General features: G+C 47.2%; 50 protein-coding genes and 2 tRNA genes (1 of these 52 running past the window's edge). 20 read left to right on the forward strand and 32 right to left on the reverse strand.

Translation table 11 applies throughout. The features are described 5' to 3' along the window. Nucleotides 1-399 precede the first annotated feature (399 nt). Together ACQY2K_RS04835 and ACQY2K_RS04840 are read right to left on the reverse strand one after the other, a co-directional pair. Nucleotides 400-473, reverse strand: a tRNA-Gly gene (locus ACQY2K_RS04835). Between the two features lie 60 nt (nt 474-533). Continuing rightward, complete coding sequence (locus ACQY2K_RS04840) at nt 534-1,439, reverse strand: hypothetical protein (RefSeq protein ID WP_428040954.1); 906 nt, start codon at nt 1,437-1,439, stop codon at nt 534-536. A gap of 48 nt (nt 1,440-1,487) precedes the next feature. Between ACQY2K_RS04840 and ACQY2K_RS04845 the strand changes: the two genes are divergently transcribed. Further along, a complete protein-coding gene (locus ACQY2K_RS04845; RefSeq protein WP_177746515.1) occupies nt 1,488-1,904 on the forward strand; it encodes a secondary thiamine-phosphate synthase enzyme YjbQ in 417 nt (138 codons plus the stop codon). 1 nt (nt 1,905) lies between these two features. Beyond that, complete coding sequence (locus ACQY2K_RS04850) at nt 1,906-2,292, forward strand: YbgC/FadM family acyl-CoA thioesterase (RefSeq protein WP_177746517.1); 387 nt, start codon at nt 1,906-1,908, stop codon at nt 2,290-2,292. Nucleotides 2,293-2,367: 75 nt separating this feature from the next. Here ACQY2K_RS04850 and ACQY2K_RS04855 read toward each other — a convergent pair whose 3' ends face one another. Genes ACQY2K_RS04855 through pheS form a run of 3 tightly spaced genes read right to left on the reverse strand, consistent with a single transcriptional unit; the run spans nt 2,368 to nt 6,064 of the window. Beyond that, nucleotides 2,368-2,628 (reverse strand): hypothetical protein, encoded by a 261-nt coding sequence (locus ACQY2K_RS04855; protein ID WP_428040955.1) that lies wholly within the window; start codon nt 2,626-2,628, stop codon nt 2,368-2,370. A 1-nt stretch (nt 2,629) separates the two neighbouring features. After that, a complete protein-coding gene (gene pheT / locus ACQY2K_RS04860) occupies nt 2,630-5,014 on the reverse strand; it encodes a phenylalanine--tRNA ligase subunit beta (protein WP_428040956.1) in 2,385 nt (794 codons plus the stop codon). 9 nt (nt 5,015-5,023) lie between these two features. After that, complete coding sequence (gene pheS, locus ACQY2K_RS04865) at nt 5,024-6,064, reverse strand: phenylalanine--tRNA ligase subunit alpha (RefSeq protein ID WP_177746523.1); 1,041 nt, start codon at nt 6,062-6,064, stop codon at nt 5,024-5,026. Nucleotides 6,065-6,362: 298 nt separating this feature from the next. On the opposite strand from pheS, the gene ACQY2K_RS04870 reads away from it, so the two are divergent. From ACQY2K_RS04870 to ACQY2K_RS04890, 5 genes are read left to right on the forward strand one after another with little or no spacing between them, the layout of a single operon-like run. After that, complete coding sequence (locus ACQY2K_RS04870; protein WP_428037627.1) at nt 6,363-6,650, forward strand: hypothetical protein; 288 nt, start codon at nt 6,363-6,365, stop codon at nt 6,648-6,650. A 4-nt stretch (nt 6,651-6,654) separates the two neighbouring features. Further along, the gene (locus tag ACQY2K_RS04875; protein ID WP_428040957.1) at nt 6,655-7,902 is read left to right on the forward strand and encodes a replication-associated recombination protein A; all 1,248 of its coding nucleotides are present in this window, start codon (nt 6,655-6,657) and stop codon (nt 7,900-7,902) included. Then, a complete protein-coding gene (gene xseA, locus ACQY2K_RS04880; protein ID WP_428040958.1) occupies nt 7,903-9,108 on the forward strand; it encodes an exodeoxyribonuclease VII large subunit in 1,206 nt (401 codons plus the stop codon). Nucleotides 9,109-9,114: 6 nt separating this feature from the next. Then, nucleotides 9,115-9,360, forward strand: coding sequence for an exodeoxyribonuclease VII small subunit (gene xseB, locus ACQY2K_RS04885; RefSeq protein ID WP_177746531.1), 246 nt, complete (start codon nt 9,115-9,117; stop codon nt 9,358-9,360). Then, nucleotides 9,350-10,114, forward strand: a complete 765-nt coding sequence (locus ACQY2K_RS04890; protein WP_428040959.1) for a TlyA family RNA methyltransferase — start codon at nt 9,350-9,352, stop codon at nt 10,112-10,114. Before xseB ends, ACQY2K_RS04890 begins: the two co-directional genes overlap by 11 nt. 129 nt (nt 10,115-10,243) lie before the next feature. Here ACQY2K_RS04890 and rpsI read toward each other — a convergent pair whose 3' ends face one another. From rpsI to nifU, 8 genes are all read right to left on the reverse strand, one after another. After that, nucleotides 10,244-10,639 carry a 30S ribosomal protein S9 gene (rpsI, locus tag ACQY2K_RS04895; RefSeq protein WP_177746535.1) on the reverse strand — a complete coding sequence of 132 codons (396 nt, stop codon included), beginning with the start codon at nt 10,637-10,639 and terminating at the stop codon, nt 10,244-10,246. Between the two features lie 15 nt (nt 10,640-10,654). Then, on the reverse strand, nt 10,655-11,080 hold the full coding sequence (rplM, locus tag ACQY2K_RS04900; protein WP_428037951.1) for a 50S ribosomal protein L13: 426 nt from the start codon (nt 11,078-11,080) through the stop codon (nt 10,655-10,657). A 114-nt stretch (nt 11,081-11,194) separates the two neighbouring features. Continuing rightward, complete coding sequence (gene dusB, locus ACQY2K_RS04905; protein ID WP_428040960.1) at nt 11,195-12,175, reverse strand: tRNA dihydrouridine synthase DusB; 981 nt, start codon at nt 12,173-12,175, stop codon at nt 11,195-11,197. Continuing rightward, entirely contained in the window at nt 12,172-13,665 is a 1,494-nt protein-coding gene (locus ACQY2K_RS04910) for a bifunctional metallophosphatase/5'-nucleotidase (protein ID WP_428040961.1), read from the reverse strand. Before ACQY2K_RS04910 ends, dusB begins: the two co-directional genes overlap by 4 nt. A 1-nt stretch (nt 13,666) precedes the next feature. After that, nucleotides 13,667-15,133 carry a bifunctional metallophosphatase/5'-nucleotidase gene (locus ACQY2K_RS04915; RefSeq protein WP_428040962.1) on the reverse strand — a complete coding sequence of 489 codons (1,467 nt, stop codon included), beginning with the start codon at nt 15,131-15,133 and terminating at the stop codon, nt 13,667-13,669. 65 nt (nt 15,134-15,198) lie between these two features. Next, entirely contained in the window at nt 15,199-16,641 is a 1,443-nt protein-coding gene (locus ACQY2K_RS04920; protein WP_428040963.1) for a bifunctional metallophosphatase/5'-nucleotidase, read from the reverse strand. Nucleotides 16,642-16,687: 46 nt separating this feature from the next. Then, a complete protein-coding gene (gene nifS, locus ACQY2K_RS04925) occupies nt 16,688-17,857 on the reverse strand; it encodes a cysteine desulfurase NifS (protein ID WP_428040964.1) in 1,170 nt (389 codons plus the stop codon). A 1-nt stretch (nt 17,858) separates the two neighbouring features. Further along, nucleotides 17,859-18,704, reverse strand: a complete 846-nt coding sequence (gene nifU, locus ACQY2K_RS04930) for a Fe-S cluster assembly protein NifU (protein ID WP_428040965.1) — start codon at nt 18,702-18,704, stop codon at nt 17,859-17,861. Between the two features lie 111 nt (nt 18,705-18,815). Between nifU and ACQY2K_RS04935 the strand changes: the two genes are divergently transcribed. The 6 genes from ACQY2K_RS04935 to ACQY2K_RS04960 all read left to right on the forward strand — a co-directional run bounded on the left by ACQY2K_RS04935 (nt 18,816) and on the right by ACQY2K_RS04960 (nt 24,560). Then, nucleotides 18,816-19,646 (forward strand): NAD(+)/NADH kinase, encoded by an 831-nt coding sequence (locus ACQY2K_RS04935; RefSeq protein ID WP_428040966.1) that lies wholly within the window; start codon nt 18,816-18,818, stop codon nt 19,644-19,646. Beyond that, on the forward strand, nt 19,646-21,304 hold the full coding sequence (gene recN / locus ACQY2K_RS04940) for a DNA repair protein RecN (RefSeq protein WP_428040967.1): 1,659 nt from the start codon (nt 19,646-19,648) through the stop codon (nt 21,302-21,304). Before ACQY2K_RS04935 ends, recN begins: the two co-directional genes overlap by 1 nt. Continuing rightward, nucleotides 21,288-21,587, forward strand: a complete 300-nt coding sequence (locus ACQY2K_RS04945) for a hypothetical protein (protein ID WP_177746555.1) — start codon at nt 21,288-21,290, stop codon at nt 21,585-21,587. The genes recN and ACQY2K_RS04945 overlap by 17 nt, the downstream gene beginning before the upstream one ends. A 134-nt stretch (nt 21,588-21,721) precedes the next feature. Continuing rightward, nucleotides 21,722-22,066, forward strand: coding sequence for a hypothetical protein (locus ACQY2K_RS04950; protein WP_177746557.1), 345 nt, complete (start codon nt 21,722-21,724; stop codon nt 22,064-22,066). 53 nt (nt 22,067-22,119) lie between these two features. Beyond that, a complete protein-coding gene (locus ACQY2K_RS04955) occupies nt 22,120-23,457 on the forward strand; it encodes an outer membrane beta-barrel protein (protein WP_428040968.1) in 1,338 nt (445 codons plus the stop codon). After that, the gene (locus ACQY2K_RS04960; RefSeq protein ID WP_428040969.1) at nt 23,457-24,560 is read left to right on the forward strand and encodes a glycerate kinase; all 1,104 of its coding nucleotides are present in this window, start codon (nt 23,457-23,459) and stop codon (nt 24,558-24,560) included. The genes ACQY2K_RS04955 and ACQY2K_RS04960 overlap by 1 nt, the downstream gene beginning before the upstream one ends. Here ACQY2K_RS04960 and ACQY2K_RS04965 read toward each other — a convergent pair. The 10 genes from ACQY2K_RS04965 to hpt all read right to left on the reverse strand — a co-directional run bounded on the left by ACQY2K_RS04965 (nt 24,555) and on the right by hpt (nt 35,085). Continuing rightward, entirely contained in the window at nt 24,555-25,193 is a 639-nt protein-coding gene (locus ACQY2K_RS04965; RefSeq protein WP_428040970.1) for a type IV pilin protein, read from the reverse strand. The two genes, ACQY2K_RS04960 and ACQY2K_RS04965, sit on opposite strands and share 6 nt — an antisense overlap. 602 nt (nt 25,194-25,795) lie before the next feature. Continuing rightward, nucleotides 25,796-26,446, reverse strand: coding sequence for an HAD family hydrolase (locus tag ACQY2K_RS04970; RefSeq protein ID WP_428040971.1), 651 nt, complete (start codon nt 26,444-26,446; stop codon nt 25,796-25,798). A 44-nt stretch (nt 26,447-26,490) separates the two neighbouring features. After that, on the reverse strand, nt 26,491-27,390 hold the full coding sequence (locus ACQY2K_RS04975) for an alpha/beta fold hydrolase (RefSeq protein ID WP_177746567.1): 900 nt from the start codon (nt 27,388-27,390) through the stop codon (nt 26,491-26,493). A gap of 9 nt (nt 27,391-27,399) precedes the next feature. Continuing rightward, the gene (locus tag ACQY2K_RS04980; RefSeq protein ID WP_428040972.1) at nt 27,400-28,290 is read right to left on the reverse strand and encodes an NAD(P)H-hydrate dehydratase; all 891 of its coding nucleotides are present in this window, start codon (nt 28,288-28,290) and stop codon (nt 27,400-27,402) included. After that, nucleotides 28,287-28,634 (reverse strand): holo-ACP synthase, encoded by a 348-nt coding sequence (gene acpS / locus ACQY2K_RS04985; RefSeq protein WP_428040973.1) that lies wholly within the window; start codon nt 28,632-28,634, stop codon nt 28,287-28,289. Before acpS ends, ACQY2K_RS04980 begins: the two co-directional genes overlap by 4 nt. Then, nucleotides 28,634-30,475: a glutamine--fructose-6-phosphate transaminase (isomerizing) gene (glmS, locus tag ACQY2K_RS04990; protein ID WP_428040974.1), complete on the reverse strand. Its 1,842-nt coding sequence runs from the start codon at nt 30,473-30,475 to the stop codon at nt 28,634-28,636. The genes acpS and glmS overlap by 1 nt, the downstream gene beginning before the upstream one ends. A gap of 9 nt (nt 30,476-30,484) precedes the next feature. After that, nucleotides 30,485-31,201: a pyridoxine 5'-phosphate synthase gene (locus tag ACQY2K_RS04995; protein WP_428039375.1), complete on the reverse strand. Its 717-nt coding sequence runs from the start codon at nt 31,199-31,201 to the stop codon at nt 30,485-30,487. Beyond that, on the reverse strand, nt 31,198-32,550 hold the full coding sequence (gene glmM / locus ACQY2K_RS05000) for a phosphoglucosamine mutase (protein WP_428040975.1): 1,353 nt from the start codon (nt 32,548-32,550) through the stop codon (nt 31,198-31,200). Before glmM ends, ACQY2K_RS04995 begins: the two co-directional genes overlap by 4 nt. A 73-nt stretch (nt 32,551-32,623) precedes the next feature. Further along, nucleotides 32,624-34,555, reverse strand: a complete 1,932-nt coding sequence (gene ftsH, locus ACQY2K_RS05005; protein WP_428039377.1) for an ATP-dependent zinc metalloprotease FtsH — start codon at nt 34,553-34,555, stop codon at nt 32,624-32,626. Continuing rightward, nucleotides 34,555-35,085 (reverse strand): hypoxanthine phosphoribosyltransferase, encoded by a 531-nt coding sequence (gene hpt, locus ACQY2K_RS05010; protein WP_177746582.1) that lies wholly within the window; start codon nt 35,083-35,085, stop codon nt 34,555-34,557. Before hpt ends, ftsH begins: the two co-directional genes overlap by 1 nt. A gap of 128 nt (nt 35,086-35,213) precedes the next feature. Here hpt and ACQY2K_RS05015 point away from each other — a divergent pair, with 128 nt between their 5' ends. Further along, on the forward strand, nt 35,214-36,578 hold the full coding sequence (locus ACQY2K_RS05015) for a hypothetical protein (protein ID WP_428040976.1): 1,365 nt from the start codon (nt 35,214-35,216) through the stop codon (nt 36,576-36,578). Nucleotides 36,579-36,628: 50 nt separating this feature from the next. Here the strand turns inward: ACQY2K_RS05015 and mutL are convergent, their stop codons facing one another. Together mutL and mutS are read right to left on the reverse strand one after the other, a co-directional pair. Continuing rightward, a complete protein-coding gene (mutL, locus tag ACQY2K_RS05020; RefSeq protein ID WP_428040977.1) occupies nt 36,629-38,497 on the reverse strand; it encodes a DNA mismatch repair endonuclease MutL in 1,869 nt (622 codons plus the stop codon). Next, nucleotides 38,490-41,051, reverse strand: coding sequence for a DNA mismatch repair protein MutS (gene mutS, locus ACQY2K_RS05025; RefSeq protein ID WP_428040978.1), 2,562 nt, complete (start codon nt 41,049-41,051; stop codon nt 38,490-38,492). Before mutS ends, mutL begins: the two co-directional genes overlap by 8 nt. Nucleotides 41,052-41,236: 185 nt before the next feature. Here mutS and ACQY2K_RS05030 point away from each other — a divergent pair. Further along, a tRNA-Tyr gene (locus ACQY2K_RS05030) sits at nt 41,237-41,323 on the forward strand. 297 nt (nt 41,324-41,620) lie between these two features. Here ACQY2K_RS05030 and alaS read toward each other — a convergent pair. Further along, nucleotides 41,621-44,233, reverse strand: a complete 2,613-nt coding sequence (alaS, locus tag ACQY2K_RS05035) for an alanine--tRNA ligase (RefSeq protein ID WP_428040979.1) — start codon at nt 44,231-44,233, stop codon at nt 41,621-41,623. 133 nt (nt 44,234-44,366) lie between these two features. Between alaS and ACQY2K_RS05040 the strand changes: the two genes are divergently transcribed. From ACQY2K_RS05040 to ACQY2K_RS05050, 3 genes are read left to right on the forward strand one after another with little or no spacing between them, the layout of a single operon-like run. Further along, nucleotides 44,367-44,705 (forward strand): hypothetical protein, encoded by a 339-nt coding sequence (locus ACQY2K_RS05040; protein ID WP_177746593.1) that lies wholly within the window; start codon nt 44,367-44,369, stop codon nt 44,703-44,705. Further along, the gene (locus ACQY2K_RS05045; protein ID WP_428040980.1) at nt 44,702-45,589 is read left to right on the forward strand and encodes a diacylglycerol/lipid kinase family protein; all 888 of its coding nucleotides are present in this window, start codon (nt 44,702-44,704) and stop codon (nt 45,587-45,589) included. Before ACQY2K_RS05040 ends, ACQY2K_RS05045 begins: the two co-directional genes overlap by 4 nt. Next, nucleotides 45,590-46,090: a thermonuclease family protein gene (locus ACQY2K_RS05050; protein ID WP_428040981.1), complete on the forward strand. Its 501-nt coding sequence runs from the start codon at nt 45,590-45,592 to the stop codon at nt 46,088-46,090. 3 nt (nt 46,091-46,093) lie between these two features. Here the strand turns inward: ACQY2K_RS05050 and ACQY2K_RS05055 are convergent, their stop codons facing one another. Both ACQY2K_RS05055 and ACQY2K_RS05060 read right to left on the reverse strand, forming a co-directional pair. Beyond that, a complete protein-coding gene (locus ACQY2K_RS05055; protein ID WP_428040982.1) occupies nt 46,094-46,765 on the reverse strand; it encodes a type IV pilin protein in 672 nt (223 codons plus the stop codon). A 671-nt stretch (nt 46,766-47,436) separates the two neighbouring features. After that, entirely contained in the window at nt 47,437-47,997 is a 561-nt protein-coding gene (locus tag ACQY2K_RS05060; protein ID WP_428040983.1) for an NUDIX domain-containing protein, read from the reverse strand. Nucleotides 47,998-48,068: 71 nt separating this feature from the next. Between ACQY2K_RS05060 and dnaE the strand changes: the two genes are divergently transcribed. Continuing rightward, a complete protein-coding gene (gene dnaE, locus ACQY2K_RS05065; protein ID WP_428040984.1) occupies nt 48,069-51,560 on the forward strand; it encodes a DNA polymerase III subunit alpha in 3,492 nt (1,163 codons plus the stop codon). An 85-nt stretch (nt 51,561-51,645) separates the two neighbouring features. Next, on the forward strand, nt 51,646-52,602 hold the full coding sequence (locus ACQY2K_RS05070; protein WP_428040985.1) for an L-lactate dehydrogenase: 957 nt from the start codon (nt 51,646-51,648) through the stop codon (nt 52,600-52,602). Nucleotides 52,603-52,783: 181 nt separating this feature from the next. Here the strand turns inward: ACQY2K_RS05070 and ACQY2K_RS05075 are convergent, their stop codons facing one another. The 4 genes in view from ACQY2K_RS05075 to ACQY2K_RS05090 are tightly spaced (each overlapping or abutting the next) and all read right to left on the reverse strand, a layout consistent with a single transcriptional unit that may run on beyond the window. Further along, a complete protein-coding gene (locus ACQY2K_RS05075; protein WP_428040986.1) occupies nt 52,784-54,118 on the reverse strand; it encodes a tetratricopeptide repeat protein in 1,335 nt (444 codons plus the stop codon). Beyond that, a complete protein-coding gene (locus ACQY2K_RS05080; RefSeq protein ID WP_428040987.1) occupies nt 54,093-54,911 on the reverse strand; it encodes a phytoene/squalene synthase family protein in 819 nt (272 codons plus the stop codon). The genes ACQY2K_RS05075 and ACQY2K_RS05080 overlap by 26 nt, the downstream gene beginning before the upstream one ends. Next, nucleotides 54,898-55,746 (reverse strand): type II pantothenate kinase, encoded by an 849-nt coding sequence (gene coaW, locus ACQY2K_RS05085; protein ID WP_428038227.1) that lies wholly within the window; start codon nt 55,744-55,746, stop codon nt 54,898-54,900. The genes ACQY2K_RS05080 and coaW overlap by 14 nt, the downstream gene beginning before the upstream one ends. Then, a protein-coding gene (locus tag ACQY2K_RS05090) for a M3 family metallopeptidase (protein WP_428040988.1) crosses the window boundary here: on the reverse strand, nt 55,743-57,671 show its 3' portion. 117 nt of this gene lie beyond the right edge of the window; only the last 1,929 of its 2,046 coding nucleotides appear in the window; its start codon lies beyond the right edge, outside the window — the gene reads right to left on this strand; the stop codon is at nt 55,743-55,745. The genes coaW and ACQY2K_RS05090 overlap by 4 nt, the downstream gene beginning before the upstream one ends.

Here is a 57,671-nt window from a genome sequence, read left to right on the forward strand (position 1 = left end):
CAAAACGGCCTTTTATACACATTTTTATACGGCAGATACATCCGGGTATATCCACAGCGAATTATCAAAATTTTAACAAAAAAAAAAAACGAAACAACCCCTTCATGAACAACTGACAAAAAGACAACGACAAAAACGACAGAGCCCGTATAACAACACTTCGGGATGACAAAATAAGGACGTCGTCCTGAACTCGTTTCAGGACCTACCGCTTGGGTAATTTGCCGCTAGGTCCAACAACAACAAACAAAAACACAATAGGTAGATCCTGAACTAAATTCAGGATGACCTCTTGTTTCATAAAGGCATCATCCCCGACTAATTTTTTGGGAATATGAAGAAAAGAAAAAAGCAAGATATAAAAAACCAAAAGCCCCGGATTAAACCGGGGCTTTTAAATGGAGCGGGCGAAGAGAATCGAACTCTCGTCTCAACCTTGGCAAGGTCGCGTTCTACCATTGAACCACGCCCGCATAAATCTGTTTACCTTCAACAATAAAATTATAACAAATTTTTTACGTTGTGTACAATATTTATTTTTTTCGGGATGTTTTTTGTGCTTTTCCCGTCGTAGAATTTCCGCCCAACAAAATAGTTGCTATCGGCTTTAAGTAAGTATTTTGCTCCACCGCTTTGCGGATATAGGGGTTTCCTTGCAAGGCTTTTAAATGCGGATTTGATGCAATAATGCGGGCGGCTTCCTGCGGGCGGTCGCGGAAATATTTAACGGCCTTGCTGATAAGCAAATAACTCATAAAACGGCTGTTTGCCACCGCCAGTACCATCGGTTCGCTGGCAAGCACCTGTTTGACGGTTTCGCTATCAAAAAATTCCGACATCGCATTTGGGTCCTCGCTAAACGCCAGCAGAAGTTGCGGGTCCTCCAACAAAGGAGCCACGTCCGGGCGGGCTAAAAAGGCCTTACACATCTTATCGTTAGCCAACAGATAACGCATCAAATCGGGGTCTGCTAAATTAGATGAAAAATTGGTCGTAAGTGCCCACGGAGCCGCGCCGATAATTTCGTAACTCTTAGGAGTAAACGCTTTAAAATTAAAACGGCTGATAATCGGCAATGTGGAGCCTAAGTTACTTACGGCTACGTTGCGGTCCTGACCCTCTTGCAGTTGCACATACGTTACCCCGGTGTTGGGATTAAACTCGGTATTCGCCGCCGCCAATCCCTTTACTTGGTTGGGGTCCAAGGCCGCCGTTAAGTTATCGGCTCTTTTTTGGGCAGATAAAATAATCACTATCGTAATTAACACCAACGCCACCACACCTATCCCCACACCCAACAAGAGCGTGTCCTGTGTGCGTTTTTCAGTTGTAGCGGCCGACTGGGCCTTGGCCGCCCCCTGCGGGTTTTGGGCCGCTTGTTTTTTTTGGTGATACTTGGCGGGATTACGCAGTAAATCCATTAATTCTTCTTTCTTCATAACATACGGCCGTTCTGCCGGACCTCCATATCAAGTATAATTTATTATATGAAATCTTATACCCAATATCTAACTGTTTGTACGGAAAAACATTACGAAATCGTAAATATCACGCCGCAAGTAGAGGAAGCATTGGCTAAAAGCGGCATAAAAGAAGGCTTGTGCCTTGTTAATTCTATGCACATTACATCCAGTGTATTTATCAACGATAACGAACGCGGCCTGCACGCAGATTTTTTACGCTGGACGGAAAAACTGGCCCCCTACGGGGTTGATAAATACCAACACAATTTGACCGGAGAAGACAATGGCGACGCGCATTTAAAGCGCACCCTGCTCGGACGCGAGGTCGTGGTGGCGGTTACGGACGGACATCTGGATTTCGGCCCGTGGGAAACTATTTTTTACGGAGAATTTGACGGACAAAGAAACAAACGGATTTTGATTAAAATTATTGGAGAATAAAATGAAAAAAACTATTTTTTATCACGATACAGACTGTGGAAATGTAGTCTATTACGCCAACTACTTAAAATATTTTGAAGAAGCGCGCACCCTCTATATGGCGGAAAAAGGTTTTTCCGTGCCCGCGCTTATTGAACGCGGATTGTACTTTGTGGTAGCCCGGCAGGAAGTGGAATACAAATATTCCGTACGTTACGCGGATGTAATTGACGTATCCACCAAAGTATTGGAGGTGTCGGACATTAAGATTGTGTTTGAAAACCTCATTACCAACCAAGACGGCCGTTTATGCACCAAGGGAAAAACCACACTGGTTTGTGTAAATAAAAACGGAATGCCTACTCCGATGGGGGCAGACGTAAAAGCCGCGATGATGCCCGCCGCATAAATCTTTTTCAGCCAGACAAAAACGGAACGCCCGGTATGGAGCGTTCCGTTTTTTAAATCTACCGCTTAGGCCACACTAAACGATGTTTTCCTCGTGTTCTTTGGCCTTTGCAATTTCTTTATCCAACCGGGAGGATAATCGTTTTAGAACCGTTTGCGTGTTCTTTTTCCACTCTTTCAGTTCGCGCAATTCGGCTTCCGTATTTTTTAATTTTTCCAAGCCGTCCTCTAAGGTGCGCACCCGCGCCTTTAACGCGCCGTTCTCGCCCTGCAATTCCTTCTGCCGGGCGAGTATTTGCGACGTTAAAAGTTCCAGTTGTTTTAATTTTTCCTGCATATTACCGCAGTTCCGCTCCCACTTGCACGCGCAACTGTTCCACAATGCGGTTAAACGCGTCGTCCGTTTCCTTGTCTTTCAAGGTACGTTCTTTATTGGAAAAGGCTAAACTGAACGTTACGCTTTTTTTGCCCGCAGGCAAATGTTCGCCTTGATACAAATCAATCAAGTGGTACGAAAGGTCCACATCAAGCGGTGTTTTTTCAAGCGCGCTGATAATATCCGCATAAGATTTTTCTTCATCCACCACAACCGACAAGTCGCGCAAAGACGGCGGAAATACCGCCACCGCTTTGGCCGGCTTAAAATCTTGCGCGGAAAAAGCCTTTTCAATCAGTTTCGTGGCAAACTCAAAGCCCCATACTTCGGGAGTTTTAATGCCGCAAGCCTTTAACGCAAGCGGATGAAATTTGCCAAACAAGCCGATTGCCTTGCCGCCCAGCATAATATCCATACAAATTTTGGGGTGCATATATACCGGGGCTTTTTTGGACGGAACCAAAGTTACCCCCTCCACGTCGGCCAACACCGCCTGCATCAGGCCTTTTAACCAATAAAAATCTACCGGTTTTTCCGCCCCTCCAAAGAATTTTTCCTGCTCCAAAGTTCCCGTTAAAACGCCGGACACCGCATACCCTTCCACCGGAAAGCCCTTAATAGATTGGAAAGTTTTGGTCGTTTCAAACAAGGCTAAATTAGTATTGCCAAAGCGGAAATTGCTCTCCACATTTTTGAGCAAAGAAGGCAACAAAGTCGGGCGCAAATAATCCCACCCTTGGGCCAAGGCATTTTTAATTTTAATGCAAAACTTGGGGTCAAAACCAAAAGTTTTGAGTTCTTTTTCTCCTAAGAAATCAATATTTTTACACTCGCAGAAACCCGCCCCAATTAACGCAGAGGCATATTTTTTGCCTAAATCAATCCCTTTTGGATTATCGGCAAACATCAGGCTGGCTTTTGTTTCACTTACGGGAATCATATCATAGCCCGCAAATCTGGCGGCTTCTTCTGCCAAGTCCCATTTGTGGTTCAAGTCCCGGCGGTGCGTAGGGGCTTTAAAAGTCCATTTTTCGCCGTCCGCGTGAAATTCAGCCGCCAAGCGGCCGAAGATTTCTTTTAAGCGCTCATCGCTAATCTGCGTGCCTAAAATGCCGTTAATTTCCGCCGGAGTAAACACAACCGTCGGGTTTTCGTATTTAACGGGATAAACATCGTTGATTTCGCTGGGAGTACCACCGCAAATTTGTACAAACAAATCGCTCGCGCGGCGCATTGCCGTCATAGCCCCTTCAATATCCGTTCCGCGTTCAAAGCGTTGGGAGGAATCGGACGAAATGGCAAATTTTTTGACTGTTTTGTTCACGGTAGGCGGGTTGAAATAAGCGGCTTCCAGAAAAATATCTTTCGTATCGTCCTTAATACCGCTGTCTTTTCCGCCCATAATACCCGCCAAAGCGGTTGCCTTTTTGTTGTCGGCAATCATCAGGCAGTTGGCGTTTAACGTCAGTTCGCGCCCGCCCAATACGGTAAACTTTTCCCCTTCTTCCGCGTTACGGACGATAACGGTGTCGCCCTCCACTTCGCGCAAATCAAACGCGTGGAGCGGATTGCCCAGTTCAAACATCACATAATTTGTTACATCCACAAGCGCATTTTTGGGGTTCAGCCCCATCGCAGCCAAACGGCTTTTGAGCCACTCGGGCGATTCGGCATTTTTTACCCCGCGGATAACGCGCCCGATATAGCGCGGGCAGGCTTCGGCGTTTTTAATTTCCACATTTAATGCTTTTCCTTCGCCGGGCAAATCTTTAATAGCGGGCATTTTAACGGGCTTATTTAACAGCGCCGCCAGTTCACGCGCCACCCCCAGGTGGGAGAGCAAATCGGGGCGGTTTGATGTAATTTCCAAATCAAACAAAGAATCCGCTTTGCCATAGAGGGAGGCAACATCCGTGCCCAATTCCAAATTTTCATCCAACTCCAAAATTCCGTGTGCGCGGGTATGGGTTAAACCTAATTCGTCAGAAGAACAAATCATCCCCTCGGACGGAACACCGCGAAGCACCACCGGTTTCATTACCATTTTACCCACGCGGGCTCCCAAGAGTGCAAGCGGCACTTTTTGTCCGATGGCCACGTTTGGCGCGCCGCACACCACGCGCTGTGTTTTTCCACCGCCCAAGTCCAGTGTTACCAAGTGCAAATGGTCGGAATTGGGGTGGTCCTCTATTTTGATGATTTGGGCCACACGGACCCCTTCAAAATCTGCCCCTGTCTTTTCCACAGAAGCCACTTCAATACCAAGGTCGGTCAGTTTTTTTACTAATTCCTCGGGGGTTAAATCAATATCAATAAAATCTTTGAGCCAAGAATACAAAATTTTCATAATCTGTCCTTAAAATTGTTTTAATACGCGCAAGTCGTTTTCATAAAATGTGCGGATATCTTTAATGTTCAGCATCATCATAGCCAAGCGTTCCACACCCATACCAAAGGCGTATCCGCTAAACTGTTCCGGGTCAATGCCGCAGTTTTTAAGCACGTTGGGGTGAACCACACCCGCACCCAGCATTTCAATCCAGCCGCTGCCTTTGCACACATTACACCCTTTTCCTTGGCAGAAAACGCACTTTACGTCAACCTCTACACTAGGTTCCGTAAACGGAAAGAACGAGGGGCGGAAGCGGATTTCGGCCTTGTTGCCAAAAAGCCCTTTCATAAAGGCGGTTAAATCGCTTTTAAGGCTGGCCATACTCACATTTTTATCCACATACAAGCCTTCAATTTGGTGAAATACGGGGCTGTGTGTAGCGTCCAAACTGTCGTTTCTAAATACGCGGCCGGGGGCCATAATGCGAAGCGGCGGTTTGTGTTTTTCCATATACCGGCTTTGCACGTTAGAGGTATGTGTGCGCAAGACAAGAGGCATTTTTCCGTCCACAAAGAAAGTATCCTGTGCATCACGCGCCGGGTGGTGCAGCGGGATATTCAGCAAATCAAAGTTATGCTTTTCGTCCTCCACCCAAGGCCCTTCGGCCCACTCAAAACCCAAACGGGAAAGAATATCCGTCATACGGTCCTGCGCCACGGAAAGCGGGTGGCGGTGGCCTTTGGCCACGGGGTAGCCGGGAAGGGTTAAATCTAAGGTAACTTTATTTAATTCGTCATTAATTTGTTTAGCAGTAAAAAATTCGGTTTTTTCGTCAAGCGCGGCAGACAAGGCGGCTTTCAAAGCGTTGCCCAAGGGACCGGCTTGTTTCTTTTCTTCAATGGAAAAATCTTTTAAGCCTTTTAAAAGTTCCGTTAATGCGCCTTTGCGCCCGAGGGCCGCAACGCGCAATTCTTCCACGGCGGCTAAATCGGCCGCTTGGCTGATTTTTGTTTTATAGTCCTGCTCAATAGCAGAGCAGGCTTGTTGAAATTCGGTAATAGTCATATATCTTATTATAGTATTTTAGGCGGCTGTATAGGGAAAATAAAGAGGAATTTTAAAGCCGTTTTTCCCGTTTGTCCGTTTCTGCTCCCCTTGCCTTGTTTATAAGAGGCGGTTTTGGCGGGGTAATATTTTGATTTGTTTGAGCCACAGGCGAGTTATAAAATACCCACCAAAACCTGCATTTTATAAGGCGTTGGGCAACGAGTATTTTTGGTTCTTTTTCTACGATTAGAAAAAGAGCATCTAAACTTTGCTTCTTTTTGCACAAAAAAGAAGGAAAAAAGTAAAATAAACTTATATGGCCAAAGAGATTGTTCAAGTAGAAATAAAGCGTATCCCGCTGGATATAGAAACCACCGAACTGGGGGCTGTGGAACTGACGGACCTGGCGGCGACGGTGGAAAAATATATGCAAGGATTAGACGAAATAGATACGCTCAAACAAGCCCTTATTACCGCGCTGCACTTTGCGGCAGTGGCATATTTACAACGCCAAAATGACGGCGGAAAACGCAAGGAAGAAGAATCGCGCGTGGACGATTTGATTGTAAAATTACAATCCGCCTTGAACGCTAACCATAAATAATTTTATGCAAGAAAACGAAAATATCCCGCTGGCCGCGCGCCAGGCGCCCAAAACATTAGAGGAATTTGCCGGACAGCCGCATCTATTAGGTCCGGGCAAAATGCTTCGCCGCCTGTTGGAAGCGGATATGATTAAATCCGCCGTATTTTTCGGCCCGCCCGGCTGCGGCAAAACAGCCACCGCACGCTATATAGCCTCACGCACGCAATCATACACGGTAGAACTAAACGCGGCGGCAGCCGGTGTAGCAGACATCAAAAAAGTGTTGGCGGAAGCCAAAGAACGCGCCCGCACCCCCTCTTTTGACCAAAAGCGCACTTTGGTTATTTTGGACGAAATTCATCATTTTAACAAAACACAGCAGGATGTTCTGTTGCCTTCCGTGGAACGGGGAGATATTATTTTAATCGGCATTACAACCGAAAACCCTTATTTTTACATTAACACCGCGCTGTTATCCCGTTTTTCCGTTTTTGAATTTAAAGCATTGGGCGAAAAAGATTTGCTTAAAATTTTAACGCGTGCCGCCGAGAAAGAAAACGCACAAATCGCTCCGGATGCCGCGGAATACTTTATCACCCAAGCCAACGGCGACAGCCGAAAAATGCTAAATGCCGCCGAATTGGCGTTCGTTACCACCGAACCGGGCGAGGATAAAACAAAGCACATTACTTTGGAAATTGCGCAAGAGTGCATCCAGCGCCGCCACTTAAATTATGATAAAAAAGGCGACGAGCATTACGATATCATTTCCGCTTTTATTAAATCTATGCGCGGTTCTGACCCGGACGCCGCCGTGTATTGGTTGGCACGTATGCTGGAAAGCGGCGAAGACCCGCGCTTTATTGCCCGCCGTATTTTAATTTGTGCGAGTGAAGACGTAGGGTTGGCTGAACCGGCCGCGCTGATGATTGCGCAATCCGCCTTTCAAGCGGCAGAAGAATTGGGAATGCCCGAAGTGCGTATTCCCTTGGCCCACGCGGCTATTTATGTGGCCTGTTGTCCCAAAAGCAACTCTGCTTACCTGGCTATCAATGCCGCCTTACAAGAAGTGCGCGAAGGCAAATACCGCCCAGTGCCGGATAATCTGCGTTCCGGCGGAAAAAACAACGGCTACAAATACGCCCACGATTACCCCAATCATTATGTCCGGCAACTTTATATGCCCAGCCCAATGAAATTTTTTACTCCCGGCATATTGGGCAAAGAAGCCGCACTCATTGAGCGGCTCAAAAAAATCAAAGGAGAATAAATGGAACCGGAAGCCCCTTTTAGAGGACAGGTCTTTACCGTTACCGCCATTACGCTTGCCGTTAAGCAAACTTTGGAGGGAGTCTTCCGCGATATTTTTGTAGAGGGCGAAATCAGCAATTTGCGCGAAGCCGCCAGCGGACACGTTTACTTTGATTTAAAAGACAGGGAAGCATTGTTGTCTGCTGTTATGTTCAAGTGGGACGCGCGCAAATTTACGGGCGAACTGCAAGAAGGCTTGCAGGTGCGCGTATGGGGCAGCCTTTCCTGCTATGCCAAACAGGGCCGCTACCAAATTGTTGTAAAAACCGTGGAAGCGTTAGCCAAGGGAAACCTCTATTTAGAATTTGAAAAATTAAAAAAGAAGTTGGAAGCAGAGGGCCTTTTCGCCCCCGAACATAAAAAACCGATTCCCGCGTATCCGCAAAGAATTGGCGTTGTAACTTCGCCCACGGGTGCGGCAGTACGGGATATTTTATCCGTTTTAAAGCGCCGCAGTCCGCATTTAGAAATTTTAATAGCCCCGGTACTGGTACAAGGGGACGAAGCCGCCCCGCAAATTGCCCAAGCCATCGCCGATTTGAACCGCTTTAAGCCCGCATTAGATGTGTTGTTGGTGGGGCGCGGAGGCGGAAGTATAGAAGATTTATGGGCATTTAACGAAGAAACCGTCGCCCGGGCTATTTTTAAAAGCAAAATTCCGGTCATTTCGTGTGTGGGGCACGAGGTAGATTTTACGATTGCCGATTTCGTGGCCGATTTGCGCGCGCCCACTCCGTCAGCCGCGGCCGAACTGGTGGTAAAAAATTCCCAAAATACGCAAGATTATATAAAACAGTTGCAAAAGCGGCTGTTGCAATCTGTCAGTTTATTTTACGAACGCGCCAAACGCAGATATGACTTGTGCGCAAACAGCCGCGTGTTCGTTCACCCGGAAACTATTACGCAAAGCAAAGAACAAGATTTAGATGAATTAAATGCGCGTTTAGAAAATGCCTGGAAGGAAAAATTAAATAACTTTTCGCACCGCTTTAAACTAGCCCAAGGCCAACTGGCGGCATTAGGGCCGCAGGCCGTGTTAAAACGCGGTTACAGCATTACGCGCAAGCAGGACGGCTCCGTCATCAGCCGGGTGCACCAAACCGCCCCGGGCGAAACCGTATATATTCAAGTACAGGACGGTATGATTCATACCACTGTTAAGTGAGGATTTATGACAAAATTTAATTTTGAAAAACAACTCTCCCGCTTGGAAGAAATCGTCGCCAAGTTAGAAGAAGAACAAACCGATTTGGACGCCTCCGTCAAACTGTTTGAAGAGGGAGTAACCCTTTCAAAAGAACTTTCACAAAAATTAGAAACGGTTAAATTTAAAGTGGAAGAACTAAAAAAGAAGGGGGCCGAAATGATGACCGAGCCCTTTAACACGGAACTCGCCGAGGACGAAAATGGCAAATAAAAAATTACGTCTGGATATGGCCTTGGTAGAACAGGGATTTTTTCAAAGCCGCAACCGCGCGCAGGCTTCCATTATGGCTGGCGAAATATTGGTAAACGGTGAAATTGACACCCGCGCCGACCGCACCATTTTGCCCGAAGATAAAATTTCTATTAAAGAAAAATCTTGCCCGTATGTATCACGCGGCGGACTAAAACTGGCAGGAGCCTTAAAACATTGGAACATTGATATTAAAAACAAAGTGTGCGTGGATATCGGTGTGGCAACAGGCGGATTTAGCGACTGTATGATTCAGACCGGAGCCAAAGAAGTTTACGGCGTGGACGTAGGAAAGGGACAACTGGCCGACGAAATGCGCCGTTACAAAAATTTCCACTTTAAGCCCGAAACTAATGCCCGCTATATGACGGCAGATTTGTTTGATTCGGCCCCGCAATTTGCGGCGGTAGATGTTTCTTTTATTTCGCTTACAATGATTATGGAGCCTCTTTTTAAGGTAATGGCGCCGCAAAGCGAAATTGTCCTTTTAATTAAACCTCAATTTGAACTCACCCCCAAACAGGTGCCGCACGGCATTGTAAAAACCGAAGAAAACCGCCAACTGGCCATTAAGCGCGTACAAGATTTTTTTAATGAACAGTTAAAAGAAAAATACGGCGGTGTTTGCGGCGAAGTGATAGAAAGCCCGATTAAAGGCACACACGGCAATACCGAATACCTGTGGCATATCACGCTGAACAAACCGCACCCTTAGCACGGCCCGCCCCCACTTGGGGAGAACAACAATAAATATCCCCCGCTTACTATTTCTCTGTACACGAAAACCCCCGCTCCAAAGAGCGGGGGTTTTGTAAAACATTTCCTGCAAGTTTCCAGCCAACGATTAACGTTTGGAGAACTGGAAGCGTTTGCGGGCACCGGGCTGACCGGGTTTCTTTCTTTCAACCATACGCGGGTCGCGGGTAAGATAACCGGCCTTTTTGACGGCTTTTTTAAGATCTTCGCTCATTGCGGCGATAGAGCGCGCAATCGCGTGGCGCAAAGCACCTGCCTGGGAGGACACACCACCGCCCACTACTTTGGCGGTAACGTCGTATTCTTTTTCCAGGTTGGTAACCACGAGCGGGGCCTTAACGGCAGATTTGCAGCGGGCGTGGTTGCCGAAGTATTCATCCAAAGATTTGGCGTTTACGGTAATAACCCCTTTACCCTTTAAAAGTTCAACTTGGGCGACGGAGGTTTTTCTTCTTCCGGTTTTGAGTTCTTTCGTATTGTTCATAAATTTCTATCCCTCTTATTTACCAAAGCGTTCGGTGAAAGCGTGTTCTTCGCCAGCAAACAAGCGCAAGCGTTTCATTCTGGGCGCGCGAAGTTTGTTTTCGTCCAACATTCTTTTAACGGCCAGTTCCAAAACTCTGGTGGGGTTGTTTTCCAACACTCTTTTGACCGGGGTTTCTTTACCACCCTTGGCATAGCCGGAGTGGGAGAAGTAAACCTTTTGTTCCATTTTTTTACCGGTCAATTTGATTTTGCCGGCATTGGTAACGACGACGAAATCGCCGCAGTCCATATTGGGCGTATAGGTCTTTTTGTGTTTACCCATAAGCAAGACGGCAATTTGGGTAGCCAATCTGCCCAGGGTCTGGCCCGTGGCGTCAATGTGATGCCATTTGCGGGTGGTTTCCACTTCCTTTACGGAAGGCAAAAAAGTTTTTGTCATAATTTTGTTTCTACCTTTTGTAATTAATGCGCAGCGGAGTGGTTGGCCGCTGTCTTAATGACTCGTGGTTTCCTATATATTATATCAAAATGTACAAGATTTTACGGGATTTTTTTATGCACGCAGGCGGGCCAGGGTTTCCGCAAATAACTTTTCAATATCTGCCAAGGTATCCAGCCGCACAAAAAGGCCGCGCATTTCCGAGGCGTTGGGGAAATCCTTTATCCAATATCCGGCTGTTTTCCGGCTGCGGTTTACACCAATGCGTTCGCCGTAATAAGAAACATTTTCGCGGATGAGGTTCAAATAAATTTCAAGCCGCTTTGCAGGCGAATTACTAACGGGTGCTTTGCCTTCAAAAGCATTAATAATGTCTTGAAAGATAAACGGATTGCCAATGGCTCCGCGCCCAATCATTACCCCGGCGCATCCGGCTTGTAAAAATTTTTTTGCTGTTTCGGCCGTCAATACTCCACCGTTGCCGATAACAGGTATTTTAACTGTTGCGCACGCTTCGGCAACCGCCCCGATATTCGGCTCTCCGCTGTGCACGTCCACCGCTGCACGCGCGTGCAAAGTAACCGCCGCACAGCCACAATTTTCGGCCAATTTAGCAAGGCGCACTCCCAGCAATTCCTTGTGCGTTAACGCAATGCGTGTTTTGAGTGTTACCGGTATTTTAACGCTTTTGACGGCGGCTTCCAGCAACCTGCCCAATTTTGCTTCATCTTTCATCAAAACACAGCCGGCTCCCGCTTTATTAATTTTTTTAACGGGACATCCTGCATTTAAATCTACTATATCGGCTCCGCAGGCTTCGGCATTTTTGGCCGCCTCGGCAATCGTAGTTTCATCTGACCCGAAAATCTGCATAGAAACCGGGTGCTCTTTGGGGTTTATCCGCAACATCTTGCCGCTTTTTTCGTTACCATAGTGCAAGGCGTGCGCGGACACCATTTCCGCACACACAAGTCCTGCCCCGCCTTTTAAACAGAGCACGCGGAAGGGCGAATCTGTAATACCGGCCATCGGGGCTAAAATTAAATTGTTGGGAACGGTAAAGGACCCTATTTTTAAAGGACGGATTAGGCTCATTTTACTTTCTTCCAGCGACCCAATTTGGGCAGTTCAACCGTTTTTTGGCGGACCAAACAGGAGCGCATAATTTGGCGTGCTTCCACAAAGGTATTTTTAAATTCCAGCGAATCAATAAAGCCGTCGTGTCCAAAACCGCCCGCCAACACATGGTCCGTAACAGCAAAGCGGTATGTTTCGCGCGGATTAACCGTGCGTCCGTTTTTTTCAAGCACTACTTGGCGGATTTTTTTGCCCTCTTGCGTAACCGCATACGACACCGTAAACCCCGCCACTTGCGGGAAATTATCCTTGGCATTTAAAGAATCTTCCAATGCTTTTAAAAAGGCCGCGCCTTTAATAGTAATAAAGGTAATATTATCACCATACGGATATGTTTTATACAAATCATATTCCGTTACCCGGCCCTCGGGCAACGCGTTGCGGATAGAGTCCGAATTGATAATTGCGCCGTCCAGTTTGGACCATTTGTATAAACACTGGGCTAACAAATCCCCTAGCGGAGACTCCGCCGTCAGCGAGGTTGCCACCGGCTGAGGCATATCGGCTACGCGGGCATTCATTTTTTTGCGGGTATCCGCGCGCAACGCCGCGGCACGGGAGGCAATTTCTTCATCCTCGCCAAACTCTTCCTTAAACAAAGGGATATCTTCAAATTTTACTTCGCGCACTTGTTTGTTTTTATCAAACAACAGGCGGATATGCCCGATACTATCCAACTTGGAGCCGGGATAGACGATAAAGGTATTATTGACGGTATCGGTTTCGGCGTTTTCGCGGTCCTTATTGGCACTTAAAATAAGCCCCAAATGTTCCACCTCTCCGGCCAAAGAAGCATCACTGACTCCGTCCTTTTGTTCCTCGCCGAGCGCGCTTAATACAATGATAAAATCAACACCTTTTTCCCGCAAAAGAGATGCCATATCCTTGGCTATTTGTACCGGGTCCTGCGCGGTTAAACCCAACAAACGGCCTTTATTTTTATTAATAGCCTGTGGGTCAATTAAACCAAAAATGCCGATTTTTATACCGTCCACCGTACGAATTTGATAATCGTGCATAGGCCACGGAATTTTGCCCTCCAACTTCAAATTGGAAACGATAAAAGGATAAGGCAATTCGCGCACAGTATTGCGCAAGGACGGCCAACCGTAAACCAAGTCTTTATCACTTACAGACCCGGCTGTATAAGGGATGGTTTTGGTCAGTTCGGCCACATATGCACCCTTGGTCAAATTTCCCTCCGGCGCAGAGCCGAACCAGTTGCCGCCGTCAAACAGCAAATACGGGGCGGGGCGGGTTTGCAAGAAATTTTTTAGCACCGCATATCCGCCCGCTTCTTTATTTTCAAAGCGCGGCTCCATACGGGACCAATAAAATCCCTGCACATCAGCAGTATAATAAACATCCACCGGGTGCAGTTCTTCGTGCAGGCAGCCGCCTGATAAGGCGGCCGCCAGTAAAATAAAAAGAATAGACTTTACGCGCATATCAGCGTTTGATAATTCTCCCGGTTTCGGGGGCAGTTACCGGCCCCTTTTTAAGGGCGTCTTCCATTAAATCGCGGATAGTTTTATTTCCGGCTAATTTTTTGTTTTCCGCCGGAATTTGCTTAAACATCCAGCCTTCGCTCCCGCCACCGGCAATATAAGAATTGGTAACCAACGTATATTTCTTGTTGTTTTCTACGGGTTTTCCGTCTATAAACAGTTTCAGGTCTTTCACCTTTCCGCGTTTTGTTTGTTTATAAGTAATCGTCAACCCGGAATAAGTATATAAACTGCGCGGGGCAAAACCCTTTTTTACAAATTTCTTTAAAAATTTACCGTCTACCGTTACCAACGTAACCGTATTATCAAACGGATGAATTTCAATCAAATCGCGTTTTGTTACTTCCCCCTTTTTAAGGTCCACGCGCGTGCCGCCGTTGTTGTGCACGGCAATCTGCGCACCGGAATAATTGCGGAGTAAGTCGGCAATCCAGTCGTTAAGCGGGGAATCCTGGCGGTCCTTGGATAACGGAAGTTTGGACAAGGTTTCCTTGGCTTCGCCGACTACCTCATCCACCCCAGGTTCACGCAAGGAATCAACATATTCCTTCATCGCTTTATCCTCGCCCGTTTCGGCTATGATAAGCGGAACCAGTTCGGACTTGGCAGATAGCACCTTGCCCGTTTTGTCGTCCGTTTCCACGGTAATACGGCTTACGTTATTTAAATAGCAACCGCTTTCTACAAATAACGTACCGTTTACATATTTGTTTTGCAAAATGTTGTGCGCGTGCCCGCCCAACACCACCTGCACGCGGCCTTCAAAACGCTTGGCAATTTCCCCTACATAGGAGGCCACCCCGTGTTTTTCGTCTTTAAACGAATCGTGCACGATAACCACCACAAAATTGGGCTGTTGGGCTTCTACTTCCTTTAAGGCTTTTTCCAAAGCATCAAACGGTTTTCCGTAAAAATAAGACTTAGCCGGAGTAGTGGGAGTCCTGTTCGCCAAACCAATAACGGCTACTTTAATGCCATTTACATCAAAAATTTTATAGGGTTGTACAGTGGCAGGATATTTGCCCGTAGATTTATCAAAAAAGTTGGCGGCCAAAATAGCAAACTGTGCATTAGCTAAAATAGGCGCAACCGCGGCATCTTTAAAGTCAAATTCGTGGTTTCCGATAGTGGCCGCGTCGTAACCCATACGGTTCATAATTTGCACCGCCTTTAAGCCTTTGGAGTTACGGGTTTCCACCGTGCCGTTGGCAAAGTCCCCGCTGTCCAACAGCAAATAATTTTGCGGGCCTTTTTTCAGCACGGCTTCTAACGCGGCAAAACCGCCCTGTCCGTTGCGCGGAAAGAAAAAGCCGTGCACGTCGCTGGTATGATAAATCGTAGTCGTTTTAGCCAGTAAGGCTACGGGCAACAACATTGCCGCAAACAGCAAAAGCCAAGTTTTTTTCATTGGAAACCTCCTTAAAAGCAGATAATTTATCCTAACAAAAACGACGGGATGTGTTCAAGTTGCTCTTATTTTTGCCGATAGGTAATCCTGCCGGTCGGGGGCGTAAATAACTCGCCGGACGATAGCGCTTGCTCAATTAATTGGCTGACCTTTTGGTTGCCAACCTGTTTTTGGGGCAAATCCATAAACAATGCCTGTCTGGCAATATAAGAGTTCGTCCCCACGCGATAGATTTGACGCTTTTCAAGCGGTTTGCCGTTTATCTTTATTTGTAAATTTTTTACACGGTTAGGACCAATTTTATCAAAAGAAACTGTTATGCCGGAATAAGCGTATTTATTCCACGGCACAAGCCCAGATTTAATAAACTTTTTGAGAGTATAACCCGGCACTTCCATAGATATTAAAACATCGTTAAAAGGAAATAAATCAATCAGTTGGCGGCGAGTCAGCGACCCGGGCAACAAATCCATACGAGTACCACCTGTATTGTGAATAAAAATTTCCGTTTTGGTTATTTTACGTCCTTCATCTGCTAACCAATCGTCCAGTTCGCCGTCTAACGTATTAGGTAAAATCGGCTTTTTGGACAGGCGTTTGGTAATCACCGCAACCTCGTTATCAAGCCCCGGCTCCCGCAATTCTTCGGCCAGTTTAGCAACGGTTTTATCTTGTCCCACCTCGTCCACATTTAAGGAGATTAACTTCGCTTGGGCGGATAAAAATTTACCTGTTTCGTCGTCCACGTTCACCGTGATTTTGGAAACTGCTTCCAAGTGCGCCCCGCTTTCCACATACAAGGTGCTTTCTAAATATTCGTTGACTATTTTATGCGCGTGCCCGCCTAACACCACCTGCACCCGCCCGGGGAAATGCTTGGCAATTTGCCCCATATAGGGCAAAATATCGTGTTGGTAATCCACAAAAGAATCATGCACAATCACGATTAGCACGGCAGGATCTTGTTTTTCCACTTCTCGCAAGGCTTTAGACAGAGCCGTAAGCGGTTTAATAAAAGTATATTTTTGCGTGGGCTGTGAGGGGTGATTATTGGCTAGTCCGATAACCGCCACCTTTATACCGTCCACATTAAACACGCGTGCAGCCTGTACGCCTGCGGGCAAGAGTCCCGTTGCTTTTTCGCGCAAGTTAGCCGCCAAAATAGAGAATTTAGACTCTTGGATTAATGCGGTAATCCCAGCATCCTTAAAATCAAATTCATGGTTGCCGATAGTAACGGCACTATACCCCACGGCGTTCATCAGTTGCACGGCCTTGGCCCCTCGGGAGAATTTGGCTTCTGCCGTACCATTGGCAAAGTCCCCGCTGTCCAACAGAAGAAACGGTTTTTTCTCGTGGTTGATCACATTTTTTAAAGCGGCAAAACCGCCTATTTTATTTTGGGGATAAAAAAAACCGTGAGTATCGCTCGTATGAAAGATAACTAAGGTTTTGGAGGAAACAACTAATGGAAATAACAGTAATAAAATTAGCAACAGTTTTTTCATTTGACTCTCCTACATAAATAAACTGCTCCCCTAGGGAGCAGTTTATTTAAGCGGCAAAGCGCGAAAACGGCGAAATTTTACGCAGCCGTTCAATAATGGGCGGCAACTCTTTTAGCACCAGGTTAATATCGTTTTCTGTCGTTTGGTCCGAGAGCGAAAAACGGATAGAACCGTGCGCAAACTGGAACGGCACCCCCATTGCACGCAAAACGTGCGACGGCTCCAACGAGCCGGAGGTGCAGGCCGAGCCCGAAGATGCACAAATGCCAAAATCATTAAGATACATCAAAATAGATTCGCCTTCAATATAGCCAAAACTGATATTGGTGGTGTTCGGCACGCGGTTGGATACGTCTCCGTTTACCTTTACATCCGGGATAGCGGCTAAAATGCCCTGCTCCAATTTATCACGCAAGGCGGAAATTTTGGCGGGAACACCGTCCGCAAAACGCTTTTGAGCGAGTTCCGCCGCCTTAGCAATTCCCACAATGTACGGTACATTTTCCGTGCCGGCGCGGCGTTGTTTTTCCTGGTGTCCGCCCATTAAATAGGGCATAAACCGGGTGCCGCGGCGCACATAAAGCACGCCAATACCCTTAGGCCCGTGAAATTTGTGGGCAGATAAGGATAGCATATCTACACCTAAATATTGCACATCAACCGGAATTTTACCCACCGCCTGTACAGCGTCCGTATGAAAAATAGCCCCGTTCTCGTGCGCGATTTGGGCAATTTCTTTAATTGGGAAAATGGTTCCCGTTTCGCTGTTGGCAAACATTACGGAAACGATAGCGGTATCTCCGTCAATGGCTTTTTTAAATTGGTCCATATTAAAGCGGCCAAATTCATCTACGCCAATGTAATCCACGCGGTAGCCCTGCGCTTCCAAATAGCGGCACGGCTCCATAATGGCCGGGTGTTCCACAGCCGAGGTAATAATATGTTTCTTCCCCGGGAAAGAACGCACCGCGGAAAAAATAGCCGTATTGTCGCTTTCCGTCGCGCAAGATGTAAAAATAATTTCGTCCGCGTACGCGGCACCCAAAAATTCAGCCATTTGCTTGCGGGAAGCATCAATCACGTGGCGGTTGCTGCCGCCAAAAGTATGCATGCTGGATGCGTTGCCGTATTTCTCGCTAAAATAAGGAAGCATCGCTTCCACTACTTCGGGAGTGCATTGGGTTGTGGCGTTATTATCCAAATAAATCACTTTCATATTAAGCCTGTTCCACCGTCAAAGAAGGGTCCACTTTTTCTTGCAAGGCTTTTTCAATAACATGTTTGAGCGTCCCCGCCGCACCGGCGCACCCGCTGCACATACCCACCAAGCGGACCTTGACCACCGTGCCGTTTACGTCCACCAGTTCAGCAGAACCGCCGTCCATATTTAGCATCGGGCGGACGTCGATTTCCAACACTTGTTCAATTTTTCTAATTTTTTCCACAAGTGTCATTTGTGCAAAAGTTTTCGGCGCGTTTGAGGTTTCATTGGCTCCGTTTACTTTATCTAAAATCTTTTGGATTTCGCCTTTGCAACGTCCACAACCGCCGCCCGCTTTGGTAAAGTGGGTTACATCATCCACCGTTTTTAAGTGGTTGGCGCGGATAGCCTTGATAATCGTTTCTTCCGACACGTTAAAACAATGGCAGACAATCTTTTCCGACTGCTGTTCAAACACCACGGCTTTCCCGCCTTGGCGGTAACTCTTAACGGCGGCCTCTAAGGCTTCCATCCCCATTACCGAGCAGTGCATCTTTTCGGCGGGCAAAGTGCCCAGCGCGTCCGCAATATCCTGGTTAGTGATTTTGGACGCTTCGGCAATCGTTTTGCCCTTGACCATTTCCGTCAAAATAGAGGAGGAGGCAATCGCACTGGCGCAGCCAAAAGTTTCAAACTTAGCGTCTTCAATTACGTCCGTATCCTTGTTAACTTTAATCGTCAATTTGAGGGCGTCCCCGCACACCAGGCTGCCGACTTGGCCCGTACCGTCGGCGTTGGGAATGGCTCCCACGTTGCGCGGATTTTTAAAATGATCCATTACTTTTTCCGTATAGTCCCACATAGTAGGCCCCCTTTCTTTTACCTTATATGTATATTATATCATTTTGGTCTAGTGGGGCCTGCGTGCGGTAAGTCTAAAAAGGGTTATTTGTTTTTTGCTAAAATAAAAGTAATGCAATTCCGCTCCGCAGCCGTTTTTTACAACATCCGCAAAACCTCCGTCGCACCGCTGGCGCAGGAGGTACGGGATTATTTGGCCCAAAAAGGCTTGGCGGTGCGTGTTATTACGTCGCTTGATGAATTGGCGGAACACCCGGCCGATTTGCTCGTAAGTATGGGCGGAGACGGCACTATGCTTTGCTGTGCCCGCGCCGCCGCGCCGCTGCATATCCCGATTTTTGGCATTAACTGCGGGACATTGGGCTTTTTGGCCGCGTGCGAAAAAAACGATTTTAAAAATTCTTTACAGCAGTTACTGGACGGAAAATGTGCGCTCAACGAACGCTTTATGCTCCAAACCCGTTTGTTGGACCAAGACGGGCAGGTGCAAGAGTTTCTGGCATTTAACGATTGTGTGTTGCGTGCCGCCGAGCCGCGTTCTTTTTTGACACAAGCCGCTTTTAACGGAATAAAAATTCCGTCTTATTTCGGAGACGGAGTGATTGTTTCCACTCCTACCGGCTCCACAGCCTATTCGCTGGCGGCGGGCGGCCCGATTATTGAACCCGAAGTTGATGTGCTTTTAGTTACGCCTATTTGTCCGCACACCCTTAACCAACGTCCGCTTATTTTGCCAGGTAATGCCACGCTCACACTCGCGCCCACTTTCAAACAGGAAACCAGCCGCGCCCTGGCCAGCATTGACGGACAAATTAATTTATCCTTGCCGCCCGGCGCCAAATTGGAAATTACCCGCAGCCCCGTACGGGCAAAACTGCTGTGCCCGAAGGAACGCGGATTTTTTTCTATTTTAAACCGTAAACTGAATTGGGGGAACCGCTAATGCTTTCGCGTCTGCGCGTACAAAATTTTGCCATTATTTCCGATTTAACATTGGACTTTGCACCCGGCTTAAATGTTTTTTCCGGTGAAACAGGTGCCGGAAAATCTATTGTAATTGAAGCCCTGGGTTTTGCCTTAGGCGCACGCGGGGATGTATCTGTTATTAAAGACGGCGCCGACAAGATGTGCGTTACCGCCATCTTTTCCAGCGATATGCTGCCGGAAGATTTACGCAAGGAATTTCAGATTGCGGGCGACGTTTTTACCTTAAAGCGCGAACTGGACAAAAAAGGAAAAAACAAAGCCTGGGCCGACGGGCGTGCGGTAACAGTTTCCGCGCTTGCCAAAATCGGGCGCGCGTTGGTGGATTTTCACGGACAACACGAACACCAGAGTTTACTTCATCCGTCCGTACATTTATTACTTTTAGATAAATTTGCCAAACACGATGCGCTTGTTAAGCAAGTGGAAAATGCCTACCGCCAAGTACAAGCCGTACAGGCCAAGTTGGACTCCGCCCGTTTAAGCGCGCAAGAAAAAGAACAACTCTTAGATATGAGCCGCTACCAATTACAAGAAATAGAGGCGGTTAATCCTTCGGCAGAAGAAGATGCACAATTAGAGCAAACCTTACCCAAAATGAAACACGCCGGTCGGCTGTTGGAAATGGCGAGCGAAGCCTATCACGAACTGTACGATGCAGAAGATTCTGCCACCGCCCGCGCGGGCAAAGCCGCACGCGAACTGGAAAGTATGGCGGAATTAGATGAAAATTTATCCGCGCTTGCCGCCGATTTAAACAACGCACTCGTTACGTTAGAGGACGTGGCAGACACGCTTGGCTCATACAAAGATGACATTAATTTAGAGCCTGATGCCTTGGATAAAATGTTGGAACGCCACGAAAAAATCAAACGGTTAAAGGCCAAATACGGTCCGGAAATAGGCGACGTGTTAAAAACGGCGGACGAACTGCGCGAACGCATTAACAATTTGCAAAACTCCGCAGAACACGAACAGGAACTTTTGGCGGAACTGGAAAAAGGCAAAAAAGCCTTGCTTAAATTAGCCGCCGCCTTACACGAAAAGCGCTTTGCCGCTGCGCAAAAATTATCCGCCCTGCTTACGGAGCAAATCCGTCCGCTGGGCTTTAATGCGGTGCGCTTTTCCGCCGCGGTAGAAATGGACGAAGAAAACCTAGGTCCGACGGGGGCCGATAAAGTGGAATTTTTATTTTCCCCCAACCCCGGGCAAGCCCTTCGTCCGCTAAAAAATATTGCTTCCGGCGGAGAAATCTCCCGCGTAATGTTGGGCCTTAAAACCGTGTTGGCTCCTACCGTGCCGGTAATGGTATTTGATGAAGTAGATGCTGGCATAGGCGGAGAAACGGGCTGGCTCGTGGGCGAAAAACTCCACCAAGCCGCCCAAGGCCGCCAAGTGCTCTGCGTAACGCACCTGGCGCAAGTAGCCGCACAGGCAGACCATAACTTTCACGTAACCAAAAAAGCGGATAAAAATTCCACCGAGGTAACCATTATGCCCCTGCAAGGCGAAAACCTTACCGCGGAAATTGCCCGTATGCTTGGCGGAAATGCAGATAAAAATTCAGCCGCTTTTTCACACGCAGAGGAGTTGCTTAAAAATGCAAAACGCTTTTAATAAAATTACCGCCTATTTGCCACACAACTGGGTGGAATTAAACGGCTTGCGGCGTTTCTTTTTAGTGGTGTTTTATTTAACCTTGGCTATCGGCCTATATGCGGCGGTGTGTTGGGCGGGCACTTTTTTTGCTCCGGCCGGAGATTTGGCCGCCGCGTCCGCGCCGATGCGCCGTATTTACGGATTAGCCGCCCTGCAAGCCGCGTTGGCCTGCGCGGGCATACGCTTTTTTATTTTGGGTTTACAGGTATTGGACGACACCCAAAAAGCACTTACAAAATAGCCCGAATTTCCTTCTTGCGCACGACCGCACAAAAAGGTAAATTAGCGGATAGAAGGAATATCGCCGGGGGCGTGTTCTTTTGATACAATATATGTGTTGGGGGTAAATGCTCCCCTCATAAAAGGAGATACATTATGTCTAATTGCTGCAAATGTGCCAAATGGTTTCCGCACAACTGGCTGTGCTTGAAAGGCTTGTCCGTGTTGTTCCTGGTACTCTTTTATTTGGCACTTGTTTATGCTGTTTTTCAAGCGTATGCTATTTTCTCGCATCCGCAACTTTCCGGCAGTGAAATGTGGCTTGCCGCCGCGTTCTATGTCGCCAGCGATTTAGCCGCCGCCGTAGGCTTTTTGACCGTAGCCAAAGTGTTAAAAGTGCTGCGCAAAATCAAAAGTGCCGTAGCGCCGTGCTGCTGCTCTCACGAAGCACCCGCCGAAGAAGAGCATATCGCCGACGTTGTGGAAGAAGAATCCAAATAACTTATCCGGCGGTGCGCCTTGGCGTACCGCCTTTTTTATGTGAGCGAGGTTGTATGAAAAAAAGCGTATTTGCCGTTTTATGTTTATTGTGCCTGGCCTGCGCCGTGCAAGCCGAAACGATTAAAATGAAGTCCGGGGAATTTATCAGCGGGTCTATTTTATCCCAAACCGAATATACGCTTAATTTGGCTACCTCGTTTGGTACCATTACCTTAAACCAACGCGAAATTGAACAAATCTTACCCGACAAACACCGCATTATTTTAAAAGGCGGCACCCAGTTGGTCGGCGTGATTTTAGACTTAGACGAATTTAACCTCAAATTACAAACCGACGACGGCGCCACCGTAAACGTGGATATGCCGCAAATTGTATCTATTGAAGCCTACGATTACGACCGCGGACAAAACGCTCAAAAAGAATTTGTAGAAAAAACACAGCAAGTCCAGCAGGCCAAAGAGGAAGCCAAACAAGCGGCCGCCGCCAAAGGTGCAACCCCCGTAGTGGAAGCCGCCGGAGGACTTACGTTTGACTCCGACATTGACCAAGTGTTTGCCGCGCAAAAGGCCACTGTTGTCAACGGCTCCGTTGTTACGCCTTCCGCCACTGTTACCCAAGCCGCACCCAAATTGCTGACGGACGAAGAAGCCTTTATAAAAGGGGTAAAAACAGGCGCTGTCAGCCAAACAGATTTTGCCAAAGCGGCTAAGGAAGAATTAAATAAAAAGAAAGTAGTTCAGCCGGCAGTAAAAACGGCGGATAAACCGCGCGAAAAAGATTTTTCCAAATATTTTGCTATTCAGGCGGGGGCAATGCCGCTTGATTTAAAACTGGATAATTCCGCCCGCGACGGCGACGACGCACAAGACGATTCTATTGATGTAGGCGGCACAAGTGCGGCAGTATCCAGCAAATTTTTATGGCGCGTAAAAGAGAGCAATTTGTGGGCGGGTCCTGTTTTGGGTATTGCTAATATAGCCAATGCTTCCTTTGCAGACAAAGACCCTGCCGTACAAGCCGCCAACGCGGCGGACATGTCCGCCGGGCGCGAGCCTTCTTACCCTGACCCGACCGTAAGAACCAGCGGACAAATTCTTACGTTAGGCGCCACCGCCAACTATTATTTAAATCCCAACAGCCGCTTTGTTTTTTATGTAACCGCTTCGGCTATGTATGAAATGCTGACCTTAAACTACCGCGGCGAAATGCAAAGCAACTCCATTAAATCAAACGGCTTTGCAGGCGGCGCAGGTGTGGGCGTGGAAACGTGGGTGGACGATATTATGCTCGGCTTAGAAGCGCGCCAAATATTTGCCCCACGCAGCGGCGAACTGAAAAACTCTGCCGCCTCCAATACGGTGATACAAGCGCAATTCAGTTGGAAATTTTAATGAAAATTCTTGTTTTGCCTAACGCGTTTAAAGGGTCTTTAAGCGCAGTAAAAGCGGCGCAAATACTGACGCGTACTTTGCAAAAAAAGCACGAGGTGCGCGCGCTCCCGGTATCGGACGGCGGGGACGGATTTATAGATTTTTTTAAAACCTTGGACCCGCACGCCAAAACCATTTCACTAACCGCCAAAAATGCTTTCTTAAAAAATCAAAAGACTTCTTTTTTACTGCTTTCCGATAAAAAAACTGCTGTGGTGGAAACCGCCCGGGTTTGCGGTTTAGGCAGAGCAAAAAAAGAGGAACTGGACCCGTTGGGTGCGTCCTCTTTCGGTGTAGGACAGGTGTTGTCCAAAGCCGTCCAATCCGGTGCAAAAATTATTTATGTAGGGTTAGGAGGAGTAGCCTGCAACGACGGCGGCGCCGGTATGTCCGCAGCGTGCGGTGCAAAATTATATGACAAAAACGGGGAGGAACTTCCGCTGGGAGCCGAACCTCTTTTGCGCGTAAAACGCATAGATTTGTCGGCCTTACAGAAAAATTTTGCGGGCGTAAAAATATACGGCGTAGCCGACGTCACCAACCCATTGTTAGGCCCCAAAAGTTCAGCCAAGGTTTTCGGCCCACAGAAAGGAGCATCTCCCGAACAGGTCAAAGTGCTGGATAAAGCAATGGACGCGTGGGCCAAGGCTCTTGCTGCGGCAGGGGCAACAAATCCCGCCCGTGCCGCCAGTACCGCCGCGGCCGGCGCCATTGCATCAGGGCTATACTCCTGTTTCGGTGCGCAATTAATTTTAGGGGCAGATTTTTTGTTTCAAAAAGCGGGGTTGGAAAAATTTTTTCCGTGGGCGGACCTTATTATTACCAGTGAGGGAAAATTAGACAAGCAAACTTTTTACGGAAAAGCCCCTCTGGCGGTACTCCAACTGGCGCACAAATATAAAAAACCCGTTCTCTTTATTTGCGGAAAACTGGATGAAAAGGCTCTTGTCCGCCAAAAACTCGTCCCCCAGCAAATAGCAGTGCTAACCGACTTCGCCCCAGACGAAACTTGTGCGCAACTACACGCTGAAAAATACCTAAAACAAATTGCCCAAAATTTATAAATTAAGGCTCTTGCACAAGGCTACGCCCTCGTCGGTTTTTCCCGTACACTCAATTTGGTTGGGCTTGGAAGAGTGTTCAAAATAAACATCTACCTTAACAATTTTATCAGAAGAATAATCAAAAGAAACTCTATGCCCTATCGGATTGCCGACAGGACCCACAATGTTATCAAAAATGGTATTTTTGCAGTTCATTATACTGGTGTCAGGGGGAGTGGAAATAGTGCAACCGCTTTTGGAATAATCAATATCCAACGAATACAAATCCCCGGTATAGGTTCCATTGGCTAAATAATAAATTTCCTGGGCCTTGCGGATATTAAACGCAATTTGCAGAGCATTGGTCAGGCGCGCTTTGTGCACGGCACGCTGGTATTGTGGTAACGCCGCCCCCGCCAAAATACCAATAATGAGGACAACTACTAATAATTCTATAAGGGTAAAGCCACGGCTAACAACCCACGATGTAGATCCTGAACTAAATTCAGGATGACCTTCTTTTTTCATATAGTCGTCATCCCATAGTGTCTTTATACGGGATCTGTCGTTGCCGTTGTTGTTTTTGTTGTCATTCCCGAGTGCAGTAGTCGGGGATGACGGCAAAAAACGCCAATTTTTATCAAACCCTTTCATTTTTTCTCCTATTAAAACCTTTATATTTGGGCAAAACAGCCTTTTATACGCATTTTTATACAGCGGATACATCCGGGTACAACCAACGCGGAATATCAAAATTTTAACAAAAAAAAAAACGAAACAACCCCTTTACAATAAACGGCGAAACGACAAAGACAAAAACAACATTTTTTGCCGTCATCCCAAATTGCCGCCCATACCGCTAGGCGGCACCCCGTAGTGTTTCTGTACGGGGTCTATTGATAGATTTCAGGATCTACTGATTGGGTAGTTAGTTGTTGTCGTCATCCTGGAATGTCGTAGTCCAGGATCTGTTGTTATAAAACAAGGAATAGACTCTGGAACACTCCGCGCCGACAAACCTTCCAGTATGTCCTTTTAAATAACAACCACTACCCATAAGGTAATTCTGAACCAAGTGCAGAATGACCTCTAATGTTAGAACAACACTTTCCATAACCCTGCGGGCCGACAAACTTTCCGGGAGATAACTCCACCAAACGAAAGCCATTATCTATTAATTGCACGCCAAAAATAGGCCACAAAAAACTCCGCAGATTTCAACCTGCGGAGTTTTTTATGCCGTGTAAAACAAAGGGCTACATCACCATATCTAAAATTTCTTGGGGATTTTCGGTCAGGTAGTCCGGCTGATATCCGGCCAGAACCCCGCGCGTACGGAAGCCCCACAACACTCCGCAAACGCGGACACCCGCATTTTTGGCGGTCTGCATATCCACGTCCGAATCGCCCACATACAACACATCTTCGCGCGCGCAACCCGCCGCAAACAAAATATCGTTTACAATGGTCGGGTCCGGCTTTACAGGTATGCCCTCGCGCTGGCCCAAAACCGCCGTAAAATGAATTTCCGGGAAGAAATATTTTACCAAACGCTCCGTGGCGCTTTGGTATTTGTTGGACGCCACCGCCAATTTGATGCCGCGTTTTTGCAGGGAAGATAACAACTCCGCCATACCCGTATAAGGGAGCGTATTATCAGCCAAATGTTTATCGTAATATTCAAAAAAGACCGGGCGGATTTTAGCCATATACTCCGGGGTTTTGCACCCCTCCGGCAAAGCGCGCTCCAACAATTTGCCCACTCCGTTTCCCACAAAACTTTGGCACTCCGTTTGCGAGCGCACGGGAAGTCCCAGCGCTGCCAAGGCGTGATTGGCTGCGGCAGCCAAGTCCGCAATGGTATTTAAAAGAGTACCGTCCAAATCAAAAATCACCAACTGCTTCATATAAACTCCTTACAAAAGTTACCCGCCACCGGGCGGGTATAAAATTATAAATACTGTCGGAAAAAATCAGCCAGGCGCTGTTTGTATTCAAAGCCGCCCACCTCGGCGCATTTGTTGTGGCGCGCCCCGGGCACGAGCCAAATTTCCTTGGGGTCGCCTGCTTTTTTAAACAGCATTTTGGCCTGTGCCGCCGGGACCAAATTATCATACCGTCCGTGGATAATAAACACAGGGCGCGGGGCAATTTTAGGTATATTGTATTTGGGGCTGTACCGCTCCGGATTTACACCCAAATTCTTGCGGATATAATGCAAAATAATCGGGATAATAGGGAAATAGGGCACCTTATTATGCACCCACGCCCAACGGGACACCACGCGGCGGAACGAATAATAAGAGGCTTCCGCCACTACACAGGCCACTTCGGGATTGCGGGCGGCTTCGCAAATAGCCACCATACCGCCCATTGATAAACCGTAGAGGGCGATTTTTTCGCAAAACTGCGGACGCGTTTCCTTTAAAAAGCGGATAGCCGCCGCCGCATCTTTAATTTCCAAATAACCGATAGAACTCGTTTTGCCGCCGCTTTCCCCCAGCGCGCGGAAGTCAAAGTAAAACAAGTTAAAACCCAAATCGTGCAGAAAATAAGTATTCTTTAAAATATCCGCGCGGTTCATTCCCCAACCGTGCATTAAAATAATTGTTTTATTGGAATATTGGGCACTTGGAATAAACCACCCGCGCAACTGCACCTTGTCCTCGGTTTTAAAATATACATTTTCATAAGGCAGCCCATATTGGTCCGGCCACGCATCCAACGGCTTGCGCTTGGATGTGGGATGTAAAACTTTCTTGGCACAATGCACGCAGAACCAAACGGTAAACAGCGCGAGCAGCGCCAAGGCACCGACAATACTTACGATAACAGTTAATACGGGACTCATACGTCCTCCTTATTTTAAAATTTCGCCAAATGCTTCCGGCACATACGCGGCCGTATCCCGCGCCAATACGCCGTAATCCGTCCGTTTGCGCGCGGCCAAATCTCCGGCTAATCCGTGCAAATATACACCACAGCAGGCAGCCGGTAAAGCCGTATTTAAAAATCCTTTTTGCGAACCTGCCTGCGCCCACAACCCGGCTATCACACCGGCCAACACATCACCCGAACCCGCCTTAGCAAGAGACGGGCCTCCCGTAGTGTTTTGATAAGTTTGCTCCGCTCCGCAGACCAAAGTTTGCGGCCCTTTTAACAGGCAAACCCCGGACGTCTTTTGCTGTAAATCTTCCACCTGGGTTACGCGCTCCTCTGCGGTGGAGGCTATACGGGAGCGCAGTAAACGCGCCATTTCCCCCGGATGAGGCGTAAAAATACAGGGGCGGTTCTTAGGCCACCAAATGGTCCAGGCAGGGTCTTTGGAAAGCGCGTTTAACGCATCCGCATCAGCCACTAATGGTAAATTACAAGTTTGCAAAAACGGAATAATAAGAGGGCTTTCTCCCATCCCCGGCCCCAATACAACCAAAGAAGGTTTTTGGCACGCCGTAAAATCAGTCAGTTCATAAAGCCCGTCGGCGGAAAGCAAGCCGTCTTCGGTTTCCGGCATTGGGAGTGTAATTACTTCCGGCAAAGCGGCGGCAAAAGCAGGCTGCATACTTTTGGGAAGTGCCAAAAACACCAGCCCCGCCCCGGCCAAAAGCGCGCTTTTGGCGCATAAATAGCCCGCACCGCACATAGTGCGCGACCCGGCTACCACCAGCACCCGACCAAAGGAACCTTTATGGGCCTGTTGGGGGCGGGCGGGAAGCCACGAACGGATTTGTTCCGGCGTAATTAAGTTCATTTTTGCACCACCGCCGTTGCCAACGCATATTCTTTGGTATGCGTGAGCGAAATTAAAATCATCAAATCTTTGGCCCGTTCGTCCGCCACCGTTACTTGCGGGCAACCGTTTTCCAAATTACTGACTTGGATATTTTTAAACGCAATTTCCGCAAACGGGAGCGCCTTAAAAACGGCTTCTTTGGCGGCAAAACGCACGGCTAAATGCTCGTACTTGTTTTTGCGCGCCAAAGAATAATCAAGTTCGTGCTGTGTAAACAGGCGGGATAAGGCCCCCGGCTTTTGGGCCAAGATTTCTATCCGTTTTACTTCTACGATATCTGTGCCCAAGCCGATTATCTGCATTATTCCACCGTTACACTTTTAGCCAAATTGCGCGGTTGGTCAATATCGCACCCCAACCGTTTGGCAATCCAATAGGCCAAAAATTGGAGAGGAACCACATCCAACACCGGCTGCAACAACTCGTTTGTTTGCGGGACAATAAACACTTGGTCCGCCACGTCCGCAGCCATTTTGGCTCCGGCCTTGGTGGTAACCGCCACCACAAAAGCACCCCGCGCGCGGCACTCTTGACAGGCAGAAAGCATTTTTTCAAACAACGCATCGTGCGGCATTAAAACGATAACAGGTGTGCCTTTATCAATAATGGATATCGGCCCGTGCTTAATTTCTCCCGCCGCAAAACCTTCCGCACTGCGGTAAGAAACTTCTTTTAATTTAAGCGCCCCTTCCAACGCAATGGGAAAATTGACATTGCGGCCCAAAAAGATAAAGCGGTCCGCCTTATAGATTTTGCGGGTTAAATGGCGCACCTCATATTCCAATTTGACGGCTTCGCCCATATCCTTGGAAAGTGCTAACAGTTCCTTATATAACTTTTCAAAAGCAGTCTGGCTCAAATTGCCGTTGGCCTGCCCCAAGAAAGCAGCCAACGCATACATAGATGTAATTTGGCTGGTAAAGGCTTTGGTGGAAGCCACGCTGATTTCCGGCCCGCAATGTGTAAAGAAGGTACTGTCGCAAGTGCGCGTAAGAGACGACCCCAGCACATTACAAATGGCTAATGTGCGGAAACCTAATTCTTTGGCTTTTTTAACAGCCCCGATAGTGTCCGCCGTTTCGCCGGATTGGCTGATAGCAATCGCCAAGGTGTTCGGCAATTGCGGAACGGTGCGGTATTTATATTCGCTAGCCAAGTCCACGCTTACTGGAATTCCGGCTAACTGTTCAATATAGTATTTCCCGACCAGACCCGCGTGATAAGCCGTACCGCAGGCAATAATATGAATATTACGCAGTTGACGCAATCCATCGGTATCCAAGCCTAATATTTTGCCAAAGTCCGTGCGCGCGGTACGCAAGGTGTCTTCAATGGCTTGGGGTTGATCGTAAATTTCCTTTAACATAAAGTGGGCATAGCCGCCTTTTTCGGCAGTTTTTTGGTCCCACGAAATCTTAACGGGTTTTACTTTTTTTTCTTTGCCGTCTTTATCCAATACAGTTACCCCGTCAACGTGCAGAACGGCCACATCCCCTTCTTCCAAAAACAAAACTTTATTCGTATGTTTTAAAAAAGCGGGCACATCAGAGGCTAAAAAGTTTTCGTCCTTTCCCACGCCAACAACCATCGGGCTTTGTTTTTTTACCCCAATCAACAACCCCGGCGTGCGCGCCCACATTACTCCGTAAGCATACGCACCGGAAATTTCTTTATTCGTTTTTTGAACGGCTTTCAACAAGCGGTCTTGGTCGTGAGAAGCCCGGACGTGCAGTAAATTTTCCTCAATTAAATGGGCTATTACTTCGGTATCTGTTTCGCTTTTAAAGCGGTGGCCGCGCGCTTCCAGTTTGGCACGCAGGGTTAAATAGTTTTCAATAATTCCGTTATGTACCACAACGATATCACCGGTGCAATCAGTATGCGGGTGGGAATTCTCCTCGCTGGGCTTGCCGTGGGTGGCCCAACGCGTATGCCCGATACCCGTAGTGCCCTTGGGATTGGCAATCAGCGTGGCTTTTTCCAGTTCAGCCACTTTGCCTACGGCGCGGACCGTAACCAAATTGCCGTTTTGCAATACGGCCAAGCCGGCAGAGTCGTATCCGCGGTATTCCAATTTTTTCAAACCGTCAATAATATAAGGTACGCAGTTATTATTACCTACATAGCCGATAATTCCGCACATAATACGCTCCTATAAAAGTTCCTTCATCTCGCTTACCGCAGCAGGCAACCCCGCAAAAACGGAGCGCGTAACAATGGAAAAGCCAATGTTCATACAGGACATCCCGCCAATATCGGCTACCGCCAGCACATTGTGGTAATCCAGGCCGTGTCCGGCGTGTACTTCCAACCCTAATTCTTTGGCAAGCAAGGTGGAAAGGGCCAAATCCTGCAATAATTTTTGCGTTTGTTTGGCGGTAGTGGCTTCGCTGTAATCGCGGGTGCACAGTTCTACAATATCCGCGCCCAATTTGGCTGCGGTGCGGACAGAAGCGGCATCCGGGCTGACAAAAAGGCTTACCAAAATACCCTTTTTATGCAGCCGTTCAATCATTTCAAGCAAACGCGCTTTTACCTGAGGGGTAAATTTCAAACCGCCAGTGGTGGTTACTTCGCCCGGTTCTTCCGGCACGATACACACCGAATAAGGCTTGTATTTTAACGCGGCCTTTTCCAGTTCCGGCGTATAGGAGCATTCCAAATGGATTTTGCCCGGAAAAGTTTTGCACAGCAGAGCCAGGTCCTTCTCGTTAATATGGCGCTCGTCTTTGCGTAAATGCACCACAATAAAATCGGCCCCTGTTTCCAGGCATACGGCAGCGGCATCCACCGGGTCCGGCCACGCGGCACGGCGCGCCTGGCGCAAGGTGGCGATATGGTCAATATTTACACCTAACTTTAAACTCATTTGCACGCCTCCGTTTTTTGTTTATAAAGGGCTTCCACTTCCTGCATTACCCGGTTGACGACAGAAATTTCTTTCCCCTCTACCAAAATACGCAGTTTAGGCTCCGTCCCGCTGTACCGTACAATGACGCGGCCTTGGCCGTTCATTGTTTTTTCTATTTCGGACACACCGGACAAAAAGCCGGGCAAAGAATCTAACGGGGGCTTCGCCGTTACCGGCACAGCCGTTAATTGGCTGGGGTATTTGGACCATTGGTCGGCAAACCAACTGACGGGTTTGCCCGATTTTTTGACAAATTGTAAAAATTGTAAAGCAGACAGAATACCGTCGCCCGTGTTGGCAAAGTGGCGGAAGATAATATGCCCGGAGGTTTCTCCGCCTACGGACAAATCACCTTTTTCCAACGCTTCGGAAACGTATTTATCCCCAACGGTTGTCAGTTCCACTTCTACACCGTTTTCCTTTAAATAGTTAATGCACCCCAAGTTAGCCATAATGGTCAAAACGGCTTTGTTATTGTTCAAGCGGCCTTCTTTTTTTAAGCACAGAGCGGAGGCGGCAATAATATTATCACCGTCCAACTGGCGGCCCTTTTCATCGGACGCTATCACGCGGTCGGCATCGCCGTCAAAACTAAACCCGACAAAGGCTTTTTCCTTTTGGGTTAATTCCTGCATAAACTGCGTGTGTAATGCACCCACATTTTTATTAATGTTGGTTCCGTCCGGCTTGGCAGCGGTTACGACAACGTCCATACCAAGACCCGCAAAAACATTTACGGCAACCTTGGAACTTGCGCCGTTAGCACAATCCAACACCACTTTGGTTCCTTCTAATAAAGAAGCATCCACCGTGGACATCAAAAATTTTTCATATTCTTTAACCAAGGATACATCTTCTTTGAGGGCTCCTTTGGGGGAAGGAATATCCTGCAAAGATTCAATTTCGGCCTCAATGGCATTTTCCAATTCTTCGGGGAGTTTTGTGCCGTGATTAGTAAAAAATTTGATACCGTTAAATTCAGCCGGGTTGTGGCTTGCGGAAATAACTACCCCGCACAGGCTGCCAGTTTTTTTAACGAGGTACGCCACACAAGGAGTCGGCGCAATACCTACGCTAATAACATCCGCCCCGCTGGCGCGGATACCTTTTTCCAAGGCGGCCAAAATAGCCGGGCCGGAGGCGCGGGAATCCTGCGCGATAATGACTTGGGGCTTTAAATGCTCGTTCTTTGCATATTCCTGCAACTCACGCAAGGCGGCATAGCCCAATTTTTGGATGAAATCATCCACCAACGGAAACTGGCCTGCTACGGCACGAACCCCGTCGGTTCCAAAATACTTTCCCATATACACTTCCTTTTGCACCGGCGGGCGCACAGCGGCCCCGGCGCGGTTAGTCCCGCTACAAAGTTTAAACGCCCTAAAAGAGTTCCGCCTGTTGAGCCTCCGGCTTTTCGGCTTTCGGCGCCTTCGGTTCCTCTTTTACGGGTTCTTGCTCTGCGGGCTTGGGCGAAGCATCCTCCTTCGCAACGGGTTTCAAGCCCAAAATTTCGTCAATTTCCTTGGCGTCCACCACTTCTTTGGCAAGCAGGGTTTCTACCAATTTATCAAATGCCACGCGGTGGGAAGAAATAATTTCTTTTGCGCGGGCATAGGACGATTTAATCAAATCTAATATTTCCTCATCAATGGTGCGAGCGAGTTCTTCGGAATATGTTTTGTGGCGCGAAAGGTCGCGGCCTAAAAAGACTTCGCCGTCGTCGCCGTTTGGCAAGGCAATCGGCCCCAATTTTTCGCTCATACCCAATTCCACCACCATTTTGCGGGCATAAGCCATTGTTTTGTTGAGGTCATCGCTGGCTCCGGAGGTGATTTCGCCAAAGACAATTTCTTCGGCGGCACGTCCGGCAAGCAAAATACACAGTTTATCCAACAGTTCAGATTTGCTGGTTAAAAATTTATCTTCCAACGGCAGTTGCAAGGTGTAGCCCAAAGCCTGGCCGCGGGGAATAATCGTAACCTTATGCACCGGGTCCGAGTGGTTCGTCAAGCGCGCCACTAACGTATGTCCGCACTCGTGCGCGGCGATGACACGCTGTTCGTGTTTGGAAATAATACGGCTCTTTTTCTGCGGCCCTGCAATTACGCGTTCAATGGCTTCGTCCATATCGGCAGAAGTTACAGCCTCTTCGTCCGCACGCGCGGCCAAAATAGCAGCCTCGTTAATGACGTTTGCCAAATCGGCCCCTACAAAGCCGGGGGTTCCTTTGGCTACAACTTTCAAATCTACATCCTGGCCCAATTTTACTTTTTTGGCGTGAACTTTTAAAATTTCCTCACGGCCTTTTAAATCCGGTGCGGGAACGGAAATATGTCTGTCAAAACGGCCGGGGCGGATTAAGGCCGGGTCCAGCACGTCCGGGCGGTTGGTGGAAGCCATTAAAATAATGCCTTGTTTGCTTTCAAAGCCGTCCAGTTCAATTAACAGTTGGTTTAAGGTTTGTTCGCGTTCGTCGTGCCCGCCCCCAATACCGGCAAAGCGGCGGCGGCCTACGGCATCCAATTCGTCAATAAAGATAATGGCAGGAGAGTTCTTTTTGGCCTGGTCAAACAAATCACGCACGCGCGCCGCGCCCACACCTACAAACATTTCCACAAATTCCGAAGCAGACGCGGAGAAGAAAGCCACTCCCGCTTCTCCCGCTACGGCTTTTGCCAGTAAAGTTTTCCCCGTTCCGGGCGCCCCATACAAAAGCACGCCTTTGGGCAGTTTTCCACCTAAACGCTGGAATTTTTTGGGGTTCTTTAAGAATTTAATAACGTCTTCCAATTCTTCCTTGGCTTCGTCGCAACCGGCCACATCTTTAAAGGTTACGGTCTGCTGGGAAGGGTCCTGCATTTTGGCTTTGGAGCGCGCAAAGTTAAGGGCGCTTTTGCCGTCATTTCTTTGCGGACGGAGAAAAATAAACCACCATAAGCCAATTAAAAGTACAATCCACAACACATTGAACAGAATATTGCCCAACCAACTGTTGTCCTTTTCGGCTTTGTATTTAATTTTGGCGGCGGATAATTGGTTCACTAGGTCCGGGTCTTCCATACGCACCGTTTTAAAGGGAGCGAACTGCCCGTCCTGCTTTTTATACATCCCGGAGATAACACCCGGGGCCACCGTCAAGTCCGACACTTCGGCTGCGGCTACTTTGTTTTTAAAGTCGGAATAGTCTAATTCCGCCTGCTTGGGGCCCTGTTTATTAAACAACAACACGGCCAGCGCAAAAATAGCCAACCAGCCTACAATTTGACCGACGGATACAATCCGGCGGTTGTTCGGACGCTTATTATTCTTCATTATTTTCTAAATACTCCAATATACGGCAAGTTGCGGTACAGTTCGTTATAATCTAATCCGTACCCAATCACAAATTCATCACCCACGGTAAAACCAATGTATTTGGGGTGGACATCCGCCTTGCGGTTGCAAGGTTTATCCAACAGACAGCAAATTTCAATGCTGGCCGCGCCGCGGTTTTTTAAATTGCCGAGCAAGTAATCCAAGGTAAGCCCGGTATCTACAATATCTTCTACGATAACGACGTGGCGACCTTTAATGCTTTCACGCAAATCCAACATCGTGCGCACTTGGCCCGTGCTGGCCGTTCCGCCCGCATAAGAAGATAAACACATAAAATCCATATTGCAATCTACGCTGATGTTCTTCATCAAATCGGAATAGAATAAAATGCACCCGCGCAAAATACCTACGAATAACGGCTGTTTACCGCGGTAGTCGGCGGAGATTTGGCGGCCCAGTTCTGCACAGCGAGCCGCGAGTTGTTCCTGCGAAAATAAAACACGTTCTAAAACGGGAATATCAGACATAACCCCTCCAATAGAGATATATAATACAGGATACCTTTTTTTCGCCTGAAAATAAAGAGGACCGGACCCAGGGGAATTTAGGCCTTTTGGCCCTTGTGTTTTGCAGGTAAAAACCTTATAGTATAAATATGAAAAAATTAATTACCTTTTTATTTGCTTTTTTGTTTATCCTCGCCCCGGTGTGGGGACAACGTGGTAAAAACGCGGATTTGGACAAACGGCTCCAAATATCTATCCGCACCCATAAAACTAATCAAGATTTAGAGATGCAGAGAATCCTACGCCAAGAAACGGATAGAAACCTATTAAAGGTTATTTCTTGGCAGGAGTTTTTGCGTTTAAATGAAAAGGCAAAAGAGCGCTTATTAGCATCCACCCGATTGGAGGCAAAAGCCCTAGAATTGCAACTAAAAGAAAATCCTAATATGGTTTTACCACAAATAGAATATAAGAATTCCGTGCCAGACTATTCGCACGCCTTTACGCACAAATATATTTTTATTTCAGAGAACATCTCTCACGACACTAAATCCGCCCCGCAAGAAGTAATTAATATTTTGAAGGCCGCCCGCAACGCGCGCCCCAATGCCAAAATTTTACTCGCCCAAGAGTTTTTAAGTTGGATGGGAGAAAGTAATGATTCTTTGCTTAAAAAACCGGGCCAAAATTCTGAACTATCTTCTGGTTATCCGGAAGTAACCCAAGCAGCCGACAAATTGAAGATAGACCAACTGGCTTTGGATGATATTATTTATATGGCCTATGAAAAAAATATTGCTGTAAAAAATGGTAAATATATCGTTTGGGTAACGCCACAAGACAAACTGCCCCTTTTAAAGGATAAAGGATGTGATGCCTTATATACCCGGTGGGCTTCCGCATATCAATTTATTGGGATATCCCCGTTTGGGGTTTTGGAACGCAATTACCAATGGGCCAGACGAATAAAAGCGGCAGAACCCCTTTACGATCTGATTTTGGTATATGCTGGCAGCGGCCATTTAAATAACACCTATTCCAATGATCTGCCAACACTGCTTAAATGCAAGGATTTTGCCCATATTGCGTTATTTCCTACGGATCCAATAGACCAGGCCGTTGAGAAAGACTACGAAACGCGCTTTTTAAAAGGGGAACAATACGCCATTACCAATGACCAACAACAATACCAAGAGGACGCCCGTTTACAAGAACAAGTAACCCGTGGTACTACCTTTAAACAATCGCTTGACCAAACAGAAGAAGAAACTCACCAATCCCGTGAAAATTGGAAAAATAAAAAACTTCCGCTGTGGTTTAGCCTAACAAAAGAGGATCTTCTCCAAGCGAATCCTAATTATAAAACACCTAATGCCTTAAAAAATTATATAGAGGCCCATTGTACCTATAAAATCATTTTGGCAGAACCACGCGTTGAGCAAGAACAAAAACCGGAGGTTTGCCCTGCGCCTAAAACTATGCCAATAGGGCCCAAACACAAAAGTTACATTTAGCAGCAAAAGCCCCGCTTACAGGCGGGGCTTTTTACTAGGTGTTTGATAAATTAGCGACCAAAAAGTTTATCCAACTGCTTCATATCCAGTTGCGCTACGCACGGACGTCCGTGCGGACAATGCATTCCGTCCTTGCATTTCTTCATATTCTCCAAAAGGCCTTCGGCTTCGGCAGGCGATATTTGGTCGTGCGCTTTAATGGCTTTTTTACAGGCCAGCATTGCCACCATTTTGCGCTTTAAGGTTTCGGTAGATTTAGACGGGTCCCCTACCACCTGCGACAAAGAGACGATAAATTCTTTCATATCGTCCTCTTTAAAGCGAATCATATGCGGCATTGTGCGCACCAGTACCGTACGGGCAGAAAAAGGCTCTAACTCAAAACCCGCCGTTTTAAGCCAACCGGCCCAAGATAAAAGCGTTTCCGTATTGGACGGGGGCAAGTCAACGTGTACCGGGAAAAGCAGTTTTTGCACCTTTACGGAGCGGGCTTCAAAAGCCTCCAAATAATGCTCAAACAGGACTCTCTCCTGCGCGGCGTGCTGGTCAATTATCACCAACCCCAACGGATTTTCAAACAACAGATAACTGCGCTGTAACTGGCCCAAATAATGATACGGGCCACGGTACCACTCCGGCGCATCAGCAGAAACCAAATCTGCCGGTTCAGCAGGTGATGCCACGGACTTAGCCGGAACAGACGGCATTTTGGACGGTTCCTCCGGCCGGGCCACATATTCGGCTGGTTCCTCGGTTTCCCGTAAAGTAAAATTATTTTTAGGTTTAAAATCACCCAATTTTAAAGGTTCCGCCACCGTTTGGGCAAAGGTTTCCATCGGGGAGGGTGTAAATAATTTCTCCGCCGCAGGCTGTGCAGGGGCCGGCAAATCTATTTTGGGAGGCAGCGTTACTTGCACCGGACGCGCATTTTTGAAAATAGTTTCTCCCGCCGCGTTCATTACAAAGCCAAAAACCTTACTTTCGTTTACAAAGCGGATATCGCGCTTTTGAGGATGAATATTTACATCAAAATCCGCAGGATTTAACGTCATATACACTAAAAATGCCGGGTGGCGGTCCTTCGGGCGGACATTTTGATAAGCCTTATAAATAGCCTGTTGGACGGTTTTGGAATCAATCGGACGGCGGTTTACAAAAATATATTGCATATCCCGCACAGAAACCAATTTGTCAGCGGGGGTCAAAAAGAGTTTCAGGCCCAGTTCCCCAAATTCTTTAAATAAAAGAGACTGCGCCACTTCTTCGCCCAAAATTTGTTTGGCGCGGGTCACGGCGCTTTGCGGCAGTTCGCCTGTTTGGGCGGGTAAATCATACACAAAACGTCCGTTAATCATCACGCGGTAGCCAACCTTTAAATTGGCAAGCGCGCTTTCCTCAATCACCTTTAACAAGCAAGCACGTTCGTATGAATCACTTTTCAAAAATTTTAGGCGCGCGGGAACATTATAAAACAAATCACGAATTTCCACCGTAGTTCCCTTGATAGACGGAGCCGGACTTTGGGCAAAAATCTTTCCGGCGTGAATTTCCACCCGGTGCCCCTGCCCGCTTTCCCGGCAACTGGTAATCGCCATCCGCGATACAGCCGCCACAGAATACAGGGCCTCCCCACGAAAACCAAATGTTTGCAAGGTTTCCAAATCACTAAATGAATTAATTTTGCTGGTAGCGTGGCGCTGGATACTCAACAGCAGGTCATCTTCGCTCATTCCGCACCCGTTATCGTTAATGCGGATTAAGGTGCGGCCGGCGCCTTCTATATCAATATTAATGGCACTCGCGCCCGCGTCCACTGCGTTTTCCAGCAGTTCTTTAAGCACGCCCGCCGGGCGTTCAATTACCTCGCCCGCGGCGATTTTTCCGGCGGTTTTTTCGTCCAATAGATGAATATTACTCATTAATCCGTTTCTTCCACTCGCAAATTAACTGCAATGCCGCCATAGGGGTCAACTGGTCGGTATCGGCCAGTTTGATTTCCTCCACAATGGGAGAGGAAAATAAATCTTTGACCATATCTTGCTCTTTGGCGGAAATTTTGGAACCTTTTTTTGCCTCTAAATCTTTGAGAACCTTTTTGGCGCGCAAGGTACAGGCCGCCGGCAAGCCCGCAATCTCAGCGACGTGAATCCCATACGAGCGGTCTGCCGCGCCCGGTAAAATTTGATATAAAAAAGCCAGTTTGCTTTCGCCGGAAGCATCTTGATATTCCTTGGCCTCCACGTGATAGTTGCGCACGCGGGCATACTTGTTTTCCAAATCCACCAGTTCAAAATAATGCGTGGCGAACAGCACCTTGGGGCCGCCGTGCGGTTTATATAAATATTCCACAATGGCCCACGCAATAGAAATTCCGTCAAAGGTAGAAGTTCCGCGGCCAACTTCGTCCAATAAAATCAAACTGCGCGGAGTCATAGAAGCCAAAATATGGGACGTTTCGTTCATTTCCACCATAAAGGTAGAATTGCCTCGGCCCAACGCATCGTGCGCACCGATACGCGTCATAATTTTATCCACCACGCCCAAACGCGCCGCCGAAGCGGGCACAAAACTGCCCATTTGCGCTAAAATCGTAATAATAGCGGTTTGCTTTAAAAATACGCTCTTTCCCCCCATATTGGGGCCGGTAATCAGCATAATTTGGATTTGCTGGCTGCCGATATTCAAATTATTCGGCACAAAACTGCCCGCGGGCAAGGTGTCTTCCACTAACGGATGTCTTCCGTTTTCGTAATACAGTTCGGTTCCGTTGTTTACCTCCGGCTTAGTCCAGTTGCCTTTCATGGCATCTAACGCAAGGGACATATATACGTCCAGTTCCGCAACAATTTGCGCAAAGGCTTTCAAATGGTTAATTTGCGCCGCCAAGGTTTTGCGGACTTCATCAAACAAACTGCTTTCCAAACGGATAATTTTTTGCTCGGCATTTAAGATTTTGTCTTCCAGTTGTTTGAGTTCTTCGGTAATAAAACGCTCGGCATTTACCAAAGTTTGCTTTCGCACATAGTTATAAGGCACTTTGGCAATATGGCTTTTGGTAACTTCAAAATAATAACCAAAAACAGAAGTATAACCCACTTTTAAGGTAGTAATACCTGTTTTTTCGCGTTCGCGCGCACAGATATCTTCCATACATTTATTGCTGTTGGCTTTGAGCGAGCGAAGTTCATCTAACCCGGCATTGTAACCTTGACGGATGACGTGTCCGTCGGAAATTTTTAAGGGCGGATTTTCACTAATAGCATCATACAGCACACGCGCCATATCGCGCAGCACTGGCAAATGCTCCTTGAACGATGCAGCCAAATACGGCGCGACGCGTCCGTATTGTTCAAACCAACGGGCAATCGGGTCCACGCTTAAAAGGGAATTGCGCAAGCCAGACATATCGCGCGGAGAAGCCGTACCCGTAGCGGTGCGCGTCATAATGCGCTCAATATCGGAAATGTTTTCCAACAGGGCAGATAAATCGGCAAGGGCCGATTGATTATTTACAAATCCCTCCACCGCGTTTTGGCGCACGGCAATATCCGCCGGGTCCATAAGCGGATGCAAAATCCACTCCTTTAACTTGCGGCTGCCCACCGCTGTTTTCGTTTTATCCAACAAGGCCCATAAACTGCCTTTTCTGTTCCCTTCCTGGCTTTTAACCAATTCCAAAGAGGCTACGGCATTTTCGTCAATTTGCAGGCAATCTTTCAGTTCTCGGTAGGACGGAACCAGCACCCGTTTAAAACTAGGCTCGGTAACGTTTAAATACCGCATAATAAGGAGCGCGCACGCCAAGGCACTGCGCTTACTGCCCCACGCGCTCAGTGCAGGCCAATTTTCCGGAAGGGTATAGTCCCCGTCAAAAGCGGGTTGCTCGGTAAGCGTTAAATTAGCGGGCAAAACAATTTTAGTTTTAAGTTGCAAAAGGGTGTCTTTATCCGCAATAATTTCGGAAGGATTTACCGCGGCCAAAGCGGCGGCCAGATTGGTTAAAGAAATATCTTTATCGTTCTGGTTTATCCAAAATTCTCCTGTGGAAACCTCCACGCACGCCATTGCCCACCCCGTTGGCAACGACATAACAGAAACCAAATAATTGGATTGGTTGGCATCCAGCAAGGTGTCTTCCATTAGCGTACCGGGGGTAATCACGCGAATAACTTTGCGTTCAAACAGTTTGGTGTTTTTGTCCATTACCGTACTGGTTTGCTCGCAAATACCGATTTTTTTCCCCGCATTTAATAAGCGGACAATATAGTTATTGGCCGCGTGATACGGAATACCACACATCGGCATACCGTTGCGCGCAGTAAGAGTAAGACCCAAAAGGGCGCTAATTTCGCGCGCCTGGTCATCAAACATTTCGTAAAAATCACCCAGACGGAAAAACAACACGATATCGGGATACTTGGCCCGTGTGTCAAAATATTGCTTCATTAAAGGGGTAAGGGCAGTCTTTTGCATAGTGATATTCTAGCAATTTTTCCCCTTTTATGGCCCGACGGCAACCTTTTATGTGGAGAATAATTTTATACATAGATAAAGAAATGACAGAAACGTAATTTTTTGTTATAATATTTGTACCTAGTTGTTTAAGTAATAACTACGGTCCGGAACTTTTAAGTTCCGGCGTTTTTAATGTTTTGTTCGGTAGGATGGCTGAGCGGTCAAAAGCAACGGTCTGTAAAACCGTCGGGCTACGCCCTACATAGGTTCGAATCCTATTCCTACCACCATTTAACCACCCTTACGGGTGGTTTTTTTATGGGATAGAAAAGCAGGCAACTTACTTCAATAAGAATTAACCGCCACTTGTTGGCGCGTCGGCATCTGCTGTTGTATCGTTGTTTCCAAAAAATGTTATCGGGGAGGAGGAGGACAAAACGGCAAATACCAGACTACGGTGATGGGGCGGATAACCACTATAACAGGAAGCAAACACCCCGGGGTTTCTTCCCCCGGGGTGTTTGGTTACAGAACTATACCGGCACAACCGCAGAGAAAACTCGCGGTGCTAGTGTCCGGCAAAAGCCTTATAACGAGCCTTTTAAGCCGTCAATAAACTCTTGCCACGGGCGTTTGGCCTCGCCGCCGCCTTGGGCGAAGTCGGCGCGTCCTCCCGCGCGGCCGTTTAGATCTGCCGCAATTTGCTTGGCAACCGCAGCAGCATCCGTATTAGGTAATTTTCCCGCTGTCTTAACAACAAAGGCGCGTTTGCCCTCTTTATCGCAAGTTACAATAATTAATGCTTGCTTATATTTTTGTGCAATTGTATCGGCAATATTGCGCAATTCCTTAGGTTCGGCCCCTTCGGCATTACGCACGACCAAAACCGTGCCGTTTTTCAGCGTGAAACTCATCTCGTTAATGCCTCCGGCGGCCAAGGTTTTTTCGCGGAATTGCAGGTAGCGTTTTTTCACTTCTTTCAATTCGTCCGCAATCGCATTAACGCGGGCAAAAACATCTTTGGACGGAACTTCCAAGCGTACGGACAACTCTTCGGCCTGGCGGTTTACGTTCTTTAAATAGTCCAGCGCGGCATATCCCGCCACACCTTCTACGCGGCGCACTCCGGCGGAAACAGAACCTTCTTTAAGCACCAAAACCGTCATTACGTCCGCCGTATTCTTAACGTGTGTACCGGCACAGAGTTCCAAACTGTACTTTTGTTCCGGATGAGCAAAACTGCCACCCATTAACACAAAGCGCGCAGGGTCGGCGTATGTTTCGCCAAGCAAAGTTACCGCACCTAATTTTTCGGCATCGGCAAGCGGACGCACCTCACAAGCCACGGGCAGAGCATCTTCGGCGGCTTGATTGGCAATTTCCCAAGCCGTGTTTAATTCCTCGGCCGTCGGGGTTTTTGAAAGTGTATAGTCAAAGCGGAAACGCTCCGGAGAGACGTAAGAACCGCTTTGATGTACGGACGGCCCAAATACCTGACGCAAGGCCGCATTGACCAAGTGAATTGCGCTGTGGTTTGCCATACAGCGTTTGCGCAAGGCCGCGTTCACCGCAAGAGTAACCTTTTGGCCTTTTTTCAGCAAGCCGGAAAATTTATGCAAGAACACCTTAGAGATGGGCTTTTGCACATCGTCCACGCGGGCAATTTCTTTTCCGTCGGCCAAAATAATGCCTTTATCGCCCACCTGTCCGCCGGATTCGGCATAGAACGGAGTGCGGTCAAAAACAGCATAACCTTCGCCGTTTACTTCGTCCGTCAGTTCAAATTTGTCATTTAATAACATCAACACTGTGCCCTCGTCCGTCAGCGTATCGTACCCCGTAAATACGGTGGCCGGGTTGTGGGTTTCCACGTGCTGCATCATATAGGCTTTGTCTTTGGTAAATTCGTCCGCATACGAGCGGCTTTTTTCCTGCGCGGCAGATTTGGCTTTTTCGTAACCTTTTTCTTCCACAGTGATACCTTTGGAAGCCGCAATTTCCTTGGTCAGTTCCAAGGGGAAGCCATAGGTTTCGTGCAAATGGAAAGCCTCTTCGCCGGGCAAGGTGTTGCCGCAAGAAGAGAGCAAGGCAGATAGTTTTTCTTCTCCGTTTACCAAGGTTTTTAAGAAAGTGCTTTCTTCCAGTTTCAGCACATCTTGGATATGGGATAAATTTTTGTCAATTTCCGGATACAACCCCGCAAAGATATCCTTTACCACGGGCACCAGCGTATAAAGGTAGGGTTTATCGTTGCCCATTAATTTGGCATAACGGGCGGCGCGGCGAATCAAGCGGCGCAAAATGTACCCGCGGCCCTCATTGGAGGGCAAAATCCCCTCAGCAATCAAAAAACTGGAACTTCTTACGTGGTCCGCAATAATGCGCAAGGCGGAAACTTCTTCTTTGGTGTTTCCCGTAATATGCAAATCTTGTTTGGCGCGGTTGATAAGCGGGGTGAAAAGGTCCGTTTCAAACACGTTTTTGGCATTTTGCATTGCCATACATAACCGTTCCAAACCCATACCCGTATCAATATTGTTGTGGGGCAACGGTTTAAAGGTCCCGTCCTCTTGGCGGTTATAACTTTCAAATACAATGTTCCAAATTTCTACAAAGCGTCCGCAATCACAGGTGATATCACAATGCGGATTTTTGCAGCCCTTATCGCCGAAATCGTAATAAATTTCGCTGCACGGGCCGCACGGACCGGTAGAGCCCATCGTCCAAAAGTTGTCCGCTTCGCCCAGTTCAAAAATGCGTTCTTTGGGCACATACTTCAACCACAAGTTGTAGGCTTCTTCATCACGCGGAGCAATACCGCCTTTATAGATGCTGACATACAGTCTGTCCGGCGACAAGCCGAGCGTCTTGGTTAAATATTCCCAAGCCCAGTCAATGGCTTCCTTTTTAAAATAATCCCCAAAAGAAAAGTTGCCCAACATTTCAAAAAACGTCAAATGGCGTTCGGTAAAACCTACACTGTCAATATCCGTGGTGCGTACGCATTTTTGGCAGGTGGTGGCATTTTTGAGAGAATCATCAATACCTAAAAAGTTGGCTTTAAATTGAACCATACCGGCAGAGGTAAAAAGAAGTGTCGGGTCCGAGTGAGGAATAAGGGAACTGGACGCGATAACCGGCAGACCTTTGGAGTGAAAAAATTGTAAATAACCGTTTCTGATTTCTGTACTTGTTTTCATAAAACCTTCTTAACATAGCGTTTAATACATATATAATAAAGTATATCAAATACAGAGGCTTCCCCGCGTGGCGGTTGCTGTTTTTGAACGGACAAACTTACAGATTGCCTGTTTGTTTTGTTATAATTTTTCTATGAACAAAATTTTTGGATACTTACTGATTTGCGCCGGATTAGGATTAATTTTTTTCTCCCTAACCGGGATGTACAAGGTGTTTGTAAACGGCGGGGCCGTAATGCCCGTTATGCAATTTGCGGATATGCAAATTAATACCCAATACGGGCCTATGTTACTGCCAATGAAAAATTTAAGCACATTGGCAAACCTCGGTCTTTTTGCGGTACTGATGATGTTTGTATTATCTGCCGGAAGCAAAGTGGCCCAAATAGGCAACGGCCTCTTAAAAACCGAACGCTTGTGCGAAACCATTAAAAACAGCCAAACGGAAGAAGAAAAACTGAAAAAATTATGAAAATTCTTTTTATTTTAAATCCTAAAAGCGGGAAAACCTTTCTGGACCAAGACCGGCTGGAAACAATGGCAAAATGTATCCAACTCAATTTTCCGGGGGCCGATATGCGCCTGACTAAGTCCGCCGGACACGCCACGGAACTGGCCCAAGAAGCCGCCGCCAACGGATATGAAGCCGTGGTGGCAATCGGCGGGGACGGCACCATCAACGAAACCGCACGCGGGCTGGTGGGTACAAATACGGCATTAGGTGTAATCCCTAAGGGGTCGGGAAACGGCTTTGCGCGCGAATTGGGTATGCCCTTTTTGTTTGAAGAAGCCGTAATGCGCTTGCAACGCGCCCAAATGCACAAGTGCGATGCGGGCCGCGCTAACGGGGAACTCTTTTTAAATTTAGCCGGGGTCGGCATTGAAGCCGAAATTGCCTGGAAATTTATGGAGCAGGGGAAAACAGGAATCCGCGGGATGTGGCCTTATTTTAAAATCGGCGCACAGACAGTTTTTTCTTACAAGCCTAAAACCTTACAGTTGGATTTGGACGGCACCCCTTGCACCTTGGCCCCTCTAACGTTGGTTTTTGCCAACGGACGCCAATATGGCAGTAATTTTAAAATTGCCCCCAAAGCCAATTTAAGCGACGGCGAACTGGATATGGTTATCGTGCAAGATGCTCCCAAATGGAAACTTGCCCTGGCGGCTCCGTCTTTCTTTACCGATAACTGGCGGCCCTTTGGTATTACGGAAACCACGCACGCCAAGCACGCGGTTATCCGTTCGCCGGGCGACATTGTTTATCATATTGACGGCGAACCCCGCAAAACCAAAGACCAACTGGAAATTACCATACAGCCCGGCGCGCTAAATGTACTGTTCCCGGAGAAATAAATGCCCCGCAAAAGAAAAAACTCCGCGCGCAAGACCAACAAGCAGGTAAAATTTTGGGCAACGGTTATTGCCACCGCTGTTTTGTACATTATGCAACAGCAAGGCAAACCGCTCACCCAAACAGGCGAAGTGGAGGACGGGGAAATATTTAAAAATGTGTCTGTTGCCTCGGTATATGACGGGGATACGTTTAAAATTAATTTAAACTGTTCCCTTGCCGTGTATTGCGAAAAAGTACCTGTGCGCGTGCGCGGAGTGGACACCCCCGAAATCAAGGGCAAAACGGGCAGAGAAAAGAAATTGGCACAAATGGCTAAGGAATTTACCCAAGCGTTTTTGGACCAAAAACCTATTACACTTTCCGACTGCGGCCGGGATAAATATTTCCGCCTACTGTGCGATGTAACCAACGGCGAGGGCAAAAACCTGGCTGACGAACTTATCCGCCGCGAATTAGGCGACCCCTATGATGGGGGCACCAAGTCTAAAAAGTATCAATAATTATTACGGCAGCCGGTAATGATAGGTTTTCGCGTCATCCATATCCGCTTTCATAACACCACCCATAGACAAACACACACTTTGTAATGTTTCCAAGTTGGAAGCCTTTTTATCCATACCACACCAACGGGTTCCCGGCATCCAAGCCGCCTGTTCAAAATAAACGTGATAAAACAAACCTCCCTGTACTTGGCAGTAAATTTCTCTATTCAATGTTGCAACTCGGCAATTTCCCCACGAAGATGACACCATCGCATTATTCATAGATAGAGTGCCGGGCATAGAAATATCCAAATCGGTTAAATCCTCCGTATAATTTCCCGTCGCCATATAATATGTTTCTTCCGCCATAGAAAGGGCGCTCGCCGCCGTTAAGGCCTGGGTAAAGCGGGACTTTAAAACCGCTTTGTTATACTGTGGCGAGGCCACCGCCGCCAAAATACCAATGATAAGTACGACGACTAATAATTCAATGAGGGTAAAGCCACGGCAAACGGTCCAAGTAGTAGATCCTGAAACAAGTTCAGGATGACCTTCTTTTTTCATAAAGTTGTCTTTCCCGAGTGTGAGGCGGCCCGCAGGGCTCGGGAATCTGTCGTTTCCTTTTTTGAATAAAACCAGATCCCCGACTAAATTCCTCGGGGATGACAAAATAGAGATAAAATTTTTCTTCATTATTTTCTCCTTGTTCTGTCCTTGGAGAAAACAGCGCATAAAAAACGGCTGCTATATCTGAGCCTAGCGAAGTAACCCAAATATAACAGCCGTGGTCTGCCGCCCGTTTAGGGGCGGCAAACACTCGGCACAGTGCAGCCGGGTAATTAGTCCGGCTGTACTGTGCCTAATAACGAGCCGTTTTTGGACTTCGCTATGGCCTTTGGTATCCCAAAAGCTATCCGCATACAATTATGCGGTTCCAAAAACAGAATAAATTTGTGGTAGGGTTTATGCCCTACACTATGATTTTTTATTATAACAACTTTTTGGCGTATTGTCTGTTGAATTTACAGAAGTTAAAAATTGGAGGTCATTTTGAACTGCCACCCTTTCCGCTAGGTGGCACCCCGTAAGGTTTCTGTACGGGGTCTATTAATAAGTTTCAGAATCTACATCTTGGGTTGTTAAAAACAACAGCAACAACTAACTACCCAAGCAGTAGATCCTGAACTAAATTCAGGATGACCTTATATATTTTTATTGTTTTGTTGTTTAGGCCGCCTGTGCGTTGCCGATAAAAAGCAAGTTGAACGGAAAAATATTTTGATTTGTTTGAGTCTGTTAGGGCGAGTTATCAAAATATCCGTTCAACTCTACTTTTTATAACGCTTTGGGCGGCGAGTTTTTTGCTACTTTTTTTCGGTAAAAAAAGTAGGGAAATGTATTCTATACCATTGGAGCATAATCACCGTTTTGGCATCCGTAATTTCGCCATTTTCCACCATTTGATAGGCTTTATCCAACGGGATTCGCTCTAAATTCAAAAATTCGTCTTCATCCGGCTGGTCTTCCCCGCGGGTCAGCCCCGTTGCCAAGTACAAATGCTGAATTTCGTTGGAAAAAGCATTACAAGGATGAAACGTCATTACCTCTTGCAGGTTTTTAGCCGTCAATCCTGTTTCTTGTTTTAACTCGGCTTCGGCGCACATCAAAAAAGTTTGGTTTTCCTCACGCTTTCCGGCTGGAATTTCCAAAGTAACCTGGCCAATCGGGTAGCGGTATTGCTGGACTAAATAGACGTATCCGTCCTCTACCGGCAGCACACCGCTTGCTCCGCGGTGGTCAAAATACAACCGGGTAGAGGTTTTGCCGTTTACCAGTTTTACTTCGTCCATCTTTACACCCAATACACCCTTATAGAGTGTTTTGGAGGAAATCGTTGTCTCTTTTAATTTACTATAATGTTTCATATAAATATCTTATAACATTTGGACCCGCCCGGACTGTTTATCTGTCCGCCCATTTAAAAGGATTTGCCTCTATGGCTGAATTTGTACAACTGCACAACCACACGGAATATTCTCTCTTGGACGGGATGCTGCGCATCTCCTCCAACCATAAACCTTCGCAATTTTTGCAAGATTTAGCGGCGCAGGGTATTCCCGCTATGGCAATGACCGACCACGGCAATATGTACGGCGCGCTGGACTTTTACGACACAGGCCGTGCGGCTGGTATCAAGCCTATTATCGGGTGCGAGTTCTACATTACCGAAGGCAAATATAACGAAAAGGACAAATCGCGAACCGGGCACTTAACCCTATTGGCCCGCAACTACGAGGGCTACCGCAATTTAATGAAATTAAACTCTATGGCCTGGGTGGACGGCTTTTATTACCACCCGCGCATAGACAAGGAAATTTTAGCCCAACACAGCGGAGGATTACTCTGTTTATCCGGCTGTTTAAAGGGTTTTTTATCCCAATATGTCCGCGAGCCGGGCGGCTTTGAAAAAGCCTGTGCGCTTGCCAAAGAATACCAAGACATCTTTGGAGTTGGGAATTATTACATTGAACTGATGGACCACGGCATACGGGAGGAAGTAGAATCGCTGCCTCTTTTAAAAGATGTTGCCAAACGTACGGGCATCCCCGTCGTGGCCACCAACGACTGCCACTATTATAAAAAAGATGACTGGCTGGCGCACGATGTGGCCGTTTGTATTGCTACGGGCAAGACATTAAACGACCCCAACCGTTTGCAAATGTCGCACGAGTTATATTTTAAATCGCCGGAAGAAATGTGCGCACTGTTTTCGCACACGCCGCAAGCCTGTTCCAATACGTTGGAAATTGCCGAAAAATGCAATTTGGAATTTCCAAAGCACGGATTTATTTTGCCGAATTTTGATATTCCCAAAGAGTTTCCCAACTCCGCCGAATATTTTAAAGATATTTGCCGCAAAGGGCTTATCAAAAAAATGAACGGCAACGTGCCGGAGCATTATTGGAAACAGTTGGAGTTTGAATTCAATGTTATTATTACAATGGGCTTTGACTGCTACTTCCTTATTGTACAGGACTTTATTAACTGGGCACGCGCAAACGGAATCCCGATAGGGCCGGGGCGCGGTTCCGGCGCCGGGTCTTTGGTTGCGTACAGTATGGATATTACGCGCGTGGACCCCATTGTCAACAAACTGCTGTTTGAACGCTTTTTGAACCCGGACCGTGTAAGTATGCCCGACTTGGATATTGATATGTCCGACGCGGGGCGCGAACGCGTAATTGACTATGTGCGCGGCAAATACGGACACGATAAAGTTTCTCAAATTATCACCTTTGGAACAATGAAAGCCAAACTGGCCTTAAAAGATGTGGCCCGCGCGATGGAAATTCCGGTAGCCGAATCCAACCGTATTGCCAAAATGATTCCCAATGACCCTAAAATGACATTGGAAAAGGCGTTGGAAATCAACGAACTTAAAAACGAAATTGACCGCAACCCGCAGAGCAAAAAACTCTTTGAAATGGCCCGCAAAATTGAAGGATTAAAACGCCATACGGGCATTCACGCCGCAGGGGTACTGATTACTAAGGATGCAGTATCCGAATATGTTCCCTTGGCACGCGGGGCGCGTGATTCTATTACTACGCAGTTTGAAGGGGAGCCGTGTTCCAATTTAGGGTTACTTAAAATGGACTTTTTGGGTTTGCGTACTTTAACGGTCATTGATAATGCCGAAAAAATGATTCGCGCCCGCCACGACCCCAATTTTGATATTAATAAAATTCCGTTGGATGATAAAAAAACCTACGAAATGCTTTGCGCGTGCAAAACGCTGGGCATTTTCCAGTTGGAAAGCGGCGGTATGCGCGACCTGATTAAAAAGTTGCAGCCGACCCAATTTAGCGACGTGTCCGCCTTGGTAGCGCTCTACCGCCCCGGGCCGATGGAATCAGGTATGATGGATATGTTCGTGCGCCGCAAAAACGGACAAGAAAAAATCGTCTATGAAACGCCTATGTTGGAAGAAACCCTGAAAGACACCTACGGTTGTATGGTGTATCAGGAGCAGATTATGCAAATTTCCAAAACATTGGGCGGCTTTACCCCCGGCGAGGCTGATACTTTGCGTAAGGCTATGGGTAAAAAGAAATTAGACGTAATGGAAAAGTTCGGCAAGAAATTTGTAGAGGGTTGTAAAAAGAATAACATTTCCGAAAAAATCGCTACGCATATTTACGAACAAATGAAGGCTTTTGCAGGCTACGGTTTTAACAAATCCCACTCGTTTGCATATGGTTTGGTCTCGTATCAAACCGCCTATTTAAAAGCCAACTATCCCATTGAATTTATGTGTGCGGCCCTGACTAACGAAATCGGGCACAACGCTATCGGTTCCGACGATAAAGAAAACAAAATTGTTACCTATTTGGAAGAAGCCAAAAAAATGGGTTTTTCCACCCTTCCGCCGGACGTAAATAAATCCGAGCCGGAATTTTCCGTTGAAGAAATTGACGGCAAAGAATACATCCGCTACGCCTTGGAAGCCATTAAAAACGCAGGGGAAGAAGCGTGTCTTTCTATCGTCAGCGAACGCAAAAAGGACGGGCCTTATAAATCGTTGGAAGATTTATGCAGCCGTATTGACCTGTTCCAAGCCAACAAGAAAACAATTGAAAGTTTAACCAAGGCCGGGGCATTGGACTCTATGATGCCGGGAGAGGACCCCAAAGCCGTCCGCGCCACGCTGTTAGCCAATATTGACAATGCCGTGGATACCGCCCACCTGGTAGCCAAAGAAAAAGAAAAAGATGCGGGCAACCTGTTTGGCGACGATTTTTCGGCCGTGTTAAGCGTAAAGAAAAAGCCGGCCGTTAAAGCAGAACCGCTCACACAAAGCGAGTTACTCGCGTATGAAAAAGAGGTGTTGGGCCTTTATTTCAGCGGGCATCCTATTGCTAAATACCAAAACTATTTAAAGCAACTGCGCTGTACACCGATTATTGATATTCTGGAAGGACGCGCCGCGGGACGGCTTAACATTGTAGGCATTATTACACTCTTTAAAAAACGTCAAAATAAACAAAAGAAAGAGTGGGCGCAAATGATGATTGAGGACTGTACCGGCTCTATTTTGGTTAATGCGTTTGCGTCGGCCTATGAGGGAATGTCGCACAAATTGGCGCCTAATGCCATTTTGAACTTTATGGGCGATATTAAGGTGGACGAGGACAGCGCACGCATTGAACTTAACTTAAAGGGCGTCAGCAGCGTAACGGATTTGATTTCCAATATCGCCAAGGAATTTACCATCCATATTCCGGCAAACTATTCCAAAAATAATCTGCAAAAGTTGCGTACTTATTTGGATATGACGCGCGGAACCACCGTAATATATTTGGAGGTTCCCTCCAAGGAACACCCGGACAAAGTGCACCGTATCCGCACCAATAAGCGGATTTTACTCCACAAAGGGCTGCTGGAATTTATTGAAAACACTATGGGCAACGCGTGGAGTTTTAAGTAGTAATTCTTTTTAATGGTGCCATAAGAGAGACAGATTTTGTATAGTAATAGCAGCGGGGCAAAAGCCCCAAGGGGGAAGTAAAAGTATGGAAACAAATTATATCAATTTTAGCAAAGTTGGCATTATTGGCTGCGGATTTGTCGGCTCGTCCTCCGCTTTTAGTTTGATGCAGAGCGGTATGTTTACCGAAATGGTACTTATTGATGCCGATAAAGCCCGCGCCGAAGGCGAAGCCCTGGATATCAGCCACGGCCTGCCGTTTGCCAAACCGATGAAAATCTATGCCGGTAATTATAGCGATTTAAAAGATGCCGGCCTTATCATTATTACGGCGGGAGCCAACCAAAAACCTGGCGAAACCCGCTTGGACCTTGTCAAAAAGAATATTGCTATCTTTAAGTCTATTATCCCGGAAATCAAAAAAATTGATTACAAAGGCATTTTGCTTATCATAGCCAACCCGGTGGATATTTTGACTACCGTCGCCATTAAATTAAGCGGCTTCCCGGCCAACCGTGTATTCGGTTCCGGAACCGTGTTGGATACGGCGCGCCTGAAATACAACTTGGGCCAACATTTGGACGTGGACAGCCGCAGCGTACACGCATTTATTATCGGCGAACACGGCGACAGCGAAATTGCCGCTTGGAGTTGCGCCAACGTGTCCGGCATTAAATTAAACAAATTCTGCGAAATGCGCGGTTTCTTCAAGCACGAGGAAGCAATGAAGCGTATCGCTGATGAGGTAAAAAATAGCGCGTACGAAATTATCAAACGCAAACGCGCCACTTATTACGGTATTGCTATGGCCGTGCGCCGCATTTGCGAAGCCATCGTGCGCGACGAGAAATCTATCTTGCCGATTTCTTCTTTAATGAAAGGCCAATACGGCATTTCGGGTATTGCGCTGAGTATGCCGGCTATCGTGGGCAGAAACGGTGTAGAGACACACGTCCCGTTTGAAATCAACGAACAAGAAGCGGCCGACCTGCAAAAATCTGCCAAAACCTTGCAAGAAGTCCTCGCCCAAAACGAACTGTAATCGTTGCGCGGCAGATAACTTGTAAGTATTAGCCAGTAGCCCGCCTTATGCGCGCGGATTCTGTGGCAAAATATAAGACTTTAACCCCGGGGAATTTTTTACAATTTCCCCGGGGTTTTAATATATAAAAGTACCCCCGGGCGCGTAGTCCCGGGGGATTTTCATGTCAACAAATCTGCTTTTATTGGATAAGTTCGCCGTCGCTCGCGCATAGCGTGTAGCCATAAAGAGCGTAAGTTTCCACCAATGCGTTGGAGGGAACTTTTACTTTGGGGTTGCGTTTCTTGCGTGAGGACATTACATAATAGTAAGATACCCCCGCCTTATCGTCCGACGTGCGGGCTTGGACAAAATAGCGGCGCTCGTTTTTGGACATATTTAAAACATACAATCCCAAATTTTTGCGCAAAGTATCCTCGGAACACAAGGTTTGGTTTTCCAGCATTTTTACTTCGGAGCGGGAAATTTCAATATAGCCCGCCTTTTTCAAGTCCTCTTGCCGCTGTTCCAACTGGGCCAAAAAGGCCGGGGTCGGCGGGACGGATTCGCTGGGGAGCAAAAAGCGTTTACGGTTTTTTAAGGCTTCGGTATAAACATAAAAACCGCTGTCGGTTAAGGTGCTTTCGGGCGTGTAGATTTTGTTGCCTTTCATATCGCGCAGGCTATAAATATCCCGCACCGCTACACCCGCGCGGTTGAATACATTAAACGCGTCTTGCCCGATACTTTTTTCAAGCGCTTTGTAGCCGTCCAGCGTTAAAATTTCCCGCTCAAAACCCGTTCCTTTATTAAGCGTTACCACATACTCGCCCGGCATTTTGGGATATTTGTTTTTTAAATACGTTACGCCTTGGCGTTGTTCGTCGCGGTGAATTGCGGCAAATAATTCCCTGTCCGCATCCGTCAGTTCGGCCGTTTCCGGCTTGACGGCATAGCGTTGTTTGAGGGCTTCCAGTATTTCCTCGTCGGTTAAATAGTCCGGCTCCAAATTCACCAGCCGCTTCCGCGCGATTAAGTTCATCGGCTCCACGGCAATCGCCGAGCGGTAATATTCCGCCGCGCCCTGTTTGTCGCCCTGATACTCCACAATAACACCTTTTCCGACCAAGGAATTTACATTAGCGGCATTATATTCCAACGATTTAGAATACATTTTAAGGGCCTGGTCGTTCTGCTGGCGTTTGAGCGAAATATCCCCCAACATAGAATAGACATAAGACCAATACGGGGAATTACGCTTCATATATTTTAACGCTTCGTTAAAATATTTTTCGGCTCCGTTCAAATCGTCCTGCGTTAAAAGCACTCCCGCCAAAGACAACAGAGCATCCACATTAGAAGCATCCATTTTCACACAACGTGTAAAGGTTTCTTTGGCCTTGGTATAATTTTTTGCGGCATAAAGCGTTTTGCCGCTCTCCACACAAGCAGACACTTTATCCGCCGCAAACGAGGAGACCGGAGTAAGCAAACAAGCAATTAAAATACCGTTAGAAAATAGTTTTGAATAATGCATAAAATACGCTTCGTAATTTTTCGCCCTTGGTTAATTTCACCGGAACCGCTGCTAAAAAACCTTCTTTTCTTATTTTAGCAAGATTTTTTAAATATACATACCCCATTACTTTACACGGCAGCATTTTTAGGCGCGGGAACAGACCCATTAAACTAAAAGCCTTTTGGTAATGCTTTTCGGCCCGGGCAGACAACTCACGCAAAACCCCAGCCAATTTGGGAGGCATTTCTTCCTGCAAAACAGCCTCGCGCGTCAAGCCATATTTGGCAAGCAATTCCGCCGGAAGATACACGCGGCCCAGTTTTTTATCGTCGGCCACGTCGCGGATGATATTGGTAATTTGCACCGCACTGCCCAATTCCCAGGATAATTGGTCGGCCTGCTGGCCCTTTACGCCCAAAATGTCCAACGTAGCGCGCCCCACAATCACGGCCACACGCAGCAAATACCACTCCAACTCTTGTTCGGTCTGATAGGTACGGCCCGCTAAATCGGCTTGCATTCCTTCTATTAAAAGTAAAAAACGGTCCGGCAACATACCAAAGGAGCGGACATCCTTTTGTAAACGGCGGCCCAAATCTGTAACAGGTGTTCCTTCATACATACGCGACACTTCTTCCTTCCAAAAGGAAAGTTCCCCTTTCGGATTTTTTACATCAGGTTCGTCCGCGATATCGTCCATTAAGCGGCAAAATTCGTAATAATCGGCCAAGGCTGTTCTGCGGGCTTTTTCTAAAAATAAAAAGGCCGGGCCAAAACTGGATTTTTTGTACGAATTTTTATTTGCCGTCATCCTTTTTCCCGTTTTTATAAAGATACGAAAGAGCCGCCCCTGTTGCCGTAGCATAAATGGCATTTTGGGGAATAATAAAGTTTACGCCGTGCATTTTGTGCAACGCATTAAATACTTTTTTTGCGCACGGAACCAAGGTTAAGGTCCCTGTTAAAACTACGTCTTTCACGCTATCGTTGCGGCAGGCAAAAACAGCCATCATCCCAATAGTTTGAAAAGCCATATTTAAAATACCGAGAGCCAAGTCATTATGGCTGGCCCCGTCTTCCATTTTGCCAAAATTGGAGGCTGTTGTATCGGCAGACAAGGTGGGGATTATTCCCTTGCTGATGTCGCCGATGTTTAAATCTACCCGCTGTAAAGAGCCGCCGGCAGCCATTTCCACCACCGTTTTAAACGAGGTGGCCCCGCACAGTTTACTGCACAAACCCAGCACCGTGCCGCCGCCCACACCTGAGCCGCCGATATGGCGGATGCCGTCTTTCCCGGCGCGGACAAAGGCCGTTCCGGTGCCCATACTGACAATCAGCCCTTCCTTTTTGCCGGACAGCGCAAGCCCGCCCAGGCCAATGGCTTCAAATTCGTCCACTTTGGAAGTGGGTATACCGTACACCTCTTTTTTAAACAAGGAGGAGCCGACACCCGTTAAAATAATTTGCTTTACTTCCGGCAGCGTTAAATTATTTTCGTTAATAAATTTACCCAACGCGCCGTAAGCCGAGGTCAACGGGTCGGCCGCTTCTACTTTTAAAACGGAAATTAATTTTCCGCCGTCCGTGTAGCCCACAATTTTAGTGGTGGAGCCACCTACATCAATACCGATTACCGCGCTCATAAATTCTCCAACCCAATAGATTTTAAGAACGGTTTATTGTCAGCCGGACGGCCTAAAAAGTTTTCTACCATTTTTTCTTCGTCCAGCGTACCGCCTTTCTCCAAAATTTCACGGCGGAATTTCAAGCCCGTTTCCGGGTTAAAAATGCCGTTCTTTTTAAACTCACCGAAGAAATCCTCGGCAATCACTTCCGACCACAAATAACCATAATATCCGGCATCATAACCGCCCATAATATGACCGAAAGAAGCCTGCGGAATTGTGCCTTTTGTAAGCGGAAGCCCGCGAATTTTTTTGGTTAGTTCAAAATACAGTTTGGTGGTGTCTGGCGTCGTATCCGCCGTATGGAGCGTCATATCGTACTGGGCAAAAAAGTCTTGCCGCAAGTACATTCCGCCCGCGCCGAAATTCTTGGCCGCAATCATCCGTTTGATTAAATCATCCGGCAAGGCTTCGCCTGTTTTATAGTGTTTGCTGATTTTTTTAAGCACCTGCGGATCCCACGCCCAGCGTTCCAACATTTGGCTGGGGGCTTCTACAAAGTCCCAACTGACGCTGGTACCCGAAAAGGCGGAATATTTGGCTTTGGTTAAGGCATTATGTAAGACGTGCCCAAACTCGTGGAATAAAGTTTCCACTTCACCGTGTTTTAATAAAGAAGGCGTATCGCCGGAGGGTTTATTTAAATTGGCTACTATCGCCACGAACGGAATTTGGTAAGTGCCGTCCTGCTTTTCCTCCCCCTCTACCAAGCCAAAGCAGGCCGCGTGTTTGTATTTGCCTTCACGCGGATAAAGGTCCATATAAAAGTAGGCCACCAGTTCACCCGAGGCTTTGTCTTTAATTTTAAAGGCCTTTACGTCCGGGTGCCATACGGGAATATCCACCGGTTCAAAGGTAATGCCAAAAACACCGCCAAATAAATCAAGCATACCGTCAATCACTACTTGGGACGGGAAATATTCTTTGATTTTTTCGCTGTCCAGTTCCAAATTTTCCTTGCGGAATTTATTGCTCCAATAGCCGCTCTCCCACGAGTAAAGCGTGCGGCTGTTTTTGCCTGTTTTGGAATTTTTGTAGGCAATCATTTCTTTATCTTCTTTTTTGCCAAGAGGTTTTAATTTCTTTTGCAAATCTTTTAAAAAGGCCATTACTGTTTTGGGGTTTTTGGCCATACGGTCCTCTAACCGTAGTTCGGCGTGATTTTTATAACCGAGCAAGCGGGCAATTTCGCGGCGCAAGGTAAGAGTTTTTTCCAGCAGTTCCACATTTTCCTGTCCGCCGCGGCGGTTGAATTTAAATTCCAATTCTTTGCGGGCTTGTTCGTCATCGGCATTTTGCATAAAAGGTACATAGTCGGGGTAATCTAATGTAACCAAGTATTTTCCGTCATCTGTTTTGGATAGTTTTTGAATATAATCCTCGCCTAATCCCCGTAACTGTTCTTGCGTAACGGCCAAGGGGTCTTTGTACTCTTGGATATTTTTATCAAACTTAATGATGTACTCGGCTTTTTCTTTATTTAAGGCCTTAAATTTTTCCAAATCCGCATCATTTAAATCCATACCGCTGTTTTTAAACCCGATCAGCATTTCTTTAACAAGTTTTGCCTGCACCGGGTCCAACCGTGGGTTGGTATCGGTATATTCGCGTATGGCTTTATAGACGTCGCGCCGGGTGGCTACGTCCACCATATATTGGCTGATTTGCATTTGTAAATCGTTGGCGGCATCGCGGAATTTTTTATCCGTGGAGACATAAGACAAAAATCCGCTCATCCCCAAGGCGTTGCCGTAATTGTCAAAAGCGCGCTCGTAGCCCATAATGGTATTTTCAAAGGTGCGTTCCGCTTGCGGGATAGCAATTAAAGCGGCTAAATCTTTTTCCAGTTTCACGCGCGCTTCGGCCTCTGCCGGGGCCAAGTC

Origin of the sequence: Candidatus Avelusimicrobium fimicolum (assembly GCF_021632165.1) — a bacterium.
Classification (GTDB): Bacteria; Elusimicrobiota; Elusimicrobia; order Elusimicrobiales; family Elusimicrobiaceae; genus Avelusimicrobium; species Avelusimicrobium fimicola.

Bases quoted from the DNA above. Each gene is read 5' to 3' on its own strand.
- ACQY2K_RS04840 (WP_428040954.1), bottom strand. From the start codon at position 1,439: ATGAAGAAAGAAGAATTAATGGATTTACTGCGTAATCCCGCCAAGTAT.
- ACQY2K_RS04845 (WP_177746515.1), top strand. From the start codon at position 1,488: ATGAAATCTTATACCCAATATCTAACTGTTTGTACGGAAAAACATTAC.
- ACQY2K_RS04850 (WP_177746517.1), top strand. From the start codon at position 1,906: ATGAAAAAAACTATTTTTTATCACGATACAGACTGTGGAAATGTAGTC.
- ACQY2K_RS04855 (WP_428040955.1), bottom strand. From the start codon at position 2,628: ATGCAGGAAAAATTAAAACAACTGGAACTTTTAACGTCGCAAATACTC.
- pheT (WP_428040956.1), bottom strand. From the start codon at position 5,014: ATGAAAATTTTGTATTCTTGGCTCAAAGATTTTATTGATATTGATTTA.
- pheS (WP_177746523.1), bottom strand. From the start codon at position 6,064: ATGACTATTACCGAATTTCAACAAGCCTGCTCTGCTATTGAGCAGGAC.
- ACQY2K_RS04870 (WP_428037627.1), top strand. From the start codon at position 6,363: ATGGCCAAAGAGATTGTTCAAGTAGAAATAAAGCGTATCCCGCTGGAT.
- ACQY2K_RS04875 (WP_428040957.1), top strand. From the start codon at position 6,655: ATGCAAGAAAACGAAAATATCCCGCTGGCCGCGCGCCAGGCGCCCAAA.
- xseA (WP_428040958.1), top strand. From the start codon at position 7,903: ATGGAACCGGAAGCCCCTTTTAGAGGACAGGTCTTTACCGTTACCGCC.
- xseB (WP_177746531.1), top strand. From the start codon at position 9,115: ATGACAAAATTTAATTTTGAAAAACAACTCTCCCGCTTGGAAGAAATC.
- ACQY2K_RS04890 (WP_428040959.1), top strand. From the start codon at position 9,350: ATGGCAAATAAAAAATTACGTCTGGATATGGCCTTGGTAGAACAGGGA.
- rpsI (WP_177746535.1), bottom strand. From the start codon at position 10,639: ATGAACAATACGAAAGAACTCAAAACCGGAAGAAGAAAAACCTCCGTC.
- rplM (WP_428037951.1), bottom strand. From the start codon at position 11,080: ATGACAAAAACTTTTTTGCCTTCCGTAAAGGAAGTGGAAACCACCCGC.
- dusB (WP_428040960.1), bottom strand. From the start codon at position 12,175: ATGAGCCTAATCCGTCCTTTAAAAATAGGGTCCTTTACCGTTCCCAAC.
- ACQY2K_RS04910 (WP_428040961.1), bottom strand. From the start codon at position 13,665: ATGCGCGTAAAGTCTATTCTTTTTATTTTACTGGCGGCCGCCTTATCA.
- ACQY2K_RS04915 (WP_428040962.1), bottom strand. From the start codon at position 15,133: ATGAAAAAAACTTGGCTTTTGCTGTTTGCGGCAATGTTGTTGCCCGTA.
- ACQY2K_RS04920 (WP_428040963.1), bottom strand. From the start codon at position 16,641: ATGAAAAAACTGTTGCTAATTTTATTACTGTTATTTCCATTAGTTGTT.
- nifS (WP_428040964.1), bottom strand. From the start codon at position 17,857: ATGAAAGTGATTTATTTGGATAATAACGCCACAACCCAATGCACTCCC.
- nifU (WP_428040965.1), bottom strand. From the start codon at position 18,704: ATGTGGGACTATACGGAAAAAGTAATGGATCATTTTAAAAATCCGCGC.
- ACQY2K_RS04935 (WP_428040966.1), top strand. From the start codon at position 18,816: ATGCAATTCCGCTCCGCAGCCGTTTTTTACAACATCCGCAAAACCTCC.
- recN (WP_428040967.1), top strand. From the start codon at position 19,646: ATGCTTTCGCGTCTGCGCGTACAAAATTTTGCCATTATTTCCGATTTA.
- ACQY2K_RS04945 (WP_177746555.1), top strand. From the start codon at position 21,288: ATGCAAAACGCTTTTAATAAAATTACCGCCTATTTGCCACACAACTGG.
- ACQY2K_RS04950 (WP_177746557.1), top strand. From the start codon at position 21,722: ATGTCTAATTGCTGCAAATGTGCCAAATGGTTTCCGCACAACTGGCTG.
- ACQY2K_RS04955 (WP_428040968.1), top strand. From the start codon at position 22,120: ATGAAAAAAAGCGTATTTGCCGTTTTATGTTTATTGTGCCTGGCCTGC.
- ACQY2K_RS04960 (WP_428040969.1), top strand. From the start codon at position 23,457: ATGAAAATTCTTGTTTTGCCTAACGCGTTTAAAGGGTCTTTAAGCGCA.
- ACQY2K_RS04965 (WP_428040970.1), bottom strand. From the start codon at position 25,193: ATGAAAGGGTTTGATAAAAATTGGCGTTTTTTGCCGTCATCCCCGACT.
- ACQY2K_RS04970 (WP_428040971.1), bottom strand. From the start codon at position 26,446: ATGAAGCAGTTGGTGATTTTTGATTTGGACGGTACTCTTTTAAATACC.
- ACQY2K_RS04975 (WP_177746567.1), bottom strand. From the start codon at position 27,390: ATGAGTCCCGTATTAACTGTTATCGTAAGTATTGTCGGTGCCTTGGCG.
- ACQY2K_RS04980 (WP_428040972.1), bottom strand. From the start codon at position 28,290: ATGAACTTAATTACGCCGGAACAAATCCGTTCGTGGCTTCCCGCCCGC.
- acpS (WP_428040973.1), bottom strand. From the start codon at position 28,634: ATGCAGATAATCGGCTTGGGCACAGATATCGTAGAAGTAAAACGGATA.
- glmS (WP_428040974.1), bottom strand. From the start codon at position 30,475: ATGTGCGGAATTATCGGCTATGTAGGTAATAATAACTGCGTACCTTAT.
- ACQY2K_RS04995 (WP_428039375.1), bottom strand. From the start codon at position 31,201: ATGAGTTTAAAGTTAGGTGTAAATATTGACCATATCGCCACCTTGCGC.
- glmM (WP_428040975.1), bottom strand. From the start codon at position 32,550: ATGGGAAAGTATTTTGGAACCGACGGGGTTCGTGCCGTAGCAGGCCAG.
- ftsH (WP_428039377.1), bottom strand. From the start codon at position 34,555: ATGAAGAATAATAAGCGTCCGAACAACCGCCGGATTGTATCCGTCGGT.
- hpt (WP_177746582.1), bottom strand. From the start codon at position 35,085: ATGTCTGATATTCCCGTTTTAGAACGTGTTTTATTTTCGCAGGAACAA.
- ACQY2K_RS05015 (WP_428040976.1), top strand. From the start codon at position 35,214: ATGAAAAAATTAATTACCTTTTTATTTGCTTTTTTGTTTATCCTCGCC.
- mutL (WP_428040977.1), bottom strand. From the start codon at position 38,497: ATGAGTAATATTCATCTATTGGACGAAAAAACCGCCGGAAAAATCGCC.
- mutS (WP_428040978.1), bottom strand. From the start codon at position 41,051: ATGCAAAAGACTGCCCTTACCCCTTTAATGAAGCAATATTTTGACACA.
- alaS (WP_428040979.1), bottom strand. From the start codon at position 44,233: ATGAAAACAAGTACAGAAATCAGAAACGGTTATTTACAATTTTTTCAC.
- ACQY2K_RS05040 (WP_177746593.1), top strand. From the start codon at position 44,367: ATGAACAAAATTTTTGGATACTTACTGATTTGCGCCGGATTAGGATTA.
- ACQY2K_RS05045 (WP_428040980.1), top strand. From the start codon at position 44,702: ATGAAAATTCTTTTTATTTTAAATCCTAAAAGCGGGAAAACCTTTCTG.
- ACQY2K_RS05050 (WP_428040981.1), top strand. From the start codon at position 45,590: ATGCCCCGCAAAAGAAAAAACTCCGCGCGCAAGACCAACAAGCAGGTA.
- ACQY2K_RS05055 (WP_428040982.1), bottom strand. From the start codon at position 46,765: ATGAAGAAAAATTTTATCTCTATTTTGTCATCCCCGAGGAATTTAGTC.
- ACQY2K_RS05060 (WP_428040983.1), bottom strand. From the start codon at position 47,997: ATGAAACATTATAGTAAATTAAAAGAGACAACGATTTCCTCCAAAACA.
- dnaE (WP_428040984.1), top strand. From the start codon at position 48,069: ATGGCTGAATTTGTACAACTGCACAACCACACGGAATATTCTCTCTTG.
- ACQY2K_RS05070 (WP_428040985.1), top strand. From the start codon at position 51,646: ATGGAAACAAATTATATCAATTTTAGCAAAGTTGGCATTATTGGCTGC.
- ACQY2K_RS05075 (WP_428040986.1), bottom strand. From the start codon at position 54,118: ATGCATTATTCAAAACTATTTTCTAACGGTATTTTAATTGCTTGTTTG.
- ACQY2K_RS05080 (WP_428040987.1), bottom strand. From the start codon at position 54,911: ATGACGGCAAATAAAAATTCGTACAAAAAATCCAGTTTTGGCCCGGCC.
- coaW (WP_428038227.1), bottom strand. From the start codon at position 55,746: ATGAGCGCGGTAATCGGTATTGATGTAGGTGGCTCCACCACTAAAATT.